Raw genomic sequence first — 57,671 nt, forward strand, 5'->3', positions numbered from 1 at the left:
AACTAGAAGATCTCCAATCAGCATCAATTGATCAGGCCTTGCAAGGCCGCATGGCAGGGGTTGATATTACCGCCAGTACAGGCGACCCGGGCGCGCCGATGCAGATCCGTATCCGTGGTACATCTTCTATTAATGGTGCTACCGATCCGCTAATTGTATTGGATGGTATGCCTTACGACATTACCATTCCTTCTGATTTTAACTTTGCCACCTCTGATGAGAACAATTATGGTCAGTTATTAAATATTGCCCCATCCGATATTAAAGAAATCAGTGTGCTAAAAGATGCCGCGGCTACAGCGGTTTGGGGATCGAGAGCAGCAAACGGTGTATTGATTATTACCACTAAAAGAGGTTCAATTGGTCCGCCAGCTATTTCCTATAATTTTAAAGGTTCGTATTCTAAACAGCCAAGTCCGATCCCGATGTTGGATGGTAACCAGTATTCGTCACTTGTTTTGGAAGAATATTATAATGCGGGCCGTCAGTTTTCTACTTCAGAATTTGCAAAGCAATTTCAATATGATCCGAACGATCCCTATAATTACTATAATTATAGCAACAATACCGATTGGTTATCGGCCATAACGAGGGTAGGGTACCTTCAAGATCATAACCTATCTATTTCCGGTGGTGGCGAAAAAGCCAGATATCGTGCTTCGATAAATTATTTTAACCAAACAGGTACTACCATTGGCACCGATTTAAACCGTGTTTCGGCAAGGGTTAACTTAGATTATATGGTGTCGAACAAAATCAGGTTCAGTTCTGATATTTCTTATACACACATCGATCAGAATGGACTTTTTACGCAGAATGTTAGAGATGTAGCTTATACCAAAATGCCTAACCAGAGCATTTACGAGTACGATGAGTATGGGAATTTAACTTCAAATTTTTTCAGCCCTGCGGCAACCGCACAAGGCGCTTTCTTCTATAATTTTGATAATAAAAGAGTAACCGGAACTTTTAACCCTTTAGCGATGGCATCAGCAGGTAGCAACCATCAATTGGGAGAACGGATTACACCAAAATTTAGTTTACAGTACGAAATCTTGCCAAGTGTGTTACGCCTTAATGGAAGTTTTATGGTAAATATTAACAATACCAAAGTAAAAACCTTCCTTCCACAGATTGCAACAGGCCGCCCTTATACCGAATCGGTTGTCAATACAGCTTCAGATGCTGATGGCGATTCATTCACCATGAACACCAGTATGACCTTGGCTTATACGCCTAAACTGAACGATAAACACGATATTGTTGGCTTTTTGCGCTTTGATAGTGAAGATAGCCGCAGAACCGGGCAGTACCTGTTTTCTACCAATACCGCATCATCATATTTATCCGACCCATCTGTTGATAGCCGAACCAATTACACAGGTTCTGCAAGCTCATCTTTAGGGCAAACCAGGTCAGTTGGTTTATTGGCGAATGTTCAATATAAATTTTTAGACCGTTATATCATTAATGGTAGTATCAGGGGCGATGGTAATTCCAGGTTTGGTGCTGCTAACCGATATGGTATTTTTCCTTCAGTTTCTGGCCGTTGGCGGATATCTGGTGAACCTTTTATGAAAAAGGCCAATAAATATGTAGATGATTTTAGTTTAAGGGCCAGCTACGGTAAAAGTGGTAATGTGCCGCGTTACGATTATTCTTATTTCAATATTTATCAGAATTACGGTTTTAGTTATTTGGATAATGCAGGGGTGTATTCTACCAATATGGAATTAACCGATTTAAGGTGGGAAACTGTTACTCAATCCAACCTCGGCATTACCTTAAACCTCTTTAAAAACTTAAATATCGATTTCGATTTATACCGTAAACGTACTACCGATCTGTTTTATCCAGGCTTACAGGTAGCGAGTTATAACGGTTATGGAGGGGTTGATATGAACGTGGGTACTATGGATAACCAGGGATGGGAAGTAAACCTGAATGCTACTGTGATCAAAAAGAAAAAGATAAGACTAGATCTTGCTTTCAATATTGCGCACAACGAAAACGTAATCCGCGAGGTTTCGCCATTATACCCCAGAGAAAATAAAGGTAGGGTAACCAGCAACAATGTGTATAAAGTATTTGTGCAGGAAAATAATCCTTTCGGGTCGTTTTACGGTTTCAAGTTTAAAGGTGTATATCCTGATAAAAATGCAACAGTTGCACTGGATGAGAACGGAAACCAGATTGTTGGACCTAACGGCGATAAAATTTATATGCGTTTTGCCTATCCATCCATCGATTATGTTTTCCAGCCTGGCGATGCCATGTATGAAGATATCAACCATGATGGAAACATCGATTATAAAGATATTGTGTACCTCGGTAATGGTAACCCGAAATTAACAGGAGGATTTGGATCTAACCTAACCATCAACGGAAACCTTCGTTTAGGTTTTAACTTTACTTTCCGTACCGGATACGATATTATCAATGGTACTAAAATTAACACCACCAATATGTACGGTTTTAATAACCAAAGTACAGCGGTATTGCGCAGGTGGAAAAAAGAGGGCGATGTTACCGACATGCCGAGAGCCATGTACGGTACAGGTTATAACTTTTTAGGTTCCGACCGCTATATTGAAGACGGATCATTTTTAAGATTGAGCTCGGTGGTGTTAAAGTACGATTTTGGCAAAACCTTTATGAAGAGGTTGGGTATGAAATCGCTTACCACCAATCTAACCGTTCAGAATATCTTAACATTCACTAAATATACTGGTCAGGACCCAGAGGTGCCAATTAAGTTAAATGGGTCGAACACGGTGATAGATAATTCCACCACGCCGCCAATTAAAACAATAACTTTTGGTTTAACTGCTAACTTTTAATTCAAAACTGATGAAAAATATTTTATATAGCACTTGTTTATTGATGATGCTGGTGATGAGCAGCTCCTGCAACAAATGGCTCGATCTTCAACCTCGAGATGGGATTACCAGACAGGAATTCTGGAAAACGAAAGAAGATGTTTTAGCAGCAGTTTCTGGTTGTTATACCTCTTTACTGGCGCCTCCTCCGGGTATTGGCGATAAATCTTTATTGGAGTACATGTTTATGTATGGCGAGCTTAGGGCAGATATGATTGCAGCCGGGCCTAGTATTACAACAGAAGAAACGGATATTATCAATGTAAATATTACCCAGGATAATACAACAGCAAGATGGGCAGCATTTTACCGAACCATTAACTATTGCAATACGGTACTCGATTTTGCGCCTGGTGTTAAAGCTACCGATCCCACTTTTACCGATGCTGCATTGAACGGTTATGTGGCCGAAGCGCTTACATTAAGAAGTCTCATGTATTTTTACCTGTTGCGCACTTTTAGAGATGTACCCTTAAAATTAACAGCCACGGTAAAAGATACCGATTTACAGGATCTGCCGAAAACCAAACAGGCCGATATTTTAAAACAGATTGTTGCCGACTTAAAAAAAGCAGAGCAGGGCGCGGTTACCACTTATGGTAGCACAAGATTTGATAAGGGTAGAGTGACCAAATTTACCGTAAATGCGTTGCTGGCCGATGTGTACCTGTGGATGGAAGATTATCCGAACTGTATTACCGAGTGTAATAAAATCATCAACTCGCAAAGATTTGCCCTGGTTGGTGCAGGTTCTGGCTGGTACAATAATGTGTTTTTTAAAGGCTCATCCATCGAAACCATATTTGAATTTGACCAGGCGATTGAAAACCCATTTTATACTTTATTGGTAAATACAAGACGACGTTTTATAGGTTCCCCGTTTTTGAGTACCGAAATCTTTATTCCAGATGATGTTGATCCGGATAATAACTATGATATCAGACCTGGCTCTTATTATAATGCGGCCTTTACCATTCAAAAGTATGGTACGGAAAATCCTTCTTACGTAAAATGGCAGGCATACCGTTATTCAGATATCATGATGATTAAAGCCGAAGCTTTGGCCTTAACCGGAGGTGGTGTAGAAGCTTTGGCATTGGTTGATGAACTGAGATTAAGACGGAATGCTGTAAATGCTACAAAAGTTACTGTAGATCCTTCAGAAACTGAAGCTTTGTGCGATTATATTTTGGCCGAACGTGCCAGAGAATTTGCTTTTGAAGGCAAAAGATGGTTCGACCTTTTACGCCATGCCAAGCGCAATAACTATAGCCGTATTGATATTCTGTTAGATCTTGCAGCTAAAACAGTATCGCCTACGCTTCAACAATCGGCCATTACCAAATTTAGAGATCCCAATAGCCATTACCTGCCGATTTATCAGAGCGAGTTATTTACAGATCCTAATCTTGTACAAAATCCATTTTACACTAAATAGAATAAGTGATATGAAAGTGAAATTAGACATCCGAAACATTACCTATTTGGTTATACTCAGCGCATTTATAATTTTCGTGATTAATGCCTGTAAAAGAGAAAGTTTAACATTAAGTACTACTGATGATGTAAACATTACCGGATTTTTGGAGAAAAATCCTGAAAAATTTTCTTTGTTTACCCAAATTTTAGAAAGATCGGGTACAAAAGGTTATTTGGCCGCATATGGTAAATACACCATGTTTACGCCTGATAATAATGCAGTTAACGATTGGTTGAAAAGTTTAAATAAAACAGCAGTAGACCAATTATCAGCTGCAGAACTGAAAGACGTTGTTCGTTTCCATGTTTTGCCAGATACTGTTGCTACAGGCAAATTTACCGACGGTAAGTTAACCCAGATCACCCTTTATGGTCAGTATCTGCAAACTGGTGTTACTTTTAAAGATGGTGTAAGTAGTTTTATCATCAACAAACAGGCACTCATTACCCAATCTAATGTAAGGGTAGGTAACGGTATTATCCACGTTATCGACCATGTTTTAATACCATCAACCAAAACATTGGCAGCAAGTATAGAAACGAACAACAGGTATAGTATTTTTACGCAAGCCTTAAAAGAAACCGGATTCTATGATTCGTTGAATTATGTGCAATCGGCTATTCCTGATACTACCCGTCGTTTTCAAACGGTAATTCTCGAATCCGATTCGGCAATACAAGCTGCTGGTTTTAGTAATTATGCGGCCTTAAAAGCCAAACTGTCTAAAACGGGTAATCCCAAAAGCCATACCGATAGTTTGTGGATGTATGTGGCATATCATATTTCTACAGGTGCAAGTTATACACCTGATATTGTTTCTTCACCTTCGTTATCTACTTTGGTGCCTAGTGAAATTGTAACCACAAAATTAGTTGGAACGAAAATCTTATTAAATGATGATGAGTTTAATGGTGTGATTGAGCCCGGAGTAGAAGTAAACAGAACTTTCAGTAATGTTACTACATCCAATGGGGTTTTACACGAATCGAAAGGTTTTTACAAAATTAAACCGAGGGTGCCTACGGGGGTTTTCTTCGATATAGGCGATCAACCGGAATTAAAATTATTAGCGGCCTGGCGTGCGCCCGGACAAACCATTCAGCTTTTACAAAACGGAAAATTGATTACCGCAGGTATTAGGCTTGATGCTTACCGGTCAAATACAATTGGTCCTGTTTATGCTGTTTCCTCAACGCCAATCGGCGCATCTGATGGGAGGAGTTATGCCAACAGAGATGTAATTCAATTTAACCCGACCACCAGTAATACCGCACGTTCGATCTGGATGGAAATCAGAACACCTATGCTGGTAAAAGGTAAATACAAAGTTTGGATCTGTTACACCTACAATGGCTCCGGACCGCTTACACAGGTTGGGGTAGATGTAGGCACAACACAAGAGCAGTTATTACCAAATTTGGTCGATTTTGCGCAAACATTAGGCAGTTCTGGTGTACCTACCGCTAATGCTGCTTTGCCTTCTGCAGATGGATTAATGTTAACCAACGGCTTTAAACGCTATATGGCCACAACTGCCGATGTAAGTAATGGTGTAAATGGTTTACAGCCTATCTCACAGAATAACTTATGGTCGGTTATGGTCGGGAAATTGGCCGGGGTAGTAGATATTAAAACAACTGATAAACACTGGGTTAGGTTTACTACGCTGCGTGGTAATGGAAGTGGAATTATGAATATGGATATGATTCATTTTATTCCAATTGATGATGATCAGAACTATCCAAGATTTAGTCCGTCGGGCCTGATTTATAAACGTCCATAACTAATTGAGCCATAGAACTAAAAATATAAGTAATGACTAGAAAATATATAATATACGTTGCCCTGCTCAGTATCGGTACAGTTTTATATTCCTGTAAAGATAGCCTGGAACTTCATAACGAGCTTACCAATGTAGATAACAGTTTAGATCTTGCACAAAAGCTAGATGCCCAGGCGAACCTCAGTATTTTTAACGGTTATGTTAAAACTACGGGCTATGATAAGGTGCTTGCAGGTGCGCAAAATTATACGGTTTGGGCACCAACCAATCAGGCTTTAGCCAGTTTAGATGCAGCAATTGTTTCTGATCCTGCAAAATTAAAAGATTTTGTTGCCAACCATATTGCATTATCTACTTTCCCATTAAACAAAGGGGGCGATACTACAAGGTTGAAACTGCTTAACAATAAGTTTGGTGTTTTTACCAGCACTAAATTTGAAGAAGGCACTGTTTCGGCTGCTGGCCAATTTGTAAAAAATGGGGTATTGTACACCATAGATCAGGCTGTTCCAACCAAACAGAATATTTGGGATTATATGCTCAGCAGTACTGATGGTGCTTTGCAAAAAAACTACATTAATAACCTGTCGATTACCGTTATCGATACCGCAAACGCTACTGTTATTGGTTATAATACATTGGGTAATCCGATTTTTGCACCCAATCCGCCAATGATATCCAGGAATACTTACTGGGTAAATATAGCCGATCTGAGAGACGAAAGTCAGCAATACACTTATTTTATATTGCAGGATGCCGCTTTTACAGCCGAATCGGCAAAACTTTCAACCTATTATCCAAGTGTAAATCCGAATTTGAATGCTTCCTACTTTTTGGTGAAAGATTTAACCGTTAAAGGTGTTTACCCGATTGAAAAATTGCCAGATACACTGATTTCTTTACAGGGCGTAAAAGTGCCGGTCAATAAGGCTAATATTATCCGTTCCTACAGCGCCAGTAACGGGATGGTGCATGTTGTAAATGCGCTGCCTTTCCGTTTAAAGGATAAAATACCCGAATTTAAAATAGAGGGTGAAAAACCACAGTCCATTAGTGCTGCACGTACGCTTTTATACCGAACAAAACTCGATAATTTAGGGAAAACCTTTAACGATATCGAGGTTTATGACCATAAGTATGCCGAATTTGGTGTGTTTTATACAAAAGCCAATTTACCCGTGGTAAAATATAAAGTTTACGCAAGGGCCATTTCTGGTTTGCCCGGCGATCCACAGGTTGCAGCATTTACGCAGCGTTATTTCTTTTTTAACCCTGCCACAGTAAGTTATACTTTGTTTTATACCCATCTGGTAAACCCCTTAACCTATAACGAAACCTACTTAGGAGAATATACGCCGGCACAGTTTGGCAATTTTCAGGTGAGGTTAACCGCTGCAAACAGTACGAATGTAAATGTAAGTACGCTCATATTGGATTATCTCCGCTTCGAACCAGTTTTACCTTAATTATGAATCTTGCTTTCAAAAAAAATACTATGTATAATTTTACAACGATAAAAAAAGTTTGGGGCATATTGCTTTGCTTACTGGTGTTTGGCTTAGCTGCACAGGCACAGGAAGTAGATTCGATGAAAACCGAAACAGATACCACTACCGTAAAAGTAAAGGCCCGCGCAGTTAAGGGCGAAAGAATAAAGGGTGTTGTGCTCGATGGAAATACCAATAAGCCTTTAGTGGGTATTAATATTACAGTTACTGGTTTTAACGCCGCCATTACCGACGAAAAAGGAAGATTTACTGTAGTGGTACCTGATTATAAGGCCAGTATTATTATTTCTGGTAATGGTTTCCAAACCAAGGTACTACCGGTTTACAAAGATAAAGAGATCAGAACTAAACTTTACCCGTTATCATTTACTTCTGTTTACAATGAGGTAGTTACACCAACAGGCACAATTTCTCAGGCAAGGGCAATACCCGCCATCAGTAATGTGAGTTTGCAGGGTAACTGGGCCAGTAATTCTGAAAGTGTAATGAGTTATGTTCAGGGCAGGGCCGCAGGGGTTAAAGTTACCAGGCGCTCAGGAACGCCCGGAGTTGGCGCCGATGTGCTCATCAGAGGGTTTAATTCTTTATATGCTACAAATCAGCCTTTATATGTGGTTGATGGGATGATTTTCGATGCCAATAATTACGGTACATCGCTCATTAAAGGCCATGTTAACAACCCGCTTCAATTTATCGATGTTCGGGATATTGAAAACATCAGTATTATTAAAGATGCGGCTTCGGCAGCAACTTATGGGGTAAAAGCGGCAAATGGAGTCGTATTAATTACCACTAACCGTGCACACGATCTGGCTACCAATATCGATTTTTCTGGTTACGCAGGTTTTAATTTCAAACCTAAAAACTTACCTGTAATGGGAACTTCTGATTATAGGTTATATCTTTCCGATATTTTAAAAAGTCAGGGGTTAAGCAATAGTGCCATTGCCGCAAAACCTTATATGAACGATAGTCCAACCAATCCCGATTATTTTAAATACCATAACGAAACCAATTGGCAGAAGGAGGTGTTAAAAAGCAGTTTCGATCAGAACTATTTTTTAAAGGTAACCGGTGGTGATAATATTGCCAAGTATGCATTGTCTGCTGCTTATGCCAGAGATAGGGGGGTAATTGATAGTACTGATAATTTAAAATACAGCACAAGGTTTAATAGCGATTTAAACCTGACTAAAAAACTACAGGGAAGCACTAGTTTATCGTTTACCTATACCGAACAGCGTTTAAAAGATCAGGGAATTGCTCCTGTAACCAACCCGTTGTTTTTAGCTTTGGTTAAATCGCCTTTTATGGCCAGGAATGAGATAAATTCAACTGGGGCAGTTTCACCGAATTTAGCGGATTATGATACCTTACAGGTGAGTAATCCAAGAGCTTTAATCGAGAAAGGACAAAATTTAAAAAAGGCTTATCGGTTTTATGGAAACATCAATTTCGATTTTACTTTCAACAAAAACTTTAAACTATCTAACCTAAGTGGTGTAACTTACGATAAAACACAGGAAACACTTTTTATTCCAAGAAAAGGGGTAACCAACGATACACTTTCCAACTATGTAGGCGATAGTCGTTTAGGTACACAGGTAGGAAGGTTTTTTAATGTGTTTAACGATCTGCGCTTAACTTACGATCAATCTTTCGGTTCATATAGTAAATTACATGCAATTGTTGGTACACGCTATTCACAGAGCGAAAGCGAACAGGATTATGCGTTGGGTTTTAACTCTGCAACAGATGAATTGATCAGCATTGGGAACAGTAATGCTGCTTTTAGAACATTTGGTGGTGATATTGGGAAATGGCGTACGCTAAACAATTACCTGTCTGCCAATTATAGCTACGCTGATAAATACCTCGTTAATTTTTCGATGGCTGTAGACGGTTCTTCACGTTTTGGTGCAAAGGCCGATCAGGGTTTCTTAAACTTCGATGATGGTTTGAGGATTAATGGAAGCCGTTATGCCGTTTTACCGGCCGTTGGTGCTGCCTGGGTAATCTCTTCCGAGAAATTTATGCGCAATTTACACCGCGTTGACCTTTTGAAATTAAGAATGAGCTATGGTTTGGTTGGAAATGATGATGTAGGGAATTATACCGCCAGAAAATATTATACCTCTCAAAATGTATTGGGCATCAGGGGTATCGTAACCGGCAATTTTGCGAATCCGAATCTACAATGGGAAACCGTTCGCAAGTTTAATACGGGTATTGATGGTTCCTTTTTTAGCGAACGCCTAAGCATCAGTTTAGATTATTGGAGAAACAGCACCAAAAATATGTTAAGCTATCAATTGCTGAGCGTTGTTACGGGTACTGCTTCTTTTATCAATAATAATGGTGGCATGCAGACAAATGGTTTAGATTTAGCCTTAAACGGTCGGATTTTAAATGAAAAATTAAAATGGGATGCAGGTTTAACCATCGGTACATCAACCAATAAAATTACCAGTTTACCTGATGGAAATTCAGTTATAACCAGTTATGCAGGTGGTGCTTATATCAGCCAGATTGGTCAGTCGGCCAATCAGTTTTACGGTTATAAAACCAATGGTGTTTTTGCAACCAATGCAGAGGCCGCTGCCTCAGGTTTATCTAGCCGCAACAGTTTAGGAGCACTGGTGCCATTTACAGGGGGAGATGTAAGGTTTACCGATAGCAATGGCGATAAGATCATTGATGATGCCGACCGCACCGTTATTGGTAATCCTAATCCGGATTTATTTGGAAGCTTTAACAACACCTTCACCTACAAAAACTGGAGTTTAGATGCTTTAATCACCTTTGTTAGTGGTAACGATATTTACAATTATACCAGGGCTCAATTAGAATCAGGAAGCACTTATTACAACCAAACGCCAAATATTGGCAACAGGTGGAGAGGTGATGGACAAGTTACATCGGTACCAAAAGCTACTTATGGCGATCCGGTAGGGAACGCCCGTTTTTCTGACCGCTGGATTGAAGATGGTTCTTACTTACGTTTGCGAACCGTTAATGTAACTTATAATGTACCCTTAAAACTGAAAGCCATTAAGTACGCAAAAATTTACGCTACGGCTAATAACCTGTTTACCGTAACCAATTATTTAGGTTATGATCCTGAATTTAGTAACTCAGGAAGCTTATTTAGCCAGGGTGTAGATACTACACTTGAGCCGCAGTTCAGATCGTTTCAGCTAGGTGTTAGAGTTGGATTATAATTAAGAAAGATATACTCATGAAAATGAACATAAATAAAAAAATTGCATCCCTTTTACTGTTGGGTATTTTATCGGCAGGTTCGTGGTCTTGCAAAAAAATGCTTGATGTACCTACCGAAGATAAATTGGATAGTGTAAATGCTTTTAAAACAGTATCTGATGCAGATGCGGCGGTTATTGGTATTTACGGCCAATTTTTGGGCCTGGAAAAACTGTATGTCCTGCAGAACGAACTGCGTGGCGATCTGGTGGATGTGACCTCCAGATCAAGTGCCGATCTGCAGGAGTTATCATCACATACCGAAACAAAAAACAATCAGTATGTAGACCCAAGACCATATTATCAGGTGATTGTGAATTGTAACGATGTGCTCAAAAACTTTAAAATGATGGTCGATGATCGCCGGATGAGTGTTGATGATTACAACAAACGCTACTCAGATATTGCCACATTAAGGAGCTGGATTTACCTGCATTTAGGTATTCAATATGGCAGCATACCTTATATCACTGATGCGATAGAAACGGTAGATGATTTAAAAAACCTGGCCAATTACCCAAAAACACCATTCGATCAGCTCCTGGATAAATTAATCACCTTTAACGAGAGCCTGCCCTATAAAGAAGCTTATGCTTATCCAACAGGCACATCATTATTGGTAACCATTGATGGGAATTATACTCAAAAACTGTTTGCATCAAAGGCTTTCCTGTTGGGCGATCTTTACCTGTGGAAAGGCAATTATATTAAAGCAGCCGAAAATTATGCCAAGCTGATGAATGCCGAAAATGGCAATGCGAATGATAACTTTAGGTTTAACTTTTACAAAATCAATAACTCTGGTGATGTGGCTTATGCCAATTTAGCCGTTTTGTTTAGTAGAAGTGGGCAAGATGCCAGTAGTTTGATAAATAGTTTAGATGCAGGTTGGCGTGCTATTTTTGCCTTGCCAACCACATCGAACCCATGGAGCACTGAGTGGTTATGGGCCATGCCTTATAATACCGCTTTTAAACCTGTAAACCCAATGATTGATTTGTGTTCGCCACTTAAAAGCTATCAGATAAAACCTTCGCAGGCTATAAAAGACTTGTGGAATAGCCAGGTCACCACTAGCGGCGTTCCTTTCGATCCGAGGAGCAAATTATCCTTCAATGCTTCTGCCATGGGCGATGAAATTACCAAACTAACCGATAATGGCGGTAAGTGGGGCATTTACAGGGCGCCTTTATTGCACCTGCGTTTTTCGGAAGCTGCTAATAGAGACGGACAGACCAAATTGGGCTGGGCATTGCTAAACACGGGGATCAGGAATACCTATTATGTAGGTACCATTACTGCCGGAGCACAGGCCCCTGTTTCAGTAGCTGAATTAAATACGATGATTACCCCTTATCCGCAAACCTCACCTTATTATTTCGATGCCAGAAAAAATAACGATGTTTCGGGTACCTGGTACCGTAATTGTGGCATTAGAGGTAGGGCAGTAGTAAATGCGATCGATGTGAGCTATCAGACGGATATGATAGGCTTAGAAGGCAAATTAATTGATGAGGCCGCATTGGAACTTGCTTTTGAAGGTAACCGCTGGCCTGATTTGGTCCGTATTGCCCGAAGACAGAATAACCCAGCCTTTTTAGCAGATCGGATTTACCAAAAACTGTTAAAAGCAGGCAACCCTAATGCAAGCCTTACCAGGCAAAAATTAATGGATCCGGCCAACTGGTATCTGCCGTTTGATTGGAAATAAAAGGTTGTAATGAAGCTGTATCATAAATGTAATTGTCATCCTGAAGAGTAATTTATTTTATAAATTAATATAAATGACAGGAAATATTAGTGGAGATAAATTACCTCCAAGTGTCGTCATTGCGAGAAGGCTTTTTCAGCCGACGAAGCAATCTTTCTAGCAAGGATGGCTAGCAGGAAAGATTGCTTCGTCGTTCCTTCTCGCAATGACGACCACTCTACTGAACACTGTCAATGGTAGCTTGTCGAAACACCTCAAAGCGTACTTAAGAGGCCCTTCGACAGGCTCTCCACAGGAGTCCTTTGGACAGGATGACAACGATATTTACGTATACAACTTCTTTTTGCGATTAAAAAGTTTCGAGGGCTAAAATCTGTGCCTTGTATGCTGCCGGGAGAATTAAGTTTCTTAACGGTTTGTTCACTTTCAGTTTTCTGCTTATTTTGTATAAAGTAAGTATTGATTTAATTGGTTTTCCTTCCCCCAGTTTAAGCAATTCATTCACTTTAAGTGGAACGATGAGGGCTTGTATTTTTCGCATTAATAAATACCTCATTGCACCCAGGTGTTTTTTGTACTGATCAAAAAGATCATGGGAGAAGCAGCTATAAATTAAATTTTCCTGTAACTGTTGTTCATGCATGGTTTGCCAGGCCGCAAAATGAGGAGGAAGCCCATTTATTTCCATGCGATACCCGACTTTATAAAACGTGGTAAATATTTCCTCCTTTTCTGTTAAAGTAAGCGCTCTTTCCAGTACCTCGAAAGCACGGATGGAATAGTCAATCAGCATAAATAGTACATCTCTATAGGCCCAATCTGGAATTTTAGCATTTCTTCCAGCTTCTACATGCTGATGGATCATGGTAATCTGGTCTATCGCTGCATGGGCATCAGTTACAGTGGAAAAAACGATTTTTTGCGCATAGGCAACGGTAGAAAACAATCTTCCCAATGGATCTTTAGGCAGTTTGCCTGTAAAATACAACCAATCAACAGCTTTATTCAGGCTAAATTCTGCTGCGGCGCCGGCAAAAATAAAAAGAACAACATCTGTATTGCCCCATATTTTCCTTACGATAGAATGTTTATCTACAAAGTCCATAATCCATAATGCTCTTCTAATATTTCAATTTTTTTGATGTTGATGCGGCATAGTATCAGCGGAATAATGCCGATGATGCCAAAAGAACAATCTATTATTTGCCAAAATACAGGAATATGACGGATGTTTCCGGCAATTAAGGCCAATGGAATAATCGCGATACAACAGATGATACCGAATTCGATCACCCATTTGTTTTTGATAGGATCTTTTAATGGGCCGATAAAAAGCACAGCCAGCATAATATGTGCAAAAGCCAGCCAATCGGTACCATAACTTAAAAATGGATAGCGCAGGTTGGTCGCTTTAAGCGCCTGATAAACCGCTCCGATCCAGATTTGAAGACTACTTGGTAAAATTGTACTGTGTTTAAACAGATAGGCCATTTCGGTTTCTAACGGAAAAGCGGTTAAACCGCTTATGGCTAATCCTACAATGATTGTGCAGATGTATGTTTTGGAGTGTAGCCTTAATTTTTGTTCTTCTGTATTCATAGCTTGCTGGTTAAATAATGTTGATTTGCAAGTAATTGTGCAACGTGACGGTGCAGGTCTTTACGATTGTTCGCATTTACATTTACCAGATAAAAAAGCTTCGATCCCGTTGCTCCGGTCCACCTCCAAAATAGCTGATCAATACTTTTAACCGTACCATTGTCGAACCACCAGGCAGCATAAATCCGATCAGTTCCCTTGCTGAGGATGGCAGTGTAAATTTCAGTATTGGCTACTCTTTCTTTTTTAATATGATTAAAGTCATAACCACTGCCTGTCCAACATAGTTTAGGGTCGTGCCCGGGAACATAAAATGCAGCAGGCTTGATATAGATTAAGGCTTCGTTATTTTCGAACTTGGATATTCCTGTTTCCAATTGTTCCTTCTTAAAGCCAGATAATTGAATCTGATTGTTTATAGGCGTCAATTGATCGGCTTTTACAATATTCCGAGCGATAAAAATTAGCAAAGCTATTAAGGAGATATGTAATAACGGAAACCTGATATTATAACTTCCTGACTTGCTTTGAATAGAAATCTGTTTGACCATCGAAAAGCGTTTGATGATAAGTTTAGAAATAAATATTAATGGCAGGATAACATAAATAGATAAGCAGATTAGCCCGATCACATCATGAAAAACGGTACCGGGCATACTTTTAAAAAGTACCAATAACAAGATCCTGAAAAAATTGCTGCAGATGTTTAATCCGATAGTTAGGGAAAACAGCGCTCCAATGACTATAAATGGCAGCTGTTTGCTGGTCCGTTGTTGGTAATATACCAATAAGAATAAACAGATAATTAGCGATATAACAAGCATATTTAAGCCTGCACAGGCCGGATCTACGGCAAAACTATGTTTTTCGAGTTCAATTATATTCCCAACAGCAGTGGCATGCATACCTATTGCATTAAGAAGCCCGGTTACCCTGGTTGTAAGCCATAAGCGAATGGGGAAATCGACAGTGGAGATAAGATATTTAAATACCGGAGAAAGGAGAAAAAGTAAAAACAAAAAGGCTTCGCTTAACTTGCCCAGGCTATTTTCTATAAATAATAATGTTGCAAATAACAACGCAATAAAAAACAGGGTCTTAACTGGTATACAAATAGCTAAAACAATTGTTATAACAGCAGGAATTAAGTACCTTAAAGAGAATTGACCACGTTTAAGGTTACAGATAAATGGCGCAACTAACAGACCAGTATATAAATTTACACCCCAGTTTAAAAAGCCAGGTAGAAACCAAAACAATATAATAAGATACAAGAAACTTATTCCTGCAAGCATAAAGGGAAAAACTGGTTTTTTAAGATTGATAGCTAACATACGATAGTCTTTTTATCTTTCCTTTTAAACAACATACAACTCACAACGATGATGCACAGGGCAAAGAGTGCCCACTCGTGTGGCTCTGGCACGGCACCCGATGATTTCATTGAAGCATTTTTTAAACTGTTTTTGTTCTCCTCAATATTGAAACGATCGTAATCTTTTTGTGTTTCAAGTACGATTAAGCTTGATACAGGCGATACAATGAAAGCTTGCTCTGCCTCTGCAACTAAATCAGGTTTGATGTAATTCTTAGAGAAAAAATCTGGCCCTACTTTTTTCATGATATCATTATAAGCAAATAAGCGTAACAAATGATCAGGTGCATTTTGTGCCTGTACATCATCTACTTTTTTTATCATTAAAGCCGCATCTTCAATTACAACAGTTTGCTCGTTTTCTTGATTCTGAATAAATAAATGATTGGCCATTAATTTATTCAGATCTTCCGTACTTCCAGATGCATAGTTAAATACCCGAAGTTCTTTTAATGCTTTCAAATATGGACTTTCTAAGAATCCCAGGTTAAAAAAATGGATCTGTTTTGGCGCTTTTAAATAATTTATAAGCTCCTTACTAAAATGGCTATCTGCCAGGTCGTTTAGGTTAGGGGTTTGTACCCCTCCCTTCGATACTAGTAGTGTTTTTTCTGGAGCACTAATTTCCTGAACAGGAAACAAGCTAAAAGTATAGTCAGAAAGTTTGTTAAACAGCGCTTCGCGGTTTTGCGGTGTAAGTTTGATCATCTTATGGTCGAAAACATAAACAGGTTTTTCTTGGGCCATTGTGCAAACCGAATCGAATTCTGCTTTACTCCAGCTGCGGTTAATATCCAGATATATGAGATCGGGACTAAATAATTTATATTTTTTATTGTAATTGGCGAGTTGATAATTGCTGCCGGCAAAAGAAAATGCTGCTGTTGACAATGGAGGAGCCAAACATGAAATGCTTGCGTTCAATTGTTGTTTTTCTTCATTTAAATAAACATTCCGATCCGTTTCTTTAAAAGTTTTGGGCAGTTTTAATCCTGTTATATTGCCTGAATAGGTGAGCTGGGTGGTTTCTAAAACGTTGTTGGCCACCGGACCCTCTAAAAATATTGGTTGATAGATCAGCTGCTTTCCTTCTTTACGCATCGGACTGGTTACACCAATCTTAAACATGCGATTTTCTTTAGGTGTGCAAGGAAATACCCGTACTGTGATGGTATTACCCTCTTGCCAATGAACTACAGAAGGATCACGTTGTTCTATACCCACAATGGTATGATAAGCAGAATCTGCTTTGGCTTTTGTAGTCAGCCTCGATTTTTCTTCTTTTCCAGCTATCCATAACGATAATGAAGAAACTACAGAACCCGCTGAAAGATGAAAAGTGTAAATAGCTTCCTGACTGCTCCAGGAAAACTTAGCATTGTTTTTAATCATTAACGTTTTTTCGGTATAAGCCAATCGATATGCCGGAAATAATTTGATGTTATTGATTATACTTATGGTTTCGAGGTGGTCGCCCTCCCATAAACGCTCTTGAGCCTGATGCCTGGCCCCATATAGTGATTTTAAAATATTGATTCTTTCTTTTTCGTTGAGGTTAGTTTTTTTAAACAATAGTGTAGCAATCACTACCAATGGGTCATGTTGTTGTTTCTCCTCAAATGAAATGTTAGGCATCCTTCCCCAAAAAAGATTGTCTATATCCGCTTCGTGATACACCAATCCTATTTTCAATAAACGTTGGGTAACAAAGGTTGGTTCAAGCTGCTGGCTCACTTCGACCCAGGCAGGCAATTTCGAATCATTTAAATGATTTCTATTGATTGTTGAGTTTATTTTTTCACTGGTTTGTTGCCATTTTAACGAGAAAAGGCTTAGTGCGATAAGGGGTAACAGGCAACCTGCAACGACTGGATACCACAATTTTCTATCGGTGCGTATAGCCTTTATAATAAGGGAAATGGTAACAATTGTTAGAAATAATGGAACATAAGTATGAATTGAGATGCCTAAAGCCACTAAACCAATCAAACTGATAACATAGAGCGGAAATAAGTATATTGTGTAATAAATGAAAAGTATTAAGGCTAGCCCGACAAAAAAGAAGAGGACATACCTGGCTTTTTGTAAAAAGATCAATTTAAAGTTCGAGGCAAGGATTAGCGTAATCAGCGACAGGATAATCCATATGGAGCACCATGTTACTGAGCTATCAAATACGTTCATTTCGCGGTTTAGGCTAAATGCGCTAATGAATAATAAAATGAGTAATAAAACCGTATGATGTAATTTTCCTTGGCCCCAATGCCATTTATAATTCGAAAAAAGATGGACGAGTAAACAGATTTGATAAACTGCAGATAGGGCATAGTTAACAAAAAATACACCTGTGCTGTTTTCCTGTTCGATATTAATGGTTAATCCGAAAATAATTGCAGAAATGGCTACCATAATTAATCCACTAAAGTATAGCGGATCCTGTGAGCGTAATTTATTTAATTGATTCATTTTTTTTTTGGATTTTAAAGTGCTTTGTATTTCAAAGTTAATATTGAGAAAAAAAACAGCTTTAGTGCTGTTTTGTAAAGTGCTTTGTATTTCAAAGTAAAAGCTAAAAACTGAATATTCCAAAAAAAATATCAAAGATTTTTGCGAGTGGATTTTTTTTGCTCTTGTATCGGTGTTGGAAATTGAAGATCAGCCAGGCTTAAAATGGCGAAAAGGGCGGTTATTTTACTGTGGCGCTGCACCAGATTATAGTAAGATTTTAAAAAGCAAAAGCGCCAGCATCGCGCTGGCGCTCTTGTTATCATTAACTAAACTAAATCAACGCACTGCTATTGGCAGTTGTTTCATTCGTTAAACAAATATCTATCGCATTGACAATTAAAACGAAGGGGCTTAATAAATACGGAAAATGTCCTGTTGAATAGGTTTCCGCGGAATTTAATTCTGTTAGTAGTAGTAATTATACTTTTTGTCAAAATTTTGTTCTTTTTTTTGGTTCCGGTTAAAGCTTTACTGAAGAGTATTTATATATTTGGGCATTCATTATAAACTAAGCCTAGAAAAGAAATAAATAGACTAATCACTATAATGGAATTATACACCCCTGACCAAACAGACAGAGATATTTTAACACTATTACAAAAAGATGCAAGGTTAACCTATAAGGAACTGGCTGCTACGTTGCATTTGTCAAAATCGCCCATTCAGGAACGTGTAAAACGCTTAGAACGTTTAGGCTTCATTTCTTCAGTAGTGGCATTAATCGATCCTAATAAATTTGAGAACTGTATGATATCCTATTTACAGGTTCAACTTACCAATCATTCTGTTAATGCTTTTCGGTTATTTCAGCAGGAGGTAAGCAAACTTGATGAAGTATTGGAGTGTTACCATACTACCGGAGGCTTCGATTTTATGTTAAAAGTTGTTGCAAAAAATATGATCGCTTATAACGATTTTCTAATTAATAAATTCGGTCGTTTGGATAATATAGGCACCCTTAATAGCTCACTTGTAATTACGCAGGCTAAACGCGAAACCGCTTTACCTGTATAACAAGACCATTAAATTCATAAACGAAAAGGCACCCCGACTTTAAATACGGAGTGCCTTGTTGATTTTTATAGCTTATATAGCCACATTGATCTGTACATTAATATTACCACGGGTAGCTTTAGAATACGGACAAGTTTGGTGCGCGGCCTCAACCACTGTTTTTGCTTCTTCGTAAGTAAGTCCGGGTAAAACTACATTTAATCTTGCCTGAAGGTTAAAACCACTATCGGCCAAAGCCAGATCAACTTCTGCATCAATTGCAGCATCAGCAGGAAGTGCAATTTGAAGTTGAGGGGCATTGTGTTTCATTGCACCAATAAAACATGCAGCCCAGCCTGCCGCAAATAATTGCTCAGGGTTGGTTCCTTTTCCGGCACTGCCAGGAGATGATAAGGTAGTGTCAAGCGCCCCATCGCTACTTTTTGCGAAGCCCTCCCGACCGCCATTTACATGTACCTTTCCGGTATAAAGCACTTTGTTGATGACTACATTTAAAGTATTTGCTGATTCGATTACATTTTGATTTTCCATTTTTTTAAAATTTATTGTGATTATTTAATTCTTAGGATGAATATTTTAGTTTTTTTAGGACATCATTGCTGCCTGGATAATGGCATCTGCAAATGCCTTAGGTGCTTCCTGAGGAAGATTATGGCCAATGCCGCCACTTAGATTATAATGCACATATTTGCCTTTAAACTTAGCGGCATAAGTATCTGGTTTGCCATGCGGTGCGCCATTTGCATCACCTTCGAGCGTAATGGTCGGCACTGTTATTGCCGGAAACGTGGCTAGTATTTTTTCATATTTATCATATTGGGCTTCCCCTTCTGCCAGCCCCAATCTCCACCTGTAATTATGGATTACAATGGCCACATGATCTGGATTATCCAGTTCAACTACCGATTTTTCAAAAACGGCATCAGTGAATTTCCATTCTGGAGAAGCGGTTTGCCAGATCAGTTTAGCAAAATCTTTTCGGTTAGCTTCATATCCTAAACGGCCACGTTCAGTTGCAAAGTAGAACTGATACCACCACGATAATTCAGCTTTTGGTGATAATGGTTTTTGGTTTAGTGCCTGGCTTCCAATAAGGTATCCGCTTACCGAAACCATTGCTTTACAACGTTCTGGCCACAAAGCAGCCAAAATATTGGCAGTTCTTGCTCCCCAATCAAAGCCGCCAATTACTGCTTTATCTATTTTTAAGGCATCCATTAAAGCAATAATATCTGTAGCAATGGCCGATTGTTGTCCATTTCTCGGTGTTTTTGCCGAAAGAAACTGCGTACTGCCATGACCGCGAAGGTGTGGAACAATTACCCGGTATCCTTCTGCAGAAAGTAGGGCGGCCGCATCGGCATAGCTGTGGATGGTATAAGGCCATCCATGTAGCAGTATAACTGGTTCACCATCTGCAGGTCCGCTTTCTGCATAACCCATATTTAACACGCCTGCATGAATCTGTTTTATGGTGTCGAAAGATGTATTGCTGTGCGTATTATTATTGTTGGTTTTGTTTTTTGTAGTTTCTTTAGCATTCAAAAGGTTTAACCCTCCAAGTTCTGCAACAGCCACGGTTAGTGCTGCTACGCTTAAAAAACGCCGGCGGCTATAATTATTTTGATTTTCCATAGTTCTAAAATTTGTTGATAAATAATGTTTTACTCCGTTAGGTATGTCAAAATTAATGCGGATAGAAAGGGGAGATTAGCCTTTTCGGGATGAAATAGACAAATTAGCTTTTGACTTATACATTGTTAAACCTGAGTAAGACTATAATTTAATTCAAAGGAATGGGTATCACTTTGTGCCGCTATCATGTTGATACATTTTCTATGGTTAGCCTTTTATGCGTTTGTTAATTACTTTAACGAAACACAGATTTTACCAAAATAAAAAACATAGTTCTTCTGCTGATTTAAATCTTGCATTGTCTACTTAAGGGCCGAATCTGTCTGGTTCAGGTTTAAAATTGTTTAACTATAAGATTTACGTGGTTACTTTTGGTGAAAAAAGAAGGGATATGTGGTACAGCGATCATATTTAAAAAAAATATTATTTTTGATTATCCCAACCCGCCTAATTAGCCCGGCTAAAAACTGATATGACCAAAAACCCTTTAAAGATTTCGCCTGCCATTATCTGGGTAAGTTCCATTTTTCTTGGACTTTTATCTTCTGTTCCGCAAATAGCAGAGCATCATTTTAATGCGGCCGAAGCGGCAGTTAATGCAGCTATTACTTCGGTATTTGCATTGTTGATGTGGTATTTGAATATTTACATGCTCTCGCGAAAGAGCAGTAGGCCCAACAAACAGGGAATTTCCTACTCCAGGTTATTTAAAAGTCTTTTAATTGGTGTTGGCGTTATGCTTTGCCTGGCCTGGATTCAGCAATTAATTCTTTCGCACATTAATTTCGGTCCGGTGATGTTGATGGTAGAAGTAAGGGGAATATTGATCAATTTAATTTTTTATATGTTCCTTCATCTGTTGCAACAAAATTACGAAAATCAACAGGTGAATATGGAATTGGAGAAAATCAAAAGCGATAGTTTGGGTGCTCAGTACGAATTGCTTAAACAACAGGTTAATCCTCATTTCCTTTTTAATAGCCTCAATACGCTAAAGGCTATGGTAGAAATCGGCGACGAAGAGGCTGTCGATTTTATCCTTAAGCTTTCTAATTTTTATCGATATACCCTCGAGAGCCGTAAATTGGATCTGATTCATGTTTCGGAAGAAATGGAAATACTCAATGCTTACCTATTTTTACAACAGGCAAGATTTGATGGTGGTTTTAGTTTTACTTCTACATTAAATGAAGAAATATTGCATACCTTAATTCCTCCCTTTACGCTGCAGCTGTTAATCGAAAACTGTATCAAACATAATGTGGTTTCGCTAGATAAACCATTGCGCATCAGCTTATATGCCGAAGATGGGCAAATTGTTTTGGAAAACCCTATCCGTTTAAAAACAGCCGATGCCAACTCATTAGGCGTTGGACTTAAAAATATCACGTTGCGCTACCAACATCTTCTCGAAAAACCAATCGAAATTATTAACGATGGCCAAATTTTTAAAATTAAACTCCCATTAATTCATGAACATCATCATCATTGAGGATGAGCTGAAAACAGCTAAATCACTAGAAAATATAATTTTGAGCTTGAGACCCGACGTGAAAATATTAGGGCAGTACCAGAGCATTGAAGGATCGGTAAGAGCGTTGTCAGAGCAGCCACAGCCCGATTTGATATTTATGGATATTCAATTGGCAGATGGATTATGTTTTGAAATATTTAAACAGGTTAAAGTAAACAGCCCCATTGTATTCTGCACGGCCTTTGATGAGTACTCCTTAGAAGCTTTTAAGCGTAATGGAGTAGATTATGTATTAAAGCCATTTTCCAAAACAGATATTCAGGAGGCCTTTCAAAAGGTAGACGGCCTTCAGAATTTTTTTCAGCAAAAAGTAATCCCCGATTTAAGCAATTTATTGACAAAATTGAGCAGTCCCGCCGGAAAAGAGAGCTTTTTAGTATTTAAAAACCAGAAATATACCACAGTTCAAACCGAAAATATTGCTTTCTTTTATATCAGAAACGATGCTTCGACCATTATGTGCTTCGATAAACAAGAGTTTGCATTAAGTCAATCTCTTGATCAGATTATGGCAATGGTATCGTCTAAACAGTTCTTCAGGGTTAACCGTCAATATTTAGTGAACTTTAAAGCCATTAAAGAAATAGAACATTATTTCTTAAGGAAGTTGTTTGTTAAACTGGTGATTGAAACTCCGGATAAGTTGCTGATCAATAAGGAAAAAACGCCTGCTTTTCTTTCGTGGATGGAAGACAGGTAAAGAAAAATATTTATCTGCTATTAGGTAACAAGCTTGGCCAGAAACGGATATCCGTTTCTGGCCTTTTTTGCTTTATGGCATGCTCGTAGCTAATTTGTCTTACTTATCGGCTTGCTGTCTAACTCTTCCAGCAATTTGTCCGGTTCAGCTATTTTCACCTAATTCCAGGCATAAACCTCACTTATTTTTGATAAAAAAAGAATAGAAATTATGAAAACACTAAAAAGAATAGCGATTGTAAATGCGGTCATTGTGGCGGTAATAGCACTTAGCGCATTTATTTGGGTAGGATCTGCACAAGAAAAAAAAATAGAGCAGCCCGTTAATGGAAAAGGCTTTGCCGTTTTGGAATTATTTACGTCTGAAGGATGTTCAAGCTGCCCGCCAGCAGAAGAACTGTTGGCCAAAATAGAGAAAGAATCTAACGGGAAACCGGTGTATGTACTTGGATATCACGTCGATTATTTTGATAATTTAGGTTGGAAGGATGTTTTTGGAAGTCCGGAAAATACAAAAAGGCAAAAAAAATATAGTGCCTGGCTAAATGCACAGGTTTATACCCCTCAATTGGTGATTAACGGCGCTCAAGAATTTATAGGTTCTAATGAAAGCGATGTGAGAAATGCCATTAACAAACAGCTTCTGAATAAAGAGCATACAGCCAGTTTAGCTTTCGATACCAAAAGAGATGGGGATGTACTGACAATAAATTACGAAGCCAAAGATACTCAGGCTGGCGACGATCTTCTTTTTGCACTGGTACAAAAGAACGGTAGCACCGATGTACAGCGTGGGGAGAATGCAGGACTTAAATTATCACACGTCCAAATTGTACGGAGAACTTTAACACTATCTCTAAAAGATGCAAAATCTGGAACTGCAGTATTAAATATCCCTAAAGGTAGCAGCGCTGAAAAATGGGAAGTAATCGGAATGGTTCAGCATAAAACAACAGGCGCAATTTCAGCAGTAAATGCATCAACAACTTTTTAATCATACTTATCATCATGGAAAATCATCAAAATACCACAACCAATAGTTTGTTAGTTGGATTGGCAACCTTAATGTCGACACTTTTTCTGGTTAGCCCTCCATTTGAAAAAAATCCACAGCAATGTGAAATGGTGCAAAGCATCGGAAAGAAAAAACAGAAAAGAATAGAGAATGAGCAAGTTGTATAATATAAATCCAGTTGCAAATTCATAAGCAAGGTTTATTAATTCGGAGGTCGCCATATATTTGGCGACTTTTTTATTTAAATAATACACTCTGCGGTTTAGTATCAAACAAAGAGCGTAGCAGCGCATTCACAGCCTTTGATGTTTAGCTTTTGTGTAGATTGCCGATCTTGGACCGGTAAAATTTATCACTAATAAAAAAAGAGCGCTACTCGCGCTCTTTTTGTGGATACTGATTTAACTAGAATTTATTCAAACCTTAAACAGCAGTTAAATTTGAATAGTGGGTAGGATAAAGTTTTTGGAACATCAGGTAGGTTATTGTAACGATAGCCAATGCTATAATGGCATCGGTAGTGGCTAGTGGACCGATCACAATTAGTTTTGAGCAGAATGCAAAAATGATATCGAAGAATATTCCTGCAAATACCCATTCTTTTAACCTTAACCATTTGTTGGGGATCAGTAGAACCACGATTCCGGCTAACTTAGCAACACCAAGTACATAAATAAAATACGCTGGATACCCCAGTTGTAATGTAATGTCCCAAACAATGGGGTTTTTTGTGAGTTCACAAACTCCGCTGGTGCCAAACCATAACGAAGTTAATGAGGCGCCGATCCAGTAAATGGTTTTTGTTGTTTTAAGTGTCATAATAATTTCTTTTAAGTGTGCCCAAAAATGTTGCATAAACTTTCTAAAAACCAGTTGAATGGATCTGAACCAGACAAATTAAATACTGAATTAGACAATTGAACGAATCTATTTTATTCATGGTTTGCGGTGCACATTAACTTAAAGGCTTTAGTAAAGGTGTGTAGGCGAAGTCAGATATTTGTTACGGATAAAATCCTCCTGAATATTTACTTTAGTTCGATATTGGATATTCATTTACTGTTTATTGACCATATCCGACAATATTTTAGAATTGAAATCAAATTAACACCATAATTAATTAACTATGTCGAATCGAAACAACGCAGCCGATACTACTGGAGCTTTAACAGAGGCGGGGATAAACCCGGATAAGAAAACATTTTTAAAATCACTCACCGAAGATTGGTGGGCAGTAATATTGGGAACGATTATTATTGCCACTGTACTTTATTTAATCAAAAATGGTACTGTAATAAGTTTACCTGCATTTAAATGGGCAACCAGTGAAGACCTTTTGGGTAAAATATTATCAGCATCCAACTTATTGTTAATTGTCGAAATGGGGGCAGTGTTTCTGGCATTAGCTTCAATAGCGATAGGTTTATCAGGAGGCAATGTTGCACGGTTTGCTGGTGGTTTTGCACTCATCTATTTTTTAGCTATTGTTTCTTTTATTATTGGAGGCAACAAAAGCGTATCCTATTTTGGCTTAGAATATGTGGTATTTGCACTGCTTATCGGTATCGCATTGGGCAACCTGATCAAGTTGCCATTTTGGTTAAAAGAAGCCGTACGGTCTGAGTTTTATATTAAAACAGGTTTGGTGATATTAGGAACCACTATCTTATCGGCCGATTTGATCAAAGCTGGTCTGCCTGGGATAATACAGGCCGTTATTGTTGTTACTGTAGTTTGGTTTTTTTCGATGTGGTTAAGCCGAAAGTTAAAAGTTGATGATGAATTTGGTGTAATATTAGCTTCAGCAGTATCTATTTGTGGTGTTTCTGCAGCAATTGTAGCCGCTGGAGCCATTAATGGTGATAAGCGTAAGTTATCTTATGTAACCACGCTGGTATTGATTATGGCTATCCCGATGATGATTATTCTGCCTTGGGCGGTAAAATATTTTCATATACCTGAGGTGATTGGTGGAGCATGGCTAGGTGGTACCTTAGATACAACAGCAACCGTAACTGCTGCAGGCGATCTGGTTGGACCAGTAGCCGTTAAAGCGGGTGTTATTGCCAAGTTTTCGCAAAATGTTTTTATTGGCGTTGCTGCTTTTTTTATTGCTATATGGTGGGCCTATAAAAAACCTAAAGGTGATGATGGTGTACCACTTAAAGCTGAACGCCCCGGGTTGAAAATTGTGTGGGAGCGATTTCCGAAATTTGTATTGGGTTTTGTTGCAGCATCTCTAGTGTTCTCTTTTCTGTTATCTCCCACAACTGCAAAAAGTGTTGGGCCAACCTTAAACGGCTTACGCACCGTGTGGTTCTCAATCGCATTTATTTCAATCGGTATGGAAGCTAAATTTTCATCACTGGTAAAACTTCAGGGCGGTAAACCCGCATTTACATTTGTTACAGCACAAATATTCAACATATTTTGGACCTTGTTATGGTCGTATATTTTGTTTGGCGGGTATTTATTTCCTATACCAGATTTTAAATAGACGAGGAATTGGGTTTAAGGCTATCATTCACAGGTTCCTAGAGAAAGGTCGTCATTGCAATGACGATTATTCGCAGCCTAAAACCGCAAAAAAAAAGCGACAGAGATGTCGCTTTTTTTGTTCTTTTCTTTTCCTTATTTAGCCAATGCAACAGTTTGCGATGCATTTGTATCTGGGTTACTCATTTCTGTTGTTAGTGCAGCAAATTTGTCAAGGTTCAATTTTGGTGTTCTACCCATTACCAAGGTATGTTTGTCAGTAGCTCCGCTCAATTTTAAATCGGCATTGTTTTCGATAACGGTATATAAACTTTCTGTTTCGGAATTGATTTCAGCAACCGCATTTCCTTTTAAAAATACCTGAAGATATTTAACATCCAATTTGCCTTGTGTTTTTAAAACGGCATTGTCTGATGCCTTAACCCTATAGATATTGTTAACATAAAGGGTAATCTTTGCCACTTCTTTATCTTCTGAACTGATTTTTAATGCATATCCGTCTTGCGTTACTTTTACTTTGCCAGTATTGTCATCATTATAATTTATGCCTTCTTTCTCTCTTTGTACCAAGGTAACTTCTACATTTCCACTTACTATAACCTGGTTCACGTTTTTAGGCGCAGAAACTTTTGTTGGTTGTTTCTCATCGGCCATTACGCCTGTAGAGAAAATAGAAGAGCTTAAAACGATAGCTGCTAAAAGCGATTTTGTTAGGGTTTTGATTGAGGTTTTCATAATGCTGTTATTTATATTTTTAATTAATATTTTGTGATTGTTTTGTAGATAAGACGCCTTTACCCCAGAAACGTTGCAGTAGAAATACCGCTATTATACCAACACAGCTAAATTGTCGACGAACTGGATTTAAAAACTGCCGAATGGCAGATTATTTTTGCATCTGATTCGGAGCAGCTTCCATTTATTCAGTTTTCTTCGCAATCTGTGATTTTGCTGATACAAAACTTAATGGACAGATTTTATATTATCTTTAAGGAAGAATTCTTAGAAGCTCACCAGCGAGTTGTTCAGTTAAATAGGATAAGGGGGGCTTAAGACTTCATTTTTTTGACCAAATCGTTTAAGTAACAATATGAGAAGTACAAAATTTAGCTATCTGGCTTTTTTTATCTGCCTGATTTATATCGGTTTTTGTGGTTTTATTTCTGATAAACAGGTATATCCGCGTTTAGGGATTGTATCTGGTTTAACACAGGATAGTTTAGCCTATGCCTCTGGTTTTAAAATGATTGGCGAATCTGTTCCGAAGATGCTTTCACCTGCACTAACAGATGACCAGTTTAGTGTCAATTTAAAAAAGATTCAAGCTGCAAAATGTAAAGTGTTAACCTGTAATCTTTTTTATCCCGCGAGTATAAAAATAGCTGGCCCAGAGGTAGATGAAGCGAAGGTTTTAGCTTATGCCGAAACTGTTCTTTCAAGAGCTCAACAAGCGGGGATCAAGTTTATTGTTTTAGGCAGCTCGGGTGCAAGGAGCATTCCAGCTGATTATAATATCGCTAAGGCAAAATCAGATTTTATTGGCTTGGGCAAAAAACTGGCACAAGTTGCCGGGAAATATAAGGTTACAATTTTATTAGAAAATCTCGAAACCACCGAAACTAACTTTATCACCTCCTTAAAGTCGGCTGCAGAAATTGTAAGGGAGATTGATCATCCAAATTTCAGGCTTAATGCTGATATATTTCACATGATGCGTGAAGGAGAGTCTCCAAATGAAATTATTGAGGCCGGAACATTGATTGCGTTTTCTGAGGTTGCCGAAAAACAAAACAGGTCGTTGCCAGGTGTTATGGGCGACGATTTTAAACCTTATTTAAGGGCCTTGCACAAAATAAACTATAAAGGTTTCATCTTTATGGAAGGAAGCATCAAAAATGCCGCTGTAGAAATGCCACTTGCCTTCAAATATCTTTCTGCTCAGATTGCAGAAGTGTATTCGGAAAAGAAAGCAGATTAATTATTGTTCTTTTATACTGAAATAAGATACATAAATGCTGTTATTTCGATAATAGCACCAGCGATTGCGTATTTGATTTATCTGCAGCCTTATCAATATTTGGTAAACGCATTTTGGCAACATTGGTCTCGACGGTTAAAGATGGATTTTCACTTTTGGTAAGTGCAGCTATGTCTCTTACTGTGCTCGATAACATTTTAAGTGTAAGCATAAATTGACGGTCGATATTCCTGATCTTTTGAAAATCAACATTTGGATTAAAACGTTCGGTATTTGACCGCTCACTGTGATTAAACTGGATGCTGTCTAAAAGAACCAGTTTGTCTGTAATCTGGTTCAATACTTCATCCGAAAGGTTTAGACCTTTTATGCCTATTACCCTATTGTTTTTTACATAATAATCTAAGCCATTAAAGCTAATGAGGGTCAAGTCCTTCCTGTTGATGATATATTCTGCCTTTGGAAGGCTGTTTTTCGAACGGTTTTTATTAAATGCACTGCGCTGAGCAGCTAAACGTTCAATCATATCGTTTCCGTTCAATCTTTCTATATTTTCTAAAATATCAGATTGTTTTGTCAGCTTGTTTTGAGCAAGAACATGAATCGATGAGCAAGATAATGAGGCAATTAAAAAAAATACTAGAGCGAATAATTTGGCACTTTTCATGCGGCAAATATATATTCATTATTGCTAATATTAAATTTTTTGTATGTTTAATATTACGTTTTTAGCATGTTTTTGGAATTTTATTGATGACAAAAATCAATTTTTTGTTTAATACTTAAAAAACACATCAAATTGTTCGGTTCAACAATTTAAAATTGAAGAACAGAAATACTAATTAAACCTTTCAACGTTATGTTTTTTGTGCTTTAGAAATAGTTCTATACTTTTGATTTCGCGATATATACTATCACCTCATTATTGATGATCGAGCTCGACTTTTTCTTTAACCAGCCTAATGGCGATATCATGCATTTTCAGCTTATCCAGCTTTCGAGAGGTGAGTTATGGACTGTTCTTGATCATGAACAGGTATTGGAAAGGATAGTAAAAGAAGATGGGAAATGGAAAAGGTTGCTAGGCGGTTCCTTATCTGAAGCGCTTATCCAAAACATAGGACTGTTTATTGACCGGCAGCAATATCAAACTTTGCCCATCGAGATTAAATTGAGATGGCCAAAGCTTATTGAGGAAATTATAGTGAATTCAGATGCTGAATATATTGTGGTCTGCAAACCATTTGTAAATTTCAGATCATTTGAAAAAATGTTTGAAAAATTTGTACCTGCCATGATAAAGGATGAGTGGGCAATCAATTTTAAAGTTTATAACCATGATTTTGGCGAAGACTTTATAAAGAAACTCAGCCGCAAGGAAGAAAAAACCAGTTTCAACCTATTCAGAAATGGTAACTTTGCATTGGAAATCCAGATTTTAGCTTATGTTAACTATTGGGTATTTAACGCAATGTTAATACTGGGTTTATCTGCTATCTATACTTTTGTTGTGTAAATATTTGGTTAGTATTATACAAGTTTAGTTAGTTGATAAGGAAAGGCCTCAATGGATATTGTGGCCTTTTTGATTTTAATATTTGCTTATCAGCATCACATTAAAGGGTTGGTTTCCTACTAAGGTTTCGATATGCTCTTAAAAAAATTAATTACAACTGAGCTTGCTTCCTGTGGGTAAACGTGTCCTCCGGGATGTTGGTAGCGTACTACTGGTGTTTTTGTATCTTAAGGATAAAATGTGGCACAGGGCGCGCGCATAGTGTAGTCTACATTCCAACGCATTATTTTTATACCCAGATATGTTGAATTTGGTGAGGCATTGGAGAGGAGTAGAATATTACAGATAAAATCCAGGTAAAGCTATTTTTGCTACAGCACCCTTTCGATTTATTGAACATACATTTAGGACAACCGATAGCCAATTAAGTTTAAATCAATGTTAATTTTCCTTTATTAAAACTGCTTGGCTGCGAAGTTTTCATTGAGATTGCTATAGTGGTGTTAATTCTACAGTGTTAGCTAAACATATTTTGGTGGCAGCAAGCCCCCTTGCTGTAAGCGCTATTTCAAAATAAATTTCATCATTAAGCCTGATTTCTTCCTGGAGTTCCATTAAAAAGAATTGAATTTTCTGTTCGTTTTCATCTTTAATAATGCCATACCCACTATTTTGATCTACATAGCATATTGTACCCTTTCTCATTTTTTAATCTGTCTGGTTAAGATTTACAATTAATTTTTCAATGAAGATTTTTCTAAATGTTAGAACGTCAATTAGGAAGGTTTAATATAGTAATAATTTTGTTACATTTAATTAGGGGAATCAATAATATTCTCATTAGTGAAATGTGTTTAAGGGAGGGTGTCCTTATTGCACCAGTTTCACTGTTAAAGTGGGATAATTTGTTCAGTTTTTTTGTCTTGAGATTCTACGATTAATGCATTTAAGGAAATACTTATGCTTAAAATATAGAAACCTTCTTCGTCAATTCCTGCATTTATTTCGGCATTTTGGTGGTATGCATATTTTAATCGGTTACGAATATTGTCCATTCCTGAGCCAAAGCCTACTTTACTTTTCACTAATCTGGGTAAATTTCGGCTTTCGATATGCAGTTTGTCATCAAAGGTGTAAACATCTATAGTGGCCTTGTTTTCGATGTCGTTAAGATTCCCGTGTTTAAACATGTTTTCCAAAATAGTAAGCAAAACCAGTGGAATTAATTTGATGCCACCAAGATCAGGACCGCTAGCAAGTTCGATATAAATTGCACCCTGTGTAATGCGGTGCAAACCAATCAGATTTTCGCATTGTGCAATTTCTTCACTTAAATATACGTAGCCTTCATTGTGTTGGGTATTGGCAGCAAAACGCATCATATCAGAAAGATAAAGCATTACTTTGGCGTCTTCTGGAGAGTAGGTGCTTAGTTTCTGGTGTACAAACTCAAATGTGTTAAAAAGCAGATGGGGATTAATTTGTGCCTTCATGAAAGCATTTTTAGACATGGCTAGTTCCTTGTCCATTTTTTCCTTATCAATAAGCATTTGAAAACGCTGCTTTTCAATACGGGATTTTTCTGCTTTTTCTCTGATGAACCGCTTTAAGAAATAATAACCTGTAGAAAAAATAAGGAAAAATGAGCCTCTATAAAGCACCTTGGCTATTCTGATTCTAAGACTTGGTAGTTCTCCAGGTAAAATATTGGTATAGGTATTTAGCAAAATGTCTACACCAGTAACCAGACCTAAATAAATCAAGATAGTTGATATCACAACCAGAGGAACTTTCCATAGTGCTCCGTTATGAAATGCTGTTGCTTTTTCCAGCAGTAAAGTATAGGTATAAAAGAAAGTGATATTAATGGTGTAATGAATAGCATAGTTACCAAATGTACCGGCCATACCTACCCAGTAAATAACCACAACGGTTTCCCAAAATATAAATACAGACCATGCAATTATATGTATCCGGTAAGTATGTAGCCAGTTTCGTAACATTCCCATGCTCCGTTTTAATCTATCCATAATGACTTATTTACTATCTGTGTAACAACTAAAGTTATAGGGCGCTATCGCTGCTAGTTTTCGAAAAAAAACAATTATGAAGACTCAAAAACTAGCTAAAAGAACACTATTTGTATTTAAAAAAAAACTGAGTAAAGAGATCAGTAACCCAACAACGGTGTCTGATCCAACTACTATAACAGTTTCTACGAATACAGGTATAATTTAATTTATTGAATGTTTCCATCAGTAGCCGTTATTTTTTACGGCTACTGATGATTAGTTTAGTAGACATAAAACCCTTAAATTCATTATAATAAATATCTCCAACGGTAAAGCTAATGTGGTTGTTCATGGTAATCCGGTTACCATCCACATACAAAATCTTATCAATAGCAACAATGTAACCGCGGTGTAACTGTATAAAACCTTTCTTGATGCTAAGCTGTTCCCGAATATCTTTTAAACTTAGGTAAGCAATAATTACTTTTTCTACAGTATGTATTTTAATGTAATTGTGAAAACTTTCAAAAGCAATAATATCTTCATATTTAACCATTACGGCACGGTGTTCCTCTTCTTTGTTTTTAACTAGAAAGTAATCTTCGTTGGTGCCGCCTGTCATTTCCTGTCCAAAAAGCCTGGTAATGGTAGTGGCAAATTTGGCATAACTATATGGTTTAAGCAAATACGCATCTCCTGCAGCTTCAAAAGCATCAAAAGCGTATTCCTGGTGTGAAGTAGTGAAGATGAGTTTTCTGGTTCTAAAGCGGATGGCCTTAGCTAATTCCAGACCCGAAATTTGAGGCATTTCCACATCCATAAAAATTACATCGACTGTTTCTGAGTTGGCTAGCTCTCTTAAAGCAGTAATTGGATCGGTATATTGCTGGACGAGTCGCATGTTCGGGGTATCCTCGATATATTTTTGTAGCCCCGCTAAGGAACTGAACTGGTCGTCTATGGCTATGCACTTAATCATCTTCAAAAATCTGTTTCTCTTATAACGAAATTACGCCTTTTCGTACCGAAAAGGGTACTATCTGTACGGATTAATTTAAATTCCTTTCTTATTTACTAATTTAACGCAAAAATGTGTCAATTAAGTTACAAGATGCGGGCAATAGCTACAATCCATAAAAATATGCTAGAATACCTGTAAAAAATATACTCGCCTTTTGTGGTTTTGCTAATCGAATTACAAGTTTTAATCAAGCTAAGAGCGCTGATTTGTACATTTTGTTACAATAATATATATACTCCTACACCTGTGTAGTTCTGGTTGTCTGATCGTGTTTTCATTTTGCATAGATTCCCTGCTAATACCCAATATACTCCTTAGTGTTGGTTAAACGTCATATATATTCAGATAAACCAGACTTGGTTTTATTAAAGATATTTTTGCAGCATAGATTTTATTCCTATTAATTTATGGCTGATCACTTATTGAAAAATATTCCTTATTCCGTTCTCGATCTTGCAACCGTGTTAGATGGTTTTACTGCTGCAGATACCTTTAAAACAAGCCTCGATTTAGCTAAACAGTCTGAAACTTTAGGTTATAGACGTTACTGGTTTGCCGAACATCATAATATGGCCGGTGTTGCCAGTTCGGCAACGGCGGTGCTTATTGGGTATATTGCTGGTGGCACCAATAGCATCCGCGTAGGCTCTGGAGGCATTATGCTACCCAATCATGCACCCTTAATTGTTGCCGAACAATTTGGTACTTTGGCTTCTCTTTATCCCAACCGTATCGATCTGGGCTTAGGCAGGGCACCTGGAACCGATCAGGTTACGGCAATGGCTATCCGTGGCGAAAACTTTAGTGCTGTTCATAGTTTTCCCAGAGATATTGACAAGCTACAGCAGTTTTTCTCTGCAGGTAATAATCGTGCGAGTGTAAGAGCCATTCCGGGAGAAGGATTGGATATTCCGATCTGGATTTTGGGTTCGAGTACAGATAGCGCCCGATTAGCAGCAGAAAAAGGCCTTCCTTATGCTTTTGCAAGTCATTTTGCACCAGCTTATTTCGAACAGGCTATCGCCATCTATAGAAATAACTTTAAGCCATCCCCATTTTTACAGGAACCTTATGTAATGGCCTGTGTAAATGTGGTTGCTGCCGATACCGACGCAGAAGCTGAACGTTTATCAAGCTCTGTAAAACGCATGTTCCTCGGTGTAATTACAGGCAAAAGAGAATTATTGAAACCTGCAGTAGACGATATTAATGTTTATTGGGATCAGTTGGAAAAAGAAGCTGTAGAACAAATGTTGTATTATTCTTTTATTGGGAGTGCCGAAACCATTAAAGAAAATTTAGAAGCTTTTGTTGCAAAATATGGCGTAAACGAGATTATGAGCACCTCGCATATTTACGATCATCAGGCAAAATTGCATTCAAATAAAATTTTTGCAGGATTATTTAAGTAATTGATTAGGAGTCATTGCGAATATGTCTCCTTCATGATTCGTCATTTCGAGCGGAGTGCAACGCAGTCGAGAAATCTATCTATCGAGGTAGATATCTCCATTCCATTGCACTCCAGTTGAGATGATGACCATTTTATTGAAGATATCGAATATGCGCAGAGTCCTGTCCATTTTCCATCTTACATTTTCCATAATTAACCACCCAGTTTACAGAGAAAAAGGTCACAAAGGGGTACATTCTATCCGTAGTGTTAAACGCAGTGTCACTACGGATGGAGAGTTTAACAACTCAATGATTTTAATACCGAGTCAGAGACTCTTTTCCATTGTGTTGTCCATGGAGCCCTTCGGAACGCTACGCACAGCTAAGGCAACGCAGTCGAAAACCCGAAAGCTCGGTGGAGTTAAATCTATTGACATAGATCTCTCCATTTCACTGCGTTCCAGTCGAGATGACAACCGTTTTATTGAAGATGTGGGAGATGCAAGCAGAATCCTGTCTATTCTCCATCATCTACTCTTTAAGATTTGTTAATACTAAGGGAATATTGGCCCCTTAGCTTTGCCCTTTATAAAGCGGCATCCTTTGGACAATTCATTATTTTTATCTTTACAGCTTGGAGATCATCAGGCTATGGAGGCGATCTACCGGATCTACTGGGAGGATGTTTTTGATGTTGCGCTGAAAAAAATGGGCGATGAAGCGCTGGCGCAGGACATTACCCAGGAAATTTTCATATCCCTTTGGGAGAACCGAACAGCAATTAACCTAACGGGAAGTCTTGGCGCTTACCTGCATGGTGCGGTGAAATATAAGGTGATTAATTATTTCAGATCGGGCAATATAAAAGAACAACACCAACACGCGCTTAAACTACTAATGGGTGAGCAGCATATGGCGGCGGCAGATGATAAACTGATTTTAAAAGAGCTGCATTCAGAAGTTGATGCGGCGATTGCGCTTTTACCCGAAAAAATGCAATTGGTATTCTCAATGAGCAGAAAACAGGAAAAATCCATCAAAGAAATAGCTTCAGAACTTGATATTTCGGTCCAAACAGTAAAAAACCAGATTTCTGCAGCGTTAAAATTGCTTAAAAAAAGCCTTTCCTATATCCTGTTCGTTGCGGCTTTAATCGGCTTAACATAAAGTTAATTTATAGATAACATTCTTGGTTAGTACCGATCTGCTTTTCAACTGACATGTATTTAAATGACAGAAGAACAGGCAAAAGAACTGCTGCAGAAATATCTCGATAAGCAGGCAAGTCCGCAAGAGCAAAAAAAAGTTGAAGAGTGGTATGCCAGGCTCCATCAGGAAAATTTTGAATTGGCAGCCGATCGCAAAATAGCTATAGGAGCGCAAATGCTTGTTCGCGTTCAGGCGGCTATGCGCCAAAAGCCAAAACATGGCAAAGTATTCAAACTACAGACTTTTATCAGGGTTGCTGCCACCATACTCATCATCATTACACTGGGAATAAGCATTTGGAAGCTCAATACCAAAGCGAAGCTTGAAAATCAGGTTACCGTAGTTACCGGAAGTACAGAACGGAAGCGCGTTACTTTATCAGATGGTTCGGTGGTTTTGTTAGGCCCCTCTGCAAAACTCTGCTATCCTAAAACCTTTGCTTCAACCAACCGCCAGATTGCATTAAAAGAAGGTGAAGCTTTTTTTGATATAGCCCACCAGGAAAAAAGGCCATTTACGGTTCACACCACATCGGGTGTCGATATCAAAGTGCTCGGTACCTCTTTCAAGATTAAGTCCTATCAGGCCAGCAGACATATCGAAGTTGCCGTAATTACCGGGAAGGTTGCCGTAAACAACAAAAAAGTAAAACTGGGCACATTGATTAAAGACGAATTTTTAATCTATGATAAAAAAGCTGGTCGAGCTGATATTGGCAAAAGCAAATCTGCAGCCTATATCGAACTCGCTTTTGACGGAGCAAGCTTAGAACAGATAATCAACAAACTCCAATATGTGTACAGCATTAAGATTTCGCTGAGCGATAGCGCTTTGAGCAAACTTAAAAGCACAGCCGTTTTCAGCAGCAGGCAATCGCCCGACGAGATTTTGGATATCATCTGCAGCCTGCACCACCTAAAATTCAACGGATCAAAAAATCATAAAACATTTATTATATACAGATGAGATGAGCAGGTAATATAGAAATACTTAGCGGTGCCGGTTAGACTGGCCACCGTAATTTTCTTTCCGGCCAAAAGGCCAGCATAATTAAAAGCTTTAAAAAAAAAACAAATCAAACAAATGAAACCAACCTCCGCTAAGAGGACATCAGCTCTTTATAAGATCATGAAATACTCATGTTTAACATTTTCAATTCTCTGCATATTTTGCAGCTCAATCCTGGCATCGGCTGGTATGGCACAAAAGTTAGCGAGAACTACTGTCAGCATTACGCTAAACAAAGGCCGTAAAATGACCGAAATTATCAAAGAAATAGAATCGCGCACCGGACTAAGCTTTGTTTACAATCCCGATCAGTTACAACAAAAAAACATGTTTGTAAGTGGCAATTTTACCACGGAGCCAGTAAGGTCACTATTGGATAGGCTTGGATTACAGGTTTTAGAAAAAGGCGAATATGTAATTTTAAACAATGCCATCCAGAATAAACCAGACCGGATTATTACGGGAATAGTAAAAGATTCGACCGGTATGTCATTACCAGGCGTTTCCGTAAAGGTATTGGGCACACAAAGCGGGACCATAACCGATGGAAATGGTGCTTACCGCCTTGAAGTAGGTACTGATGCGGTATTATCGTTCTCGATGATCGGTTACCGCACCAAAGAAGTAAAAGTAGGTGAAAATCAGGTCATTAATATGGTGTTGAGCGAAGAACGTTCCATGCTTGCTGATGTGGTGGTTGTGGGTTACGGTACACAGAAAAAAGAAACCCTTACCGGAGCAATCAGCATTGTTGGTCTGGATAAACTTTCTTCGCGCTCATTAAATAGTGTAGGAGAGGTACTGGCCGGAAAATCACCAGGGGTAATTGTAACTAACGAGGGTGGTGATCCAACTTCTGCTCCACGTATCAATATCCGCGGTGCGGGAGGGATTAACGGAGAAAATGTATTGTATGTCATCGATGGGTCTATATTTTCAGGTACACCACAGCTTAATCCAAACGATATCGAATCTATTTCGGTGTTAAAAGATGCATCTGCGGCAATTTACGGTGCCAGGGCATCAGGCGGTGTGGTATTGGTCACAACTAAAAAAGGAAAGAGTGGTAAAATGCAGATTAGTTTCGATGCCAAAGTAGGACAACAAAGTGCCTGGAGAAAATTGGAACCATTAAATGCCCAGCAACGTGCACAGGTGGCGGCAACTGCTGCCAAAAACGGTGGGACAACCATATTACCAGCTTTTGATATTTCGAAATATCCTGATGGACAGATTACGCGTACCAACTGGATGGACGAAGTTTTTAGAGATGGATTGTTACAGGATTACAATGCAGCAATAAACGGTGGCAGCGAAAAATCTAATTATTACCTGAGTTTTAATTACCGTAATGCGGAAGGTATTGTGTTAAATACCAAAACTAAACGTTACAATTTCAGGATCAATACCGAACATGAGGTAACCAATTGGTTAAAAGTGGGCGAAAACCTTTCGTATAGCAGTACCAACGGAAACGGAGCAAACACCAGCAGCGATTATACCGGTGCTTTACTTTCAGCTATTTATTATCCAACCAACGGAACACCATATAACGCCGATGGCAGCTTTGCCGGTTTACCTGGCGGACAGTATGCAGGCGATTATGGCGATATCGTTAATCCAGTTGCCGATCTGCAACGTATAGATATCAATAATCCTGTAAATGTGCTTGTGGTTAATCCTTATGCCAACATTAAACTAGCAAAGGGTTTAACTTTTAGGTCTAACTTAAGCATCACCAAAACAGATGCGGCATTTAAAAGCTTTACGCCTAAAAGGCCTGAGGTAGGAAAACCGGTATTAAGCAATAGTTTACAGGAAAGCAGCAGTCGTGCTAACGATTTTCTTGCCGAGCAGGTTTTAAGTTATAAAGCAACCTTTGGTAGCCACCAACTAGATCTTACCGGTGGTTATTCTTTCCAGAAAACTAAAAGCAATAGCTTGTCAGCTTCAGGAGCAGGTTTTGACGACGAATCGCCTCAATACAGATACCTGGTTAACGCAACAGTTATTCAGCCGTCGGTTAGCGGGATGTATGAACAGGCTCTTTCTTCATTGTTTTTAAGGGCCAATTATAATTACAAAGAGAAATATTTATTGTCGCTTATTGGCCGTCGTGATGGATCATCGCTGTTAAGTAAAAATAACAGGACCAAAAATTATGGTTCAGCTTCGTTAGGCTGGGTAGTGAGTAAAGAAGATTTTCTTAAAAACGCAACCTGGTTAAACGAACTGAAACTAAGGGGCAGTTATGGTATATTGGGTAATTTAGGATCGCTTAATGCTTCTGCCGTAAATCCATTGTTAAGTGCCACACAAAGTTATTTCGGGCAAACACCAACTTTACAGAATGGTTATGTACAGACTGTTTTAGCCAACAAAGATTTAACATGGGCAGAATCAAAACAAACAAACTTTGGTATTGATATGGCAGTTTTGGGCAGATTAAGCCTTAATGCCGATTATTTTATCAAAGAGACCAATAAGATGATCTTAACCAGGTCGCTACCTGGAACAGCAGGTTTAAATACGCAGACCATAAATGCTGGTATTGTAAAAGATAAAGGTATAGAACTGGGTTTAACTTATAATAGCGATAAAAATGCAGCATTTACCTATAGTGTAAACGCTACTTTAACCAAAATAAACAACAAAGTACAGGAACTGGCGCCAGGATTGGAAAACATTGCTGTGGGGACCAACTTCCGTAACGAGCTTGCGCCGCTTACCATTAGGGTTGGCCAGCCTTTGTACAGTTACTACGTGCTAAAAACAGATGGTATTTTTCAGAGTCAGGCAGAGGCCGATAACTATAAAAATGCGAAGGGAACTAAGATTCAACCAAATGCAAAAGCAGGTGATTTTAAATTTGTTGATATCAACGGCGACGGATCAATTGATGGTAAAGACCGTTATTTCGCTGGCAGTGCTTACCCTGATTTCTCCTATGGATTGAGCTTTAATGCAAGTTATAAAAATTTCGATTTCAATATTTTTGCGCAAGGTGTACAGGGTAATAAATTGTTTAATGCGGTAAAACGTACTACCTATAGTGCCAGCGGACCATCTTATAACAAACTGACCGGTATCCTTGATGCCTGGTCGCCAGAAAACCCAGGCGGTAAAGTGCCCATCATTTCGACAAGTGATGCCAATGGAAACTTTAATGCTTCCGATTTTTATATCGAAAATGGTTCTTACCTGCGTATCCGAAATGTAACCCTGGGTTACAGTTTGCCAAAATCGTTGACCAATAAATTAAAAACCGGAGCGGTAAGAATTTATGCTACGGCAAACAACCTCTTTACCATTACCGATTATTCAGGCTTTGATCCGGAAATCGGAATGGACAATAACGGATTGGATGTTGGTCGTTATCCGCAGGCAAGAAGCTTTATCCTTGGTTTAAGTGTAAATCTATAATCACAAAACAACAATGAAAACAAATTTTAAATATATGGCATTTGCCGCCCTTGCTTTTTTCTCTTCATGTACAAAAGAGCTTGATATTGTACCTGAAGGATCTCCATCTGCTCAGAACTTCTGGAAAACCAAAGAGGATGCCATAAAAGCAGAAGCTGGAATGTATGAAAATTACAATGCGGAAGACTTTTACGGTCGTGGGATGTTCTGGTTTATCAATGCCAGCGATGATATGGTTACCGGACGTAACAAACCAGAGGCCGATAATATCAAAAATTTTAACCGTACCTATGTTGGCGGAGGTTATACCGAAACCCAATGGAGCATGCGTTATGCCATTATTAAACGTGCCAACGATATTATTATCAATGTGCCAGCCATCACAATGGATGAAAACTTGAAAAAACAGATCATAGGCGATGCTTATTTTAACGCCGGACTGGTTTATTTCCAGTTGGCTGCCAATTATGGTAACGATAAAGCCGGAGTGCCGATCGTAACACCAGAGAGTGATCCTTCACAACCGATTGCCCGTGCAAAAAATGTGAATGAAAACTACGATTATATCATTTCACTTTTATTAAAAGCAGCCGATAACCTTCCCTTGTTTTCGGCAATGAAACCTGCTGATTACGGTAAAGCACATAAAACGGCTGCCTGGGCATACCTATCTAAAGTGTATCTGTACAAAAAAGATTATGCCAATGCTGCTAAATATGCTGATATGGTCATCACTTCAGGTCAGCATGATTTAATTAATACGGGTTTTGCCGATGTTTTTAAGGCTTCAAATAACTGGTCTAAAGAATATATCTGGTCTGTAGTTTGTACGCCAAGCGGTGGCGGAACAGGCTGGGGAAGCAAGCTCCCTGGTGTAATGTTAACCAACAAAGCATGGGGTATTTATAACGGATGGGGTTATTATCTGCCAACCAAAGAACTTTACGATTCTTACGAAACTGGCGATCAGCGCCGTGAAGCTACTATTTTGAAACCTGGAGATAAATTTATGTTTTTTGGTGCCGAGCGTAGCTTTACTAAAGATGGAGGAGCAACTTCAAATTACCAGTTTAAAAAATATATGGAGCCGTTTTCATATGCCAACCCAATTCCAACACATGTTAATCCGAATGGAGACAATGGTACAACAGATTTAAATGTGCCCTTAATGCGTTATGCCGAAGTATTGCTGATTAAAGCAGAAGCCGCAATTAACCTTAGCGGTGCAGGCGCAGGCGATACCGAACTGAACAAAATTAGGCTACGCGCAGGTTTAGGCGCCAAAACAGGAATGACTATCGACGACCTTAAACGCGAACGCCGTAACGAGCTTGCGGGAGAGTGGGCCGATCGTCACCGTGATTTAGTAAGATGGGGTGATGCTCAGGCAGCTTATGCCAAACCTTTACACGATTTTGATGGAACTGTAATCTGGCCGGCCAGAACATTCAACCCACAGGTACACGATGTTTGGGCCATACCACAAAGAGAAATTGATAATAGTGCAGGCGTAATTAAACAAAATCCAGGATGGTAAAAGCAAATAAACTGATTCTCTTCTTATTATTGGGTTTAGGTATACATTCAGTTTCTGCCCAGCAGAAACTGAATACCGGTAACGGACACAGTCATAATGATTATAAGCAGCAGATTCCTTTATTGGAGGCTTATTATGCTGGTATGGGATCTATTGAAGCAGATGTGTTTTACCGTAATGGAGAATTGTTTGTTGCCCACGATAGCAGCGAAATCACCTCAGGCAAAACATTGAAAAAATTATATATCGATCCATTGGTGGCATTTTTTAAAGATCATGCCAACCATCCATATCCAGATCCGAAGCAGAAACTTCAGCTGGTAATCGATATAAAAGAGGATTATGAACACGTAATTCCGAAATTATTAACCGATTTAAAAGGTAATGAATCTGTTTTCGATCAAGGGATCAATGCTTCAGCCATTAAAATTGTAATGAGTGGAGCTGTTCCGCCCGCCGAAAAGTTTAAGGATTATCCATCGATTATCAGTTTCGATGGCCGTCCCGCAAATCAATACACAAGCGATCAGTTAAAGCATATTGGGATGATCAGCGATGATATTTCTCATTATTCGGTATGGAATGGAAAAGGTACTCCAACACCAACCGATTTAGAAAAAATGAAAGCGGTGATTGCTAAGGTACATGCATTAGGTAAACCTTTCCGTTTTTGGGCAACCAAAGATAGTCCGAACAGCTGGAAAGAACTGGAGCATATGGGAGTTGATTGGATCGGAACCGATCGTCCGGCACTGTTAAAAGATTTTTATCAGAACCGGGCTAAGCTCGAATATAACAGTTTAAAGGCTTATATACCTTATCAGCCAACCTACAAAAGCGACGGATTAAAAAGCAAAGCCAAAAATGTAATTCTTTTAATAGGGGATGGAATGGGACTGGCACAGATTCAGGCAGGCTTGAGTGCTAATTTTGGTCAATCCAACATCATCACGATTAAACATCTTGGCCTTTCGCGTACCGAAGCTTCCAATTCTGATTTTACTGATTCTGCAGCAGGTGCAACGGCTATGGCTACAGGGCATAAAACCAATAACCGTTATATCAGTGTCGATTCTACAGGTAAAGCACTTCAGTCTATTCCTGATATATTGGCTCCTTATGGTCTTACAAGTGGGATCATCAGCAGTGGCGATATTACCGATGCTACACCTGCCGCATTTTATGCGCATCAGCTTGAACGATCTATGACGAAGGAAATTGCGGCCGATTTTCAGAATAGCCATGTTAATATTCTAGTTGGTTCGAAACGCAAAAGTTTTACCGAGAACCCAGATCAAAAACTGATGGATAAAATCTCGGCCAAAGGTTATACACTGCACAACGACCTAAAAAGTTTTGTTGCCTCAAATGCGGATAAGCAAATAGTACTTTTAGACGATTCTGCTACGCGGAAAGTATTGGATGGCCGGGGAGAAATGCTGAAGACTTCGTTCTTAAAAACGGTTGAATTGCTCTCGAAAAATAAAAAAGGATTTTTCATCATGGCAGAAGGGGCACAGATTGATCATGGCGGGCACGCAAACGATTTGCCTTTCGCGGTAACCGAACAACAAGATTTCGACCGCCTGGTGGGTGAAGCCTTAAAGTTTGCCGATCGGGACGGCGAAACTTTGGTAATCGTAACTGCCGATCATGAAACTGGAGGACTATCACTTCTGGATGCCTCTTATAGAAAAGGAACCGTTCGTGGCAATTTCAGTACAGACGATCATACCAATATCATGGTACCTGTATTTGCTTACGGTCCTGGTTCAGATGCCTTTATGGGAGTATATCCAAACCATCAGATTTTTTATAAAATCATCGAAGCTTATCGTTTAAAGAAAACTCAATAAATCTTTAAAAAATACCAAAATCTGCATAGCGGTGTCTGTATATCCACAGCACCGCTTTTTCTTAACGTTAAAGTAACGTGGCAGCGCTAATTTTGAAACAATAAAAAGAATGTTATGGAAAGAAGATCCGCACTTAAGCATATAGGCGGCCTGTTTTTACTGCCAACGCTGCCTACATTTTCGGCGGCAGCCGATAAAAAACCGGTGCTAAGAGTGGCACACATCACTGATGTCCATCTTAAAAATCAATTTAATGCGCCCGCCAGATTTGTTAAATGCCTGCACCATTTACAGTCGCAATCACCTAAGATAGACCTGGTTTTAAACGGTGGAGATATCGTTTTTGATATGAATAAAGAAAACATCGGCACCATTAACGATCAATGGAAACTGGTAAAAGAGACGATGAGGAACGAATGTAACCTTCCTGTGCATTACTGTTTGGGCAATCACGATATCTGGTGGAACGAAAACACCAAAGGCGATGTTTTTTACGGGAAGAAATATGCCATGGATAAATTGCAGCTGGTTAAGCCTTATTATAGTTTGGTGAAGAACGGATGGAAGATTATTGTGCTGGATAGTACCCATCTGGATATCGACAATACCTGGTATATTGGGAAATTGGGCGACGAACAGTTGGCATGGCTTAAAGACGAACTCGAAACAACAAATGCTGAAATGCCTGTAATGGTGATGTCGCACATTCCAATCCTAACTGCACTTTTAATGATTGAAGATGACATTGTAAACAAATGGACCATGTTGGGTGGCGATATGCATACCGATACGAGCAAAATTATCAATCTTTTTTATCAACACCCTAATGTAAAACTGTGTTTAAGTGGCCACCTGCATATGCGCGATAAAGTGGTTTACAACGGTGTTACCTATCTTTGTAATGGTGCCGTATCAGGTGCCTGGTGGGAAGGCAACAGAAGAGAAACCGCACCAGGTTATGGATTGGTCGATTTATACGCTGATGGCAGTTTTGAAGAGCAATATGTTAATTATTGATGTATGAAGAAGTCGTCACCCTGAACTTGTTTCAGGGTCTTTTTAGCAGGGATATCAGTCAATTACTATTCTTGTTATTCCCTTAACATTGCCTTCACATCTAGATCCTTGCTTTGTTCAAAAAAATTAAATGAAGAAAGAACTACTTACTTTAATAGTAGCGATATCTATTTGTATGGTATCGTGCAAAAAGAACCACGACGAAAGACCAGCAGATTTTACTTACCCAGCAATGGCTGAAGTTTCAGATCCTTCGGTGCTTTTCACAACTGCTGCTGGCGTAAAAGTGTACAACGGAGGTTTTGGATCAGCAGTTGCCGCCGATCCCAACTCGCCGGATGTTTTTTATATGCTAACCGATAGGGGTTCGAATGTTGCCGGACAGCTCGCGAACTCCATCATCATCGGAAAACCTGATTTTGATCCACAGATAGGAAAATTCAGGTTGAAAGATGGGAAATTGGTGCTCGAACAAACCATCGAACTTAAAAATGCATCTGGTAACAAATTAAACGGACTTCCAAACCCTGCGGGAATGGGGGCTTCCGGTGAAACTGCTTACGACTTAAACGGACAAGTGATTGCCCCAAGTGCCGATGGGATCGACTCAGAAGGTTTGGTAAGGGCAGCTGATGGCTCATTTTGGATCAGTGATGAATATGGCCCGCATATTGTACATTTAGATGCCTCAGGTAAAACAATAGAGCGCATTAATCCATTTGGAACAGGAACCGGTGGGCGTACTATTCCAGCTGTATTTGCCAATAGAAGAGCAAACCGTGGCATGGAAGGTTTGGCCATTACCCCAGATGGAAAAACTTTGGTAGGCATGATGCAGTCGCCAATGTACAATCCGTCTAAAGCTGCAGTTGCTAATTCGGTGGTATTAAGAATTTTGACTTTTGATATCGCAAGCGGAGCAACCAAGCAATATGCTTACCTGATGGATAACGCTACTTTAACAGGCGTGAGCGATATTGTTGCCGTTAACAGTACTACTTTCCTAACCATAGAACGTGATGGATTGTATGGCGGCGCAGCAAGCAACCCGGCAACATTTAAAAAAGTTTTTAAAATAGACCTGAGCGGTGCTACCGATATTTCTGATTCCGGCAATGGTGCAACAGGAAAACTTTATGGTGGCAAAACCGTGGAAGAATTGAACAATGCAGCAGGTTTGAGCACAGCGGGAATTACCCCGGTAAGCAAAACCATTGTTTTAGACCTGTTGAAAGATCTGCCTTCCATTTATCCGCACGATAAAGCAGAAGGTTTAGCCTTACTGCCTGGCAATATCCTCGTAATTTCTAACGATGATGATTTTGGTGTGGTGGATAATGGAGCAAGTGGTTTTGCACAAAAAATATTGCCTTTAACAAATTCGGTTGATAGAAACCGTTTATACTTTGTTAAAATTAAGCTTTAAAGGATTTAGCCATGTGTCAATTGACTCATGGCTAATTTATATCATGAAATAAGGTACAAGTTGTGATATATTGTCTTATTAGTATGCTCATTACTACCGTACTTTTACCCTTTTTGTGCCTGGTAATAGGAATTGAAGTTTACATTGTTAAGCTTTGTACAGCCTATCTTAATTTGCCTATGTATTATAGCTGTGCAATTGTTGATGATGAACAGCACGCGATTGATTTACTCCATGATTATATTGGAGGTGTCCGTTTTTTAAAACTGTTTAGCGCCTTTAATAACCCCTTTGATGCCTTAAAAACAATTAGTGCCGGCGATAAAATCGATTTTCTTTTTTTAGATATAGATATGGATGGAATGAAGGGCACTGAATTATCTCAGCATCTCCGCTCAAAAGCCAGGTTTGTGATCTATGCGTCCGCCCACCTCGAAAATGAGGTGAGAAAAATAGATTCCAGCTTTGAATGTTATCTTGGTAAACCGATCTCAATGAAACGTTTTGCTGGGACGATTGATAAACTGATACGACTTAATAATTTGCCGATAACAATTGAAAATAGCTTATGATCGAACTTGCTTACCCTTTTAAACAGGAATTTTTAGAAGATGTATCCTATCAGTTAATGCGGGCCAGCATGGGAGACCCATGGTTGGTGCTGTCTGGATGTAAAGTACTGGGGATTATTGATGAAGTTGAGGGTAGCTGGGCCCAGATAGTAGGTGAAGGCATTCCTCCAATGGCAATTAAAGGGATGGGGGATTTGATTAACATGCAGCAATTTAGCTGGTTGCCAAAACTGATTAAAAAACAGTGGCCAAAGTATGTGCTTGATGTAGTCGTGGAAAATGAAGACTGTTACGAAATAATCTGCCATAAAGAGGCTTGTCCCAAACGTTTTAAACAACGCTTTATACCAGGTATCCATGCACTGGCCCAAAGAGAATCTGCGCTTGTTTTTAAAGTAAGGTGCTTCGGGAAATCAGATTGTTATGAGGTGCTTAAAGCGCCGGCGGTCGATCGATACGTTTAATATTTCCAAAATATTTTAAGGGAATACAGCAGTGTTTTAAAAATTACATTAATTCCTGCTTGTTTTAAGCGCTGATGTGAATGTAATATTTAAATTTGGCCCTACAAAAAACTTCCTCAGCATGACCTTTGTAGAAAAATTGCAGGCCTTACGCCAATTAATGGCTGCTCAAAAAGTAGATGCTTACATTATCACGGCTGCAGATCCTCACATCAGTGAGTATTTACCGGCACATTATAAAGCCATTCCCTTTGCCTGTGGATTTACGGGGTCGGCTGGCACGCTGGTCATTACGCAAGATTTTGCTGGTCTGTGGACTGATTCGCGATATTTTACGCAGGCAGAAACACAATTAAACAATACTGGTTACGAATTGGTAAAGTTGAAAGTACCGCATACACCCGAGTATATTGCTTGGTTGCTCGAAGTTTTGCCAAAGGGTGCAAAAGTAGGTTTTAACCATCAGCTCATTACGGTAGGTTTAGCCCTCCAGATGCAGAACAGTTTAACCCAGCGTGGAATTGAAATAACTGACGTTGATTTGATCAGCACCATTTGGCTCGATAGGGCAGGGTTGCCAGAAGAAAATGCCTTTTTAATAAGCAAAGAAGCTGCGGGGCTTACCGTTTCCGCTAAAATAACCCAAGTAAGAGCTGCTTTAAAAATAAATGGTGCAGATTATCATTTTATTTCATCACTTGATGACATTGCCTGGCTTTTTAACCTAAGGGGAAAAGATGTAGATTATAATCCTGTAACTTTAAGTTTTGCTTTAATTGCGCCTGCAGCGGTAAAACTCTTTGTCGACAAACAAAAATTGTCGCAAACAGATATCGATACTTTAAATCAGCAGGGCGTAACCTTGCATCCCTATGGTGAGGTGGCTGAGGCATTAAAAAATCTATCAAAAGACGCGCAGGTGTTTATCGACCCTAAACGCACTTGTTTTGGCTTGTACCAGTGCTTGCCTTCAAGTGTCAAAATCGTTTCAGGCATTAATCCAAGCACACACTTAAAAAGTTTAAAGAATAACACTGAAGTTAACCACATTCGTAAGGCCATGCTAAATGATGGGGTTGCTTTAACCAAGTTCTTTAAATGGATGGAAGATCATTTAGGAAAAGAAAAGATTACAGAATGGTCTGCAGCAGAGAAATTGGCCACATTCAGAGCAGAACAAGCCTCTTTCGTAGGCTTAAGTTTTAATACCATAGCCGGTTACAATGCCAATGGGGCCTTGCCGCATTATAATGTAACAGCAGAAAGCAATCAGGAAATTACAGCCGATGGTTTGTTTCTCGTCGATTCAGGAGGCCAGTATTTGTATGGTACGACCGATATTACCAGGGTAATGCCTATCGGTAACTGCTCATCAACCCAGGCCGATGATTATACCTTAGTGCTAAAAGGCCTGATTGAAGGTTCTAAACTGATTTTCCCAGAAGGTACCAAAGGTTATCAGATCGATTCCATCTGTAGAAAACCACTCTGGGAATATGCCATAAATTTTGGCCATGGAACGGGGCACGGTATCGGCTTTTTCCTAAATGTACACGAAGGACCTCAGAATATTAGTCCGGCCAATGTAGATGTTGCCTTTAAGCCAGGGATGGTAACCTCCATTGAACCTGGGATTTATCGCCCTGGAAAACATGGGGTACGCATCGAAAACCTGGTTTTATGTATTGCTAAGGGCAGTAGTGAATTTGGCGATTTCCTCACTTTCGAAACCTTAACCTTATGTTTTATCGATACCGCGATTATCAACAAAACACTTTTGGCTCCAGATCAGATTGAGTGGTTAAATCAATACAATCAAATGGTGTTTGAGAAGCTTCAGCCACTTCTTTCAACAGATGAAGCAGCGTGGCTAAAAGAGAAATGTAAGCCAATTTAATAATCCGTGTTGTCAGTCTGAGCTTGTCGAAGACCTTTATTGCTATTTAGTGATAAACGGCTTAAATTTCCTTATATCTCTTATGTGGTTAATAATTTGACATAGGAAAGCAATTCCTGCATTTCAATTAAAGTCAGTACCTTTCGGCTGTAGTTCCGACTTTACGTCGGGAGCTGCCGCTACAATCGTGTTTTGACACCTGGCGTAGTACTAATGGGCTAGGTCCCTTTATGTGTTAATCTGCGCGCTTTGCGTAATCTGCGGGAACCTATAACCTGTATAGTTCGTCATACTTCCTGCTATTCACCATCGATCCCGCCATCCGCTTACCGTCTCACGCCCCAACTCCCCATAAATACACCAATTCTTTACCGATTTTGCGCTATTTTTAAGTTCGATGCCTGCTTTATTTTTTAAATTTTAATTTTGATTTAACCACATTCCTTAATTTCCTTTGTCATTATGATTTTCAAATTAAAAAATAAGAGTACCTTATCCATAATAACTTTTAAAGCAATATTTTGCTGTATTTTATCTTTTCTCAATATTGAGGTAGTTCTGGCCCAATCGCCTTGGATTGCTTTAGGCAAAAAGCCGTCTACATTGGGACTGGAAAATGGATTTTCGACCTACAATGCAGGAGCATTTAATCTAAAGCTTGTTAAGTCATCCCAAACAGTAGCAGGTCTGCAGCCTAAAATGGTTAAAGATTTCGATTTTGTACCCAGCGACAGTTTAAAAGTGCGTAGCTCAGATGGTTTATATCACTTGGGCGATATCAATTTAAAGTTACGCTCCATTGGCGAAGAAGCCTGGAAAAGCTACAGCACAGCCGCAAAACGAAGCCCTGTGAAAAACATTGTTATGGGTAAAAACGTACTCGCTGCTGCCGATCTTGCTGCAACACTTCCGGCTGATATCCCGCTGCAGGTTAAACGGATGTGGGAAATGTTTAACGGAAAGCTTGTGCTCCGCTTCGAACTGAAAAACAAGAGTAATAAAAACGTAGAAATCGGTGCATTAGGTATTCCGATGATTTTCGATAATATTCTCGAAGGCAGAACATTAGAGCAAACCCATGCGAAAAATGTTTTTTACGATCCTTATATCGGAAAAGATGCCGGTTACCTTCAGGTTACCAGGCTAAGTGGGCATGCACCTTCTTTGCTCGTTGCGCCACTGGGACATACGCCGTTTGAGGCTTACAATCCGCTTAATGATGACCGGACACCAAGAGGAATCGCGTTTGAAGGTTTTTATGAGTGGATGGTATATAGTAAAGCCTATGCAGAAAACGAATGGAAAAATGCCGAGCAGTGGAATACGCCGACTTCAACCACTTTAAAACCTGGTGAAACCAGAAGTTATGCCCTTCAGTTTATCCTTTCTGGAGCAGCAAAAGATATCGAAAACAAACTCATTGAAAATAAACGACCAGTCGCGATCTCGGTTCCGGGTTATGTACTGCCTAAAGATGTAGAGGGAAAATTATTTGTTAACTACCCTAAAAAGATTAAAACTATTCAGGTTCAGCCCGAAAATGCCCTACAGGTAAGTGCATTAGCCTCAACCAAAAATGGTTGGAAAAGTTATACTGTAAAGGGAAATACTTGGGGAAGAGCAAGATTGTCTATTACCTATGAAGATGGCCTGGAGCAAAGTATAAATTATAAGGTAATTGAAGCCGAAAGTGATGTGATTGCTGGTTATGGCAATTTTTTAACAACCAAGCAATGGTTTAACCATGCCGATCCTATTTTTAAAAGAAGTCCTTCAGCTATTACTTACGATAATGAAAAGCAACAGCAGGTAACGCAAGACAATAGGGCATGGATTGCAGGTTTAAGCGATGAGGGTGGTGCAGGTTCGTGGTTGGGCGCAATAATGAAGCAATTGGTGCAGCCCAAAAAAGAAGAAGTTGATAAACTGAAACAATTTGTAGATAGTGTAATGTTTGGGCGGATACAGCTTAAAAACGGTACTCAGAAATATGGTGTAAAAAAGAGCTTATTTTACTATGCACCAGATTCGCTTCCTAAAGATACTTATGCTGCAGATATCAATTTTAAAACATGGTCTGCATGGCCCAAAAAAGAAGCTGATAACCTGGGCCGGTCTTACAACTATCCGCATGTTGCAGCAGCCCATTGGGTGATGTATCGTTTGGCGCGTAATTATAGTGGCCTGGTAGAAGAGCAGAGCTGGAAACAACACCTGATCGACGCCGCTGAAACAGGTATGGCTATGGTTAACATTGCCCCTTATTATGCACAGTTTGGGCAGATGGAAGGTACAGTTTTCTATCTCATCCTAAATGACCTCAAAAACGAAGGACTAACAGCAGAAGCAGCCAGATTAGAAAATGAAATGAAAAAGCGGGCTAATCACTGGCGTTCGTTACAATATCCATTTGGTAGTGAGATGCCTTGGGACTCTACAGGTCAAGAAGAAGTTTATGTATGGTCGAGCTATTTTGGCTACCAGGACAAGGCAAATGTAACGCTTGATGCCATATTAGCGTATATGCCTGTGGTGCCGCATTGGGCATATAATGGTAATGCCCGTCGGTACTGGGATTTTCTTTATGGAGGTAAACTTTCACGCATCGAACGGATGATCCATCATTACGGTTCAGCACTTAATGCCATTCCTGTATTAATGGATTACCGTAAAAATCCCGGCGACTTTTATCTTTTGCGTGCTGGTTACGGTGGACTTTTGGGAGCAATTTCCAATATCACTCAAGAGGGTTTTGCGCCTGCAGCATTTCATGCTTATCCATCAACCTTAAAAAATGACGGCATTACGGGTGATTATGGATCTGGTTTTTTTGGCTATGCGGTTAATACTTCATCGTATATCTTACAACACCCCGAATTTGGTTGGTTAGCTTTCGGTGGCAATTTGAACAAAACTGGCAATAATATCAATGTTAAATTAACTACAGCAGCAAAATCATCGGTTTACATTGCTGCTGCGGGCCTTTGGGTTAGTCTTGATGCGGGTACCATTGATGAGGTAAATTATAATACGGTAAATGGCGAAATTCGCCTAAAACTGAGCAAAGCAAATGAATATACACCTAATGCCATATTGAGGTTTTTACAACCTGCAAAAATTAATGGCGTTGGTGCTTATACTGTAAAAAGCAGTGGCGTTAGGAAGAGGGGAGGATACGAGTTTCCACTTGCAAAAGCACATACAACTGAGATCATTCTTCAAAGATAATATCAGTTTTTTCTATTGTCTCCGCCCCGTGAACTAAAATTTACGGGGCTTTTTTTATTAATTAATATTGATAATCAATTGGATATATGCTTTATCAATATTGTAAATTGATATAAGATGTTTATATTATTTGTATTCCAGGTTATTAAAGTTAAATATTGAATTTAGTAGGAGTATTTTATAGATTGAAGACCATTGATTTTGTTCTGTTTATAGCTAAATTATTACTTTATATTAATTGATTCAAAATTTTGTATTTCAATATGCTATATAATTTAATAATAATATAGTCCATTTAAATTGCTTAGATTGTTCTTGTTTGTTGCAAAGTGATTCCCTGGAATAACGAGGATGGTGTGAGAAAAGCGATTTTATCGCCAATAAAAAAACATTTTGATTGAAAAGTGGGGCTCGTTAATTTATTGTTCTTATTTCTTTAAGGGTCGTCATCTCGACTGGAGTGCAACGCAATGGAGAGATCTTTGTAGCAAATTATCGAAATGAAATTTAAAAGATTTTGCTTTGCAAAGCTTTTGGGTTCTTTACTAAGGTCAAAATAACGATACTTCAAGGCCGTTTGTCTCCATAAAATTCACTCATTTATATTGATTTTACATTATAGATTGCCCCCATCCGCGGCTAAAATTGTTAACGATATCATAAACTTTCTTTAATTACCCTTTAAGTGTGCATATTTTACCCTTATTTTTCGCTAACCTGAAATTTATTGTGATTTTTGTGCCATAACCATAGCTTATAATTTGCAGATATAAACCATATTTTATCCATTCATTTTAATTCTGATGTAATGAATATGGCTTTTTGGATATTTGCTTAACACATGAAAAATATGTTTGAAAAGAAAGTTTACCTCCAACGAAGAGCAGCATTAAAATCAAAGATAAATTCGGGAATATTACTCTTTTTGGGGAATGAAGAGAGCCCGATGAACTATAAAGATAATACCTACCATTTTAGGCAGGATAGTACCTTTTTATATTATTTCGGGATTAGTGACCCCTCGTTGGGCGCTATTATCGACCTTGATGAAGATCAGGTTATCCTTTTTGGCGATGAAATGAGCATTGATGATATCGTGTGGATGGGCAGACAGAAAACACTTGAAGAAAAAAGTTTAGATGCCGGCTTGACCAAAGTTCTGCCTTTAGCACAGCTGGATACTTATCTTAAGCAATACCAGGATAAAAAGCGTCAGGTTCATTTCTTGCCCCCTTATCGTTCAGAAAATAAAATTAAATTGGCTGATTGGCTTAATTTGCCTGTCGATCAACTTAAAGAAAAGGCATCTCTTAGTTTTATTAAAGCCGTTGTAGCACAACGATCAATTAAATCTGTCGAAGAAATTGAAGAATTAGACCGTGCAGCAGCAATATCGGCCGATATCCATTTAATGGTGATGCAACAGGCAAAACCTGGTATGTACGAACGCGAACTTGCCGCAAAAATTCAAGGCGCTGCATTGGCTTGGGGCGGTAATCTGGCTTATCCGGTTATACTAACTGTTCGTGGCGAAATTTTGCACAACCACTATCATGGTAATCAGCTACAGGAAGGTCAGCTGGTTTTGAACGACTCTGGTGTAGAAACAGCTTTAGGTTATGCAGGCGATCTTACCCGTACTTTTCCGGTAGGCAAAAAGTTTAGTGCCGAGCAAAAAGACGTTTATGATATTGTATTGAATGCTTATACGCATGGCAAAAACATGTTGGCACCGGGGGTAAGATATTTAGATGTGCATTTGGCTTCGTGTAAAATGCTGGCACAGGGTTTAAAAGATATTGGCCTGATGAAAGGTAACATCGACGATGCGGTGCAGGCCGGTGCGCATGCGATGTTCTTTCAATGTGGAACAGGTCATATGATGGGCTTAGATGTACACGATATGGAAGATTTAGGCGAGCAATATGTAGGTTATACCGATGAACTGACTAAAAACACCACTCAGTTCGGATTGAAATCGTTGAGGTTGGGCAAAGCACTTGAAGCAGGATATGTGTTAACGGTAGAGCCAGGTGTTTATATTATTCCCGAACTTATAGACCGTTGGAAAGCCGCTAACCAATTTACCGAATTCATTAACTATGATAAATTGGAACAGTTCAGAAACTTTAGCGGTATCAGGGTTGAAGACGATTTTCTGGTTACCGAAAACGGAAGCAGGATGCTGGGTAAACATTTAGCTTTAACCACCAATGAAATCGAATCGATTAGAAGTGGGGCTTATTAACAAAGGTGCTTATTGGGATTAACAAATCTTTTTGTTTTGGCGCGCAGGACTTTTCGATTTTTGAAATGATGGCAGGGTTAGAGACCTTGGACAGACGCACAGAACTAAAGTTAAATAAACCTGATAAAACGGATGCTCCCGATTCTTCATCGGAGCAGGAGGGATAGCAGGACTGCCATAACATATGAAAAGCTGAAATTGCTTTTCAAATTAAATTCGCTATTACAATATGATAACCAACAAAAAGATATGAAAAAATTAACATGCTTAACCGTACTTTTCTTAACGTTTAGTACCATACTTTTTGCGCAAAATCCCAAAAAGGTTTACACTTTGGCCGATACCTTAAGGGGGAGCCTTAATGCCGAACGTACCTGGTGGGATGTGCAGCGTTATGAACTTTCTGTTAAACCCGATTATAATGATAAAAGTATAACGGGCTCGAATAAAATCGTATATAAAGTAGTGCAGCATAATAATGGTAGTACCCGCATGCAGATCGATCTGCAGGAACCATTAATTATTGATAGTGTGCTGTACAACGGAAGTTCAAAGGTGAAATTCGAACATGTGGGCAGTGTTTGGTATGTGCATGTTCCGGCGCAGAAATTATCAGCACAGAATAACGTACATATTTTTTACCATGGTAAGGTTCATCAGGCCAAAAGGGCACCCTGGGATGGTGGTTTTATCTTCACCACCGATTCGCTTTCGCGCCCGTGGATGACGGTTGCCTGTCAGGGCTTAGGTGCTTCAGTCTGGTATCCGAATAAAGATCATCAAAGCGACGAGCCTAATCTGGGCGCTTCTTTAACGATGACGGTTCCTGATACCTTGGTAGCGGTAGGCAATGGGCGCCTGGTATTTAAAAAAGACAACCACAATGGCACTACAACCTATCAGTACAATGTTAAAAATCCGATCAGTAATTATTGCATTATCCCTTACATTGGAAAGTACGTTAATTTTAAGGAGAAATATGCAGGTGAAAAAGGTGCATTAGATGTGAATTATTGGGTACTCGATTACAATTACCCAAAGGCGAAGACCTACATGCCCGATCAGGTGCATAAAATGATGAAAAGCCTGGAACATTGGTTTGGTCCATATCCCTTTTACGAAGATGGTTACCAGCTGATTGATGCTTCGCATACCGGAATGGAGCACCAATCGGCAGTATCTTATGGTAATGGTTATAAGTTTGGCTATAGAGGTAGAGACATGTCGGGCGATGGTTGGGGCTTAAAATGGGATTTCATCATTATCCACGAAAGCGGGCACGAATGGTTTGGAAACAACATTACCACCAACGATCTGGCCGATATGTGGGTGCACGAAGGATTTACCAATTACAGCGAAACCCTTTTTGTAGATTACATTTTTAGCAATAAAGCGGGAAATGAATACAATTTTGGGATCAGAAAAGGCATTCGTAATGATAGCCCAATTATTCCCCCATATGGTGTAAATGCGCAGGGCAGTGGCGATATGTATCCAAAAGGAGGGAACATGTTACACGCCATTAGACACAGTTTAAATAACGACGAACTTTTTAGGTCGATATTGCGCGGACTCAACCAAACCTTTTACCATAAAACGGTAACTACTGCACAGATCGAAAATTATGTTTCTAAAAAAGCAGGTTACGATTTTTCAAAAGTTTTTGATCAGTACCTGCGTACGGTGCAAGTTCCTACATTTGAATATTACCTAAAAGATGGTAAAGCTTTTTATCGTTACAGCAATTGTATTAAAGGTTTCAATCTGCCTTTAAGCCTGAAAAAAGAAGGTGTTAAACCGCTTAAAATTATTCCTTCGCAAAACTGGCAACAGGTTACATTGGCTAAAGGTCAAGATGCGCTTTTTACAAAATCGGGTATCGAATTTATGTACTACCTACAGGTGAAAAATATAAAATAGTTCATGCTGAAATAGGCAAGGCAGGAGGGTGTTATGCATCCAATTGATTTTATTAAAGGTATTCTTTTTCGGAAGGCTACCTTTTTTTGTTATATCTCATTTGCTTTACAAAGGTTCCCAGCTTTTTCTGATTAGTTTTGTCTGATTCAAATGGCGTATTTATGACCAATATCGGTTAAAATCCAACAATATTACTGGCTGGCAATCTCCTAACTTTGAATATCGTTTAAATGAATTTATCGACTATAATTTAATTGAATGATTTACCAATTACACCGGTTTGGATTAAAAGCCCAGATTAAATTTTTGAACCTTAATTATTAAAACATAACATTACAATGAGTATCAAATGGACTGGGGTTTTCCCTGCTGTAACTACAAAATTTACAGCAAACGATGAGTTAGATTTTCCGGCTTTCGATTTAAACATCGAAGCGCAATTAGAAGCAGGTGCTGAAGGGATTATTTTAGGCGGATCGCTTGGCGAAGCCAGTGTACTAACCGATGAAGAAAAGTTCGGTCTGTTATCGCATACCTTAACTGTAGTAAATGGCCGTGTACCGGTTTTATTGAATATTGCAGAGTCGACTACCAAAAAAGCAATCGAAGTAGCTAAAAAAGCTGAATCACTCGGTGCACAAGGTTTAATGTTGTTGCCGCCAATGCGCTATAATGCTGCTCCAGACGAAACTTTGGCCTTTTTTGGTGCCATTGCTGAAAGCACAAGCTTGCCGATCATGATTTATAACAATCCTGTTGATTATAAAATCGAAGTTACCTTAGATATGTTCGAGGTTTTGACTAAATACGATAACATCCAGGCAATCAAAGAATCAACAAGAGATGTATCAAACGTAACCCGATTGATTAACCGCTTTGGCGACCGTTTCAAAATCTTTACTGGGGTAGATCCATTGGCGATGGAAAGCATTGTGATGGGTGCACATGGATGGGTTGCAGGTTTAGTAGATGCTTTCCCAAGAGAAACAGTGGCTATTTTCAGGTTGATTAAAGAAAACCGCATTGCTGAGGCGCTAACCATTTACCGTTGGTTTTTACCTGTACTTGAGTTAGATATTCATGCAAAATTAGTACAGTACATTAAACTGGCAGAGGTAGCAACCGGGTTGGGAACAGAAGCTGTTCGTGCACCTCGTTTGCCACTAAGCGGCGCAGAAAGAGAAAAAGTGTTGAAAATTATTAACGATGCATTAGCTGTTCGTCCGGAACTACCTGCAGGTAGCTGGGGGAAATAGTTTAAAAACCAAATATGAACGGAAAAAATATTGTAGCCAGCACCTATATAGAAGTTAATGAAAAAAGTCTTAAAGCCGTTAATCCTGCAACAGGATTAACGCTTGACGGTGAATTTTTTAAAGCGAACGATAGTCTTGTTAATGATGCTTTAACGTCGGCAACATCGGCTTTCCAAAGCTATAGAAGCCTA

Annotated in this window: 42 protein-coding genes (2 of these 42 running past the window's edge); 30 read left to right on the top strand and 12 right to left on the bottom strand. The window is 39.0% G+C overall.

Features of this window, described 5'->3' with window-relative positions:
* The 6 genes in view from AC1RJ8_RS17185 to AC1RJ8_RS17210 are tightly spaced (at most 32 nt apart) and all read left to right on the top strand, a layout consistent with a single transcriptional unit that may run on beyond the window.
* Positions 1–2,840, top strand: the 3' portion of a protein-coding gene (locus AC1RJ8_RS17185; protein ID WP_492955070.1) for a SusC/RagA family TonB-linked outer membrane protein. It extends 436 nt beyond the left edge of the window; 2,840 of the gene's 3,276 nt are visible here — the last part of the coding sequence; the start codon falls outside the window, past its left edge; it ends in the stop codon at positions 2,838–2,840.
* A gap of 10 nt (positions 2,841–2,850) precedes the next feature.
* Positions 2,851–4,317 carry a RagB/SusD family nutrient uptake outer membrane protein gene (locus AC1RJ8_RS17190; RefSeq protein ID WP_492955071.1) on the top strand — a complete coding sequence of 489 codons (1,467 nt, stop codon included), beginning with the start codon at positions 2,851–2,853 and terminating at the stop codon, positions 4,315–4,317.
* A 10-nt stretch (positions 4,318–4,327) separates the two neighbouring features.
* Positions 4,328–6,142: a fasciclin domain-containing protein gene (locus AC1RJ8_RS17195; RefSeq protein WP_492955072.1), complete on the top strand. Its 1,815-nt coding sequence runs from the start codon at positions 4,328–4,330 to the stop codon at positions 6,140–6,142.
* A gap of 32 nt (positions 6,143–6,174) precedes the next feature.
* Entirely contained in the window at positions 6,175–7,608 is a 1,434-nt protein-coding gene (locus tag AC1RJ8_RS17200; protein WP_492955073.1) for a fasciclin domain-containing protein, read from the top strand.
* A 29-nt stretch (positions 7,609–7,637) separates the two neighbouring features.
* On the top strand, positions 7,638–10,871 hold the full coding sequence (locus AC1RJ8_RS17205) for a SusC/RagA family TonB-linked outer membrane protein (protein WP_492955074.1): 3,234 nt from the start codon (positions 7,638–7,640) through the stop codon (positions 10,869–10,871).
* 23 nt (positions 10,872–10,894) lie between these two features.
* Positions 10,895–12,622 (top strand): RagB/SusD family nutrient uptake outer membrane protein, encoded by a 1,728-nt coding sequence (locus tag AC1RJ8_RS17210; RefSeq protein ID WP_492955075.1) that lies wholly within the window; start codon positions 10,895–10,897, stop codon positions 12,620–12,622.
* A gap of 349 nt (positions 12,623–12,971) precedes the next feature.
* On the opposite strand, the gene AC1RJ8_RS17215 is transcribed toward AC1RJ8_RS17210, so the two are convergent.
* Genes AC1RJ8_RS17215 through AC1RJ8_RS17230 form a run of 4 tightly spaced genes read right to left on the bottom strand, consistent with a single transcriptional unit; the run spans position 12,972 to position 18,062 of the window.
* A complete protein-coding gene (locus AC1RJ8_RS17215; RefSeq protein ID WP_492956156.1) occupies positions 12,972–13,727 on the bottom strand; it encodes an oxygenase MpaB family protein in 756 nt (251 codons plus the stop codon).
* A complete protein-coding gene (locus AC1RJ8_RS17220) occupies positions 13,715–14,221 on the bottom strand; it encodes a hypothetical protein (RefSeq protein WP_492956157.1) in 507 nt (168 codons plus the stop codon). Before AC1RJ8_RS17220 ends, AC1RJ8_RS17215 begins: the two co-directional genes overlap by 13 nt.
* Positions 14,218–15,555 carry an exosortase N gene (gene xrtN, locus AC1RJ8_RS17225; RefSeq protein WP_492956158.1) on the bottom strand — a complete coding sequence of 446 codons (1,338 nt, stop codon included), beginning with the start codon at positions 15,553–15,555 and terminating at the stop codon, positions 14,218–14,220. Before xrtN ends, AC1RJ8_RS17220 begins: the two co-directional genes overlap by 4 nt.
* Complete coding sequence (locus tag AC1RJ8_RS17230; protein ID WP_492956159.1) at positions 15,549–18,062, bottom strand: XrtN system VIT domain-containing protein; 2,514 nt, start codon at positions 18,060–18,062, stop codon at positions 15,549–15,551. The genes xrtN and AC1RJ8_RS17230 overlap by 7 nt, the downstream gene beginning before the upstream one ends.
* Before the next feature lie 588 nt (positions 18,063–18,650).
* Here AC1RJ8_RS17230 and AC1RJ8_RS17235 point away from each other — a divergent pair.
* Positions 18,651–19,118, top strand: a complete 468-nt coding sequence (locus AC1RJ8_RS17235; RefSeq protein WP_492956160.1) for an Lrp/AsnC family transcriptional regulator — start codon at positions 18,651–18,653, stop codon at positions 19,116–19,118.
* Positions 19,119–19,190: 72 nt separating this feature from the next.
* Here AC1RJ8_RS17235 and AC1RJ8_RS17240 read toward each other — a convergent pair whose 3' ends face one another.
* Together AC1RJ8_RS17240 and AC1RJ8_RS17245 are read right to left on the bottom strand one after the other, a co-directional pair.
* Positions 19,191–19,649, bottom strand: coding sequence for an organic hydroperoxide resistance protein (locus tag AC1RJ8_RS17240; RefSeq protein ID WP_492956161.1), 459 nt, complete (start codon positions 19,647–19,649; stop codon positions 19,191–19,193).
* A gap of 54 nt (positions 19,650–19,703) precedes the next feature.
* Complete coding sequence (locus AC1RJ8_RS17245; RefSeq protein WP_492956162.1) at positions 19,704–20,753, bottom strand: alpha/beta fold hydrolase; 1,050 nt, start codon at positions 20,751–20,753, stop codon at positions 19,704–19,706.
* A gap of 472 nt (positions 20,754–21,225) precedes the next feature.
* Between AC1RJ8_RS17245 and AC1RJ8_RS17250 the strand changes: the two genes are divergently transcribed.
* From AC1RJ8_RS17250 to AC1RJ8_RS17265, 4 genes are all read left to right on the top strand, one after another.
* Positions 21,226–22,245 (top strand): sensor histidine kinase, encoded by a 1,020-nt coding sequence (locus AC1RJ8_RS17250; protein ID WP_492956163.1) that lies wholly within the window; start codon positions 21,226–21,228, stop codon positions 22,243–22,245.
* Positions 22,226–22,987 carry a LytR/AlgR family response regulator transcription factor gene (locus tag AC1RJ8_RS17255; RefSeq protein ID WP_492956164.1) on the top strand — a complete coding sequence of 254 codons (762 nt, stop codon included), beginning with the start codon at positions 22,226–22,228 and terminating at the stop codon, positions 22,985–22,987. The genes AC1RJ8_RS17250 and AC1RJ8_RS17255 overlap by 20 nt, the downstream gene beginning before the upstream one ends.
* Positions 22,988–23,197: 210 nt before the next feature.
* Positions 23,198–23,980, top strand: a complete 783-nt coding sequence (locus AC1RJ8_RS17260; protein WP_492956165.1) for a DUF1223 domain-containing protein — start codon at positions 23,198–23,200, stop codon at positions 23,978–23,980.
* Between the two features lie 14 nt (positions 23,981–23,994).
* On the top strand, positions 23,995–24,168 hold the full coding sequence (locus tag AC1RJ8_RS17265; protein ID WP_492956166.1) for a hypothetical protein: 174 nt from the start codon (positions 23,995–23,997) through the stop codon (positions 24,166–24,168).
* Between the two features lie 256 nt (positions 24,169–24,424).
* Here AC1RJ8_RS17265 and AC1RJ8_RS17270 read toward each other — a convergent pair whose 3' ends face one another.
* A complete protein-coding gene (locus AC1RJ8_RS17270; RefSeq protein WP_492956167.1) occupies positions 24,425–24,820 on the bottom strand; it encodes a DoxX family protein in 396 nt (131 codons plus the stop codon).
* Between the two features lie 307 nt (positions 24,821–25,127).
* Here AC1RJ8_RS17270 and AC1RJ8_RS17275 point away from each other — a divergent pair, with 307 nt between their 5' ends.
* On the top strand, positions 25,128–26,498 hold the full coding sequence (locus AC1RJ8_RS17275; RefSeq protein ID WP_492956168.1) for a YeiH family protein: 1,371 nt from the start codon (positions 25,128–25,130) through the stop codon (positions 26,496–26,498).
* A 134-nt stretch (positions 26,499–26,632) separates the two neighbouring features.
* Here the strand turns inward: AC1RJ8_RS17275 and AC1RJ8_RS17280 are convergent, their stop codons facing one another.
* Entirely contained in the window at positions 26,633–27,232 is a 600-nt protein-coding gene (locus AC1RJ8_RS17280; protein WP_492956169.1) for a GIN domain-containing protein, read from the bottom strand.
* 355 nt (positions 27,233–27,587) lie between these two features.
* Between AC1RJ8_RS17280 and AC1RJ8_RS17285 the strand changes: the two genes are divergently transcribed.
* Positions 27,588–28,475, top strand: a complete 888-nt coding sequence (locus AC1RJ8_RS17285) for a sugar phosphate isomerase/epimerase family protein (RefSeq protein WP_492956170.1) — start codon at positions 27,588–27,590, stop codon at positions 28,473–28,475.
* A gap of 40 nt (positions 28,476–28,515) precedes the next feature.
* Here the strand turns inward: AC1RJ8_RS17285 and AC1RJ8_RS17290 are convergent, their stop codons facing one another.
* Positions 28,516–29,142 carry a hypothetical protein gene (locus AC1RJ8_RS17290; RefSeq protein WP_492956171.1) on the bottom strand — a complete coding sequence of 209 codons (627 nt, stop codon included), beginning with the start codon at positions 29,140–29,142 and terminating at the stop codon, positions 28,516–28,518.
* A 261-nt stretch (positions 29,143–29,403) separates the two neighbouring features.
* Between AC1RJ8_RS17290 and AC1RJ8_RS17295 the strand changes: the two genes are divergently transcribed.
* The gene (locus tag AC1RJ8_RS17295; RefSeq protein ID WP_492956172.1) at positions 29,404–29,991 is read left to right on the top strand and encodes a hypothetical protein; all 588 of its coding nucleotides are present in this window, start codon (positions 29,404–29,406) and stop codon (positions 29,989–29,991) included.
* 492 nt (positions 29,992–30,483) lie between these two features.
* On the opposite strand, the gene AC1RJ8_RS17300 is transcribed toward AC1RJ8_RS17295, so the two are convergent.
* The 3 genes from AC1RJ8_RS17300 to AC1RJ8_RS17310 all read right to left on the bottom strand — a co-directional run bounded on the left by AC1RJ8_RS17300 (position 30,484) and on the right by AC1RJ8_RS17310 (position 32,982).
* Positions 30,484–30,696, bottom strand: a complete 213-nt coding sequence (locus tag AC1RJ8_RS17300; protein WP_492956173.1) for a cold-shock protein — start codon at positions 30,694–30,696, stop codon at positions 30,484–30,486.
* A 185-nt stretch (positions 30,697–30,881) separates the two neighbouring features.
* Positions 30,882–32,021 (bottom strand): sensor histidine kinase, encoded by a 1,140-nt coding sequence (locus AC1RJ8_RS17305; protein ID WP_492956174.1) that lies wholly within the window; start codon positions 32,019–32,021, stop codon positions 30,882–30,884.
* 235 nt (positions 32,022–32,256) lie between these two features.
* Complete coding sequence (locus AC1RJ8_RS17310) at positions 32,257–32,982, bottom strand: LytR/AlgR family response regulator transcription factor (RefSeq protein WP_492956175.1); 726 nt, start codon at positions 32,980–32,982, stop codon at positions 32,257–32,259.
* Positions 32,983–33,431: 449 nt separating this feature from the next.
* Here AC1RJ8_RS17310 and AC1RJ8_RS17315 point away from each other — a divergent pair, with 449 nt between their 5' ends.
* The 16 genes from AC1RJ8_RS17315 to AC1RJ8_RS17390 all read left to right on the top strand — a co-directional run.
* Positions 33,432–34,436 (top strand): LLM class flavin-dependent oxidoreductase, encoded by a 1,005-nt coding sequence (locus AC1RJ8_RS17315; RefSeq protein ID WP_492956176.1) that lies wholly within the window; start codon positions 33,432–33,434, stop codon positions 34,434–34,436.
* A 586-nt stretch (positions 34,437–35,022) separates the two neighbouring features.
* On the top strand, positions 35,023–35,586 hold the full coding sequence (locus AC1RJ8_RS17320; protein WP_492956177.1) for an RNA polymerase sigma-70 factor: 564 nt from the start codon (positions 35,023–35,025) through the stop codon (positions 35,584–35,586).
* A 63-nt stretch (positions 35,587–35,649) separates the two neighbouring features.
* Positions 35,650–36,594, top strand: a complete 945-nt coding sequence (locus AC1RJ8_RS17325; protein WP_492956178.1) for a FecR family protein — start codon at positions 35,650–35,652, stop codon at positions 36,592–36,594.
* Positions 36,595–36,825: 231 nt separating this feature from the next.
* A complete protein-coding gene (locus AC1RJ8_RS17330) occupies positions 36,826–40,059 on the top strand; it encodes a SusC/RagA family TonB-linked outer membrane protein (RefSeq protein ID WP_492956179.1) in 3,234 nt (1,077 codons plus the stop codon).
* 13 nt (positions 40,060–40,072) lie between these two features.
* Entirely contained in the window at positions 40,073–41,596 is a 1,524-nt protein-coding gene (locus AC1RJ8_RS17335) for a RagB/SusD family nutrient uptake outer membrane protein (protein ID WP_492956180.1), read from the top strand.
* Positions 41,590–43,452, top strand: coding sequence for an alkaline phosphatase (locus tag AC1RJ8_RS17340; protein ID WP_492956181.1), 1,863 nt, complete (start codon positions 41,590–41,592; stop codon positions 43,450–43,452). The genes AC1RJ8_RS17335 and AC1RJ8_RS17340 overlap by 7 nt, the downstream gene beginning before the upstream one ends.
* 114 nt (positions 43,453–43,566) lie before the next feature.
* A complete protein-coding gene (locus tag AC1RJ8_RS17345) occupies positions 43,567–44,469 on the top strand; it encodes a metallophosphoesterase family protein (protein WP_492956182.1) in 903 nt (300 codons plus the stop codon).
* A gap of 130 nt (positions 44,470–44,599) precedes the next feature.
* Positions 44,600–45,895 (top strand): esterase-like activity of phytase family protein, encoded by a 1,296-nt coding sequence (locus AC1RJ8_RS17350; RefSeq protein ID WP_492956183.1) that lies wholly within the window; start codon positions 44,600–44,602, stop codon positions 45,893–45,895.
* Between the two features lie 83 nt (positions 45,896–45,978).
* A complete protein-coding gene (locus AC1RJ8_RS17355; protein ID WP_492956184.1) occupies positions 45,979–46,467 on the top strand; it encodes a LytR/AlgR family response regulator transcription factor in 489 nt (162 codons plus the stop codon).
* The gene (locus tag AC1RJ8_RS17360) at positions 46,464–46,931 is read left to right on the top strand and encodes a hypothetical protein (protein WP_492956185.1); all 468 of its coding nucleotides are present in this window, start codon (positions 46,464–46,466) and stop codon (positions 46,929–46,931) included. Before AC1RJ8_RS17355 ends, AC1RJ8_RS17360 begins: the two co-directional genes overlap by 4 nt.
* Positions 46,932–47,052: 121 nt before the next feature.
* Entirely contained in the window at positions 47,053–48,828 is a 1,776-nt protein-coding gene (locus AC1RJ8_RS17365; RefSeq protein ID WP_492956186.1) for an aminopeptidase P family protein, read from the top strand.
* A 462-nt stretch (positions 48,829–49,290) separates the two neighbouring features.
* Complete coding sequence (locus AC1RJ8_RS17370; RefSeq protein ID WP_492956187.1) at positions 49,291–52,056, top strand: DUF5695 domain-containing protein; 2,766 nt, start codon at positions 49,291–49,293, stop codon at positions 52,054–52,056.
* 841 nt (positions 52,057–52,897) lie between these two features.
* Entirely contained in the window at positions 52,898–54,304 is a 1,407-nt protein-coding gene (locus AC1RJ8_RS17375) for an aminopeptidase P family protein (RefSeq protein ID WP_492956188.1), read from the top strand.
* A gap of 249 nt (positions 54,305–54,553) precedes the next feature.
* On the top strand, positions 54,554–56,224 hold the full coding sequence (locus AC1RJ8_RS17380; protein WP_492956189.1) for a M1 family metallopeptidase: 1,671 nt from the start codon (positions 54,554–54,556) through the stop codon (positions 56,222–56,224).
* A 338-nt stretch (positions 56,225–56,562) separates the two neighbouring features.
* A complete protein-coding gene (locus AC1RJ8_RS17385) occupies positions 56,563–57,480 on the top strand; it encodes a dihydrodipicolinate synthase family protein (RefSeq protein ID WP_138823618.1) in 918 nt (305 codons plus the stop codon).
* 14 nt (positions 57,481–57,494) lie between these two features.
* Positions 57,495–57,671 carry the 5' portion of an aldehyde dehydrogenase (NADP(+)) gene (locus AC1RJ8_RS17390; protein ID WP_492956190.1) on the top strand. The gene runs 1,410 nt beyond the window's last position, so only the first 177 of its 1,587 coding nucleotides appear in the window; it begins with the start codon at positions 57,495–57,497; its stop codon lies off the right edge, out of view.

This window comes from Pedobacter sp. GW822-FHT03F06 (assembly GCF_058801365.1).

Excerpts from the sequence above, each read along its gene's own strand:
- AC1RJ8_RS17190 (WP_492955071.1), top strand. The coding sequence starts at position 2,851 with ATGAAAAATATTTTATATAGCACTTGTTTATTGATGATGCTGGTGATG.
- AC1RJ8_RS17195 (WP_492955072.1), top strand. The coding sequence starts at position 4,328 with ATGAAAGTGAAATTAGACATCCGAAACATTACCTATTTGGTTATACTC.
- AC1RJ8_RS17200 (WP_492955073.1), top strand. The coding sequence starts at position 6,175 with ATGACTAGAAAATATATAATATACGTTGCCCTGCTCAGTATCGGTACA.
- AC1RJ8_RS17205 (WP_492955074.1), top strand. The coding sequence starts at position 7,638 with ATGTATAATTTTACAACGATAAAAAAAGTTTGGGGCATATTGCTTTGC.
- AC1RJ8_RS17210 (WP_492955075.1), top strand. The coding sequence starts at position 10,895 with ATGAACATAAATAAAAAAATTGCATCCCTTTTACTGTTGGGTATTTTA.
- AC1RJ8_RS17215 (WP_492956156.1), bottom strand. The coding sequence starts at position 13,727 with ATGGACTTTGTAGATAAACATTCTATCGTAAGGAAAATATGGGGCAAT.
- AC1RJ8_RS17220 (WP_492956157.1), bottom strand. The coding sequence starts at position 14,221 with ATGAATACAGAAGAACAAAAATTAAGGCTACACTCCAAAACATACATC.
- xrtN (WP_492956158.1), bottom strand. The coding sequence starts at position 15,555 with ATGTTAGCTATCAATCTTAAAAAACCAGTTTTTCCCTTTATGCTTGCA.
- AC1RJ8_RS17230 (WP_492956159.1), bottom strand. The coding sequence starts at position 18,062 with ATGAATCAATTAAATAAATTACGCTCACAGGATCCGCTATACTTTAGT.
- AC1RJ8_RS17235 (WP_492956160.1), top strand. The coding sequence starts at position 18,651 with ATGGAATTATACACCCCTGACCAAACAGACAGAGATATTTTAACACTA.
- AC1RJ8_RS17240 (WP_492956161.1), bottom strand. The coding sequence starts at position 19,649 with ATGGAAAATCAAAATGTAATCGAATCAGCAAATACTTTAAATGTAGTC.
- AC1RJ8_RS17245 (WP_492956162.1), bottom strand. The coding sequence starts at position 20,753 with ATGGAAAATCAAAATAATTATAGCCGCCGGCGTTTTTTAAGCGTAGCA.
- AC1RJ8_RS17250 (WP_492956163.1), top strand. The coding sequence starts at position 21,226 with ATGACCAAAAACCCTTTAAAGATTTCGCCTGCCATTATCTGGGTAAGT.
- AC1RJ8_RS17255 (WP_492956164.1), top strand. The coding sequence starts at position 22,226 with ATGAACATCATCATCATTGAGGATGAGCTGAAAACAGCTAAATCACTA.
- AC1RJ8_RS17260 (WP_492956165.1), top strand. The coding sequence starts at position 23,198 with ATGAAAACACTAAAAAGAATAGCGATTGTAAATGCGGTCATTGTGGCG.
- AC1RJ8_RS17265 (WP_492956166.1), top strand. The coding sequence starts at position 23,995 with ATGGAAAATCATCAAAATACCACAACCAATAGTTTGTTAGTTGGATTG.
- AC1RJ8_RS17270 (WP_492956167.1), bottom strand. The coding sequence starts at position 24,820 with ATGACACTTAAAACAACAAAAACCATTTACTGGATCGGCGCCTCATTA.
- AC1RJ8_RS17275 (WP_492956168.1), top strand. The coding sequence starts at position 25,128 with ATGTCGAATCGAAACAACGCAGCCGATACTACTGGAGCTTTAACAGAG.
- AC1RJ8_RS17280 (WP_492956169.1), bottom strand. The coding sequence starts at position 27,232 with ATGAAAACCTCAATCAAAACCCTAACAAAATCGCTTTTAGCAGCTATC.
- AC1RJ8_RS17285 (WP_492956170.1), top strand. The coding sequence starts at position 27,588 with ATGAGAAGTACAAAATTTAGCTATCTGGCTTTTTTTATCTGCCTGATT.
- AC1RJ8_RS17290 (WP_492956171.1), bottom strand. The coding sequence starts at position 29,142 with ATGAAAAGTGCCAAATTATTCGCTCTAGTATTTTTTTTAATTGCCTCA.
- AC1RJ8_RS17295 (WP_492956172.1), top strand. The coding sequence starts at position 29,404 with ATGATCGAGCTCGACTTTTTCTTTAACCAGCCTAATGGCGATATCATG.
- AC1RJ8_RS17300 (WP_492956173.1), bottom strand. The coding sequence starts at position 30,696 with ATGAGAAAGGGTACAATATGCTATGTAGATCAAAATAGTGGGTATGGC.
- AC1RJ8_RS17305 (WP_492956174.1), bottom strand. The coding sequence starts at position 32,021 with ATGGATAGATTAAAACGGAGCATGGGAATGTTACGAAACTGGCTACAT.
- AC1RJ8_RS17310 (WP_492956175.1), bottom strand. The coding sequence starts at position 32,982 with ATGATTAAGTGCATAGCCATAGACGACCAGTTCAGTTCCTTAGCGGGG.
- AC1RJ8_RS17315 (WP_492956176.1), top strand. The coding sequence starts at position 33,432 with ATGGCTGATCACTTATTGAAAAATATTCCTTATTCCGTTCTCGATCTT.
- AC1RJ8_RS17325 (WP_492956178.1), top strand. The coding sequence starts at position 35,650 with ATGACAGAAGAACAGGCAAAAGAACTGCTGCAGAAATATCTCGATAAG.
- AC1RJ8_RS17330 (WP_492956179.1), top strand. The coding sequence starts at position 36,826 with ATGGCACAAAAGTTAGCGAGAACTACTGTCAGCATTACGCTAAACAAA.
- AC1RJ8_RS17335 (WP_492956180.1), top strand. The coding sequence starts at position 40,073 with ATGAAAACAAATTTTAAATATATGGCATTTGCCGCCCTTGCTTTTTTC.
- AC1RJ8_RS17340 (WP_492956181.1), top strand. The coding sequence starts at position 41,590 with ATGGTAAAAGCAAATAAACTGATTCTCTTCTTATTATTGGGTTTAGGT.
- AC1RJ8_RS17345 (WP_492956182.1), top strand. The coding sequence starts at position 43,567 with ATGGAAAGAAGATCCGCACTTAAGCATATAGGCGGCCTGTTTTTACTG.
- AC1RJ8_RS17350 (WP_492956183.1), top strand. The coding sequence starts at position 44,600 with ATGAAGAAAGAACTACTTACTTTAATAGTAGCGATATCTATTTGTATG.
- AC1RJ8_RS17355 (WP_492956184.1), top strand. The coding sequence starts at position 45,979 with ATGCTCATTACTACCGTACTTTTACCCTTTTTGTGCCTGGTAATAGGA.
- AC1RJ8_RS17360 (WP_492956185.1), top strand. The coding sequence starts at position 46,464 with ATGATCGAACTTGCTTACCCTTTTAAACAGGAATTTTTAGAAGATGTA.
- AC1RJ8_RS17365 (WP_492956186.1), top strand. The coding sequence starts at position 47,053 with ATGACCTTTGTAGAAAAATTGCAGGCCTTACGCCAATTAATGGCTGCT.
- AC1RJ8_RS17370 (WP_492956187.1), top strand. The coding sequence starts at position 49,291 with ATGATTTTCAAATTAAAAAATAAGAGTACCTTATCCATAATAACTTTT.
- AC1RJ8_RS17375 (WP_492956188.1), top strand. The coding sequence starts at position 52,898 with ATGAAAAATATGTTTGAAAAGAAAGTTTACCTCCAACGAAGAGCAGCA.
- AC1RJ8_RS17380 (WP_492956189.1), top strand. The coding sequence starts at position 54,554 with ATGAAAAAATTAACATGCTTAACCGTACTTTTCTTAACGTTTAGTACC.
- AC1RJ8_RS17385 (WP_138823618.1), top strand. The coding sequence starts at position 56,563 with ATGAGTATCAAATGGACTGGGGTTTTCCCTGCTGTAACTACAAAATTT.